The sequence below is a fragment of the Aestuariibius sp. HNIBRBA575 genome (assembly GCF_040932005.1).
Taxonomy (GTDB): Bacteria; Pseudomonadota; Alphaproteobacteria; order Rhodobacterales; family Rhodobacteraceae; genus CANLNM01.
Genome location: NZ_CP162414.1, coordinates 2046044 through 2102989, shown reverse-complemented (window position 1 = coordinate 2102989; position 56946 = coordinate 2046044). Strand labels below are relative to the sequence as shown.

Sequence of the window (56946 nt, the reverse complement as noted above, 5' to 3'; positions counted from 1 at the left end):
ATGAAATGGCACATGTGCTTGGATTGGGCACGGTTTGGAGCTTGATGGGCAATCTTTATGTTGAGGGATCTGGCCAATATACCGGCGCGCATGCCTTGGCAGCCTATCAAAACGAATGTGATGCCTCTGCAACCTATATCCCCGTCGAAGAAGACGGCGGCGCCGGGACGGCAGGCGCTCATTGGGATGAAAACTGGGCCTGTGGTCCGGATGCGTTGATGACTGGCTATCTGGGTGGTCCGGCCACTGTCACCTACACGTCGATCGCGCAATTTGCCGATTTGGGATACGAAGTGATCCCAGCGCCGTCTTTGCCTGCGGTTCCGGTTCCCGGCAGTCTGGCCCTGATGGGGTCGGGGCTGGTAGCCTTTGCAGGGTTGCGTCGCCGTCGTCGTAAATCTGCCTAAGCGTGGTGCGCTACGTTGAACGATTTATGTCAGCGTCCCTGATCGGGGCGCTGATTGTCGTTTTGGCCCCCTATTCTATGGCCCAAACCCATTCTACAGAGGTTTGTACATTTGACGCCGATGCGACATTGCAACTGGATGTGAACGGGGCTGACGAATTGCGTGATCCTGCATTGATCACGGTGTTTGGTTCCGGCGAATATGTCGCCCGCAAATCGTTTGATAGCACAGATATTCTATCGGGCACACAATCCGCAGATGCCGCAATGGACCTCTTACAACAGGCGCAGACCGCAATTCTAAACGCCCAATTCCTGGCGGATCCTGCCCCGGCCTTTGGGCAATTTGCAGATACGCGCACATCGCATTTTTTGCTGATTGCGGGGGATTGCCGGCAGGAATTTTCGATCGATGGCCTGTCATTTAAGGCGCGCGATCAGGCGTCACTTGTTGATCTGCGCCGCATCGAAATCACATTGCTAGAGCTGCTGGCCCGCGTGCAAAACCCAGTTGCACCAGCGCAAAACTAGCGCTACGTCAAAACAGCGCCGGGGCAGCGTGTTGCTATTTCGGTGTCTGATCCAAAGTATAGCCCAGACAAAACGACCCGCACCGCGCACTAAATTCGTTTCGATGCGGCACCAAAAAGGAACATCACGTGATCCCAGTCCAAGGTTTCAAAGGCCAGAATGTCGCTGTTTTGGGGTTAGGCCGATCCGGGATCACCGCTGCGCGGGCGTTGCAGGCGGGGGGGGCAACCCCGATTTGTTGGGATGACGGCGTCGCGGGTCAGGAACGGGCCAAGTCAGAAGGCTTCACCCTGCGTGACCTGAACAAACAATGCGCGTTTGACGGAATTTCCGCGCTGATCACGTCGCCGGGCATTCCGCATCTTTATCCAACAGCCCATCCTGTGATCGTAGCCGCTTGGGCGGCCGGGGTGCCGGTGGACAATGACATCGGTCTGTTTTTCCGGTCTTTTGCGACGCCCGAATGGAACAATTTCGAAACCCAGCCCAAGGTGATCGCCGTCACGGGCAGCAATGGGAAATCAACCACATCGGCCTTGATCCATCACATACTGAATGCGGCGGGGCGTCCGGCGCAATTGGCGGGCAATATCGGCATCGGTGTACTGGATATCGAACCGCCACTGGACGGCGATGTGGTGGTGTTGGAATTGTCCAGCTATCAAACCGATCTGGCGCGGTCCCTGACCCCGGATGTGGCGATCCTGACCAACCTATCCCCGGATCATCTGGATCGGCATGCCGGTCCGGGGGGCTATTTCGCCGCCAAACGCCGCCTATTTGCCGAAGGCGGCCCTGACCGGGCCATCATTGGTATCGACGAACCAGAAGGCCAGTATCTGGCCAACCAATTGGTCGAAACCCTTGCCGATGATCGTCTGATCCGCGTGTCATCGGGGCAGAAAATCACCGGAATGGGCTGGTCGGTTTTTGCCCGCAAAGGGTTCCTGTCTGAACACCGCAAAGGCCGTCAGGTGGCGTCAATTGATTTGCGCAAAATTGCCGGTCTGCCGGGCGCACATAACCATCAAAATGCCTGCGCCGCCTATGCGGCCTGCCGCACGCTGGGATTGGCCCCACGTCAGGTCGAGGCCGGATTGCAATCCTATCCCGGCCTGCCACACCGGTCGCAAATGATCTCTGAAATCAACGGGGTGCGTTATGTGAACGATAGCAAAGCCACCAATGTTGATGCCGCTGCCAAAGCGTTGCAAGCCTTTGACAATATCCGCTGGATTTGTGGCGGTTTGGAAAAAGAAGGCGGTTTGGACACGTTATTGCCGTTCACCAAGTCGGTCACCAAAGCCTATGTGATCGGCCGCGAAGCTGCACAATTTGCCCTGCAATTGAAAGGCGTTGAGGTGGCCGTGTGTACGTCCATGGAAAATGCCGTGCAACAGGCGGCGGCGGATGCGCAATCTGGGGATGTGGTGCTGTTGGCGCCTGCGGCGGCCAGTTTTGATCAATATGACAGTTTCGAAAAACGCGGCGATGATTTTGTGGCGCAGGTCAACGCAGTCACCGGGTGATTTAGGCCCGGTTCTGGATGGCATTGCCTGCCGCATGTCCAGACGACCACGCCCATTGAAAATTATAGCCCCCCAGCCAGCCGGTTACATCCACCGCTTCGCCGATGACATACAATCCGGGCAGGGCTTTGACCTCCATGGTTTTGGATGACAGCGCATTGGTGTCGATGCCGCCCAATGTGACCTCGGCGGTGCGGTATCCTTCGGTGCCGGTGGGTTTTAGACACCAGTCGCGCAGCGCCGTCACCAGCGTCGTCAACGTATCATCGTTCTGATCCGCCAGACGTCCCTGAACCCCCAGATCATCGGCCAGAAAATCAACCAACCGCGCCGGTAGATGCCGGGACAGTTCGGTTTTCAAGTCATGGCGTCCGGATGTCTGGCGCTGCTGTCGCAAAGTGTCCAACAATTGCCCCGCCGGGTCCAAATCCAGATGGATCTGTTCGCCGTCCTGCCAAAACGATGAAATCTGCAACATTGCCGGGCCAGACAGGCCGCGATGGGTGAATAACAGCGCCTCGGGGAATATGTCGCCGCGCTCGGCGCGCGCCTGTACCGGCAGGGCCAGCCCCGACAATCCGGCAAATTGCGCATCCGAAAACGTGAACGGCACCAGACCCGCGCGGGTGTCTGTGACCGGCACGTCAAATTGCGCGGCGATCTGATAGGCCAGCCCGGTGGCGCCCATTTTCGGGATCGATTTGCCGCCCGTGGCCAGTACCAGATTACGACAGGTGACTTTGTGCACTTTGCCTTCGCGTTTCATCGCAACGGCAAACCCATCCGCAGTTTTGGTGACGTTTAGAATGCTGGTGCGCAGCCACAAATCGGTGCCGGCCTTTTTAGCCTCATCCACCAGCATCTGAACAATCTGTTTGGCCGAATTGTCGCAAAACAGCTGACCCAGCGTTTTTTCGTGATAGGCGATGCCGTGGCGATTGACCAAATCAAGGAAATCCCACTGCGTATATCGGCTGAGGGCGGATTTGCAGAAATGCGGATTGCCCGACAGAAAATTCGCAGGCCCGGCATACATATTGGTGAAATTACAGCGTCCACCGCCGGAAATGCGGATTTTTTCACCCGGCGCTTTGGCGTGATCTACTAGCATCGTGTCAGGCCCGGCATGGGCTGCGCACATCAGGCCCGCGGCCCCCGCACCAAGGATAAGTGTGTTTACTTGCATCCGCAGGGGATGCCTGTTTGTCGCCGCGCTGACAAGGGGGCATCGGACTGGGCATTTTCCCCGCGCGCCTTGCGTCAAAGGACTGGAAAACGCGAATCACTTGGGGTAGGGTTGGGGTCAGACCCGGAAAACGGGCAGGTATTTGAGGCATAGGCGGTATTTTCCATGACAGAGATGGTCCATGGCACGATTCCAGTGGTGGCGGGTGATCCCGTATTGCCACGTTGGTGGCGCACAATCGATAAATGGACGATGACATGTATTTTGTCGCTGTTCGGGATCGGCTTGTTGTTGGGGTTTGCATCCTCACCGCCCTTGGCCGCCGATAATGGCCTAGAGCCGTTTTATTACGTCAAACGTCAGGCGCAATTTGGCACAATCGCAATGATCGTGATGTTTGTGACGTCGATGATGTCGCCGCAATTGGTCCGCCGTTTGGGGGTGATCGGGTTTATCGGCGCGTTCATCGCGCTGGCCTTTCTGCCTTGGCTGGGGACTGATTTTGGCAAAGGCGCTGTGCGCTGGTATTCGTTTGGTTTTGCCTCGGTGCAGCCATCAGAATTTCTAAAACCCGGATTTGTGATCATCGCCGCATGGTTCATGGCCGCAAGCCAGGAATTGGGCGGCCCACCGGGCAAACTTTACTCCTTTATCCTAGCGATTATGATTGTCGCCATGCTGGCGCTGCAACCTGATTTTGGCCAAGCCTGCTTGGTTTTGTTTGCTTGGGGCGTGATGTATTTTGTCGGCGGTGCGTCGATGGCGTTGTTGCTGGGGATCGCCGGTCTGGTGATTGTCGCGGGCATGTTTGCCTATAGCAATTCCGAACATTTTGCCCGCCGCATTGATGGGTTTTTGAACCCCGAAGTCGATCCCACCACGCAGCTGGGATACGCCGCCAATGCCATCCGCGAAGGTGGGTTTTTCGGCGTTGGTGTGGGCGAAGGCGAAGTGAAATGGTCGCTGCCAGATGCCCATACGGATTTCATCATCGCTGTCGCCGCAGAAGAATACGGCCTGTTGTTGGTGCTGGTTATTGTGGCCATTTACGCCGCCATTGTGATCCGGTCGCTGCTGCGACTGGTGCGCGAACGTGACCCGTTTATCCGGCTGGCTGGCACGGGGCTTGCTTGTTCGTTTGGCGTGCAGGCGTTTATCAATATGGGTGTGGCGATCCGGATTTTGCCCGCCAAAGGCATGACGCTTCCGTTTGTGTCATACGGCGGTTCTTCGCTCATTGCGGGGGGGATTGCATTAGGGATGTTGCTGGCCTTTACCAGATCGCGTCCACAGGGCGAGATTGAGGATATCCTGCGTAAGGGACGCTAAGTCATGACTGCCCCACAAACTGGCCAGATTGCTCCGTTGATGATTATTGCAGCCGGGGGGACCGGTGGTCACATGTTCCCGGCCCAAGCCTTGGCCGAAGCGATGCTGGCACGGGGCTGGCGGGTGCGCCTGTCAACGGATGCGCGCGGCGCACGTTATGCTGGCGGGTTTCCGGACGCGGTTGATATCCAACAGGTGAATTCAGCGACCTTTGCGCGCGGTGGTATCGTGGCCAAATTGGCTGTGCCGTTTCGCATTCTGGGCGGCGTTTTGGGAGCGATGAAACGGTTTCGCGCACAGCGCCCCGCCTTGGTTGTGGGGTTTGGTGGCTATCCGACCATCCCGGCCATGGGCGCTGCGTTTTTGATGAAATTGCCCCGGATGATCCATGAACAAAATGGCGTGCTGGGTCGGGTGAACAAAGTGTTTGTGTCCCGCGTGGATGGCATTGCCTGCGGCACATGGCCGACCGATCTGCCCGAAGGCATCACCGGCGTGGATACCGGAAATCCGGTGCGATCCGCCGTGTTGGACCGGGCCGGGTCTGGCTATATCGCGCCGGGCGATTACCCGATGTCGATCCTGGTGATCGGCGGATCCCAAGGCGCGCGTATCCTGTCAGACATCGTGCCCCCGGCCATTTCCGCATTGCCGCGCGAAATCCGAAATCTGGTGCGCGTATCCCATCAGGCCCGCGCCGAAGATCTGGACCGTGTGGCGCAATATTACGCTGACGAAGGCATCAATGCCGATGTGCAGACTTTCTTCACCGATATTCCCGAACGCATGTCCGAGGCGCAATTGGTCATTTCACGATCAGGTGCGTCCAGCGTGGCGGATATTTCGGTCATTGGGCGGCCATCGATCCTGATCCCCTTTGCCGCCGCAACAGGCGATCACCAAACCGCCAATGCGCGCGGATTGGTGGATGCAGGCGCGGCCATCATCATCCCCGAAAGCCAGCTAGAGGTTGCCCCGCTGGCCGAACAAATCGAATTGGTTCTCAGCCAGCCGCGTGCCGCAACCATGATGGCGCAGGCGGCCTTGGGCTTTGGCAAACCGGACGCAACGGATCGTCTGGTGGCCATGGTTCTGGACTTGGCTGATGTGTAAAGAGCAGGAAAATAACAAATGGACGGACGCCCGGATATGAATGCTGCAACAAAACTGCCTCTTGATGTGGGCGCCCTTCATTTCGTCGGCATCGGCGGTATTGGCATGTCTGGCATCGCCGAAGTGTTGCTGAACCATGGTTATGTGGTGCAGGGATCTGACCTGAAATCGTCAAAGATCACCAAACGGCTGGAAACGCTGGGCGCTTTGGTGTTCGAAGGCCAACGCGCCGAAAATCTGGAAGGCGCCGAAGTTGTGGTGATTTCATCGGCCATTAAACCGGGCAATCCCGAACTGGACGAAGCGCGCCGTCGCGGATTGCCGGTTGTGCGCCGCGCCGAAATGCTGGCCGAATTGATGCGGTTGAAATCCAACGTGGCCGTTGCGGGCACCCATGGGAAAACCACCACAACCACCATGGTTGCGGCCCTGCTGGATCACGGCAACTTTGACCCCACCGTGATCAATGGCGGCATCATTCACGCCTATGATTCCAACGCCCGTGTGGGCGACGGCGAATGGATGGTTGTCGAGGCCGATGAAAGCGACGGCACATTCAATCGCCTGCCAGCCACCATTGCGATTGTGACCAATATCGACCCTGAACATATGGAACATTGGGGCACCGAGGAAAACCTGCACCAAGGTTTTCTTGATTTTGTGTCCAACATTCCGTTTTACGGTCTGGCTGTGTGCTGTACCGATGATCCGGATGTGCAGACTTTGGTCGGGAAAATCACCGATCGCCGGCTGGTGACCTATGGATTTAACGCGCAGGCTGATGTGCGGGCGGTTAATCTGACGTTCAAAAACGGCCAATCCTATTTCGACGTGCACTTGCAAAACGAAGACGCCGTGATCGAAGGCTGCATGTTGCCCATGCCCGGTGAACACAACGTGTCCAACGCCTTGTCGGCCGTGGCCGTGGCGCGGCATCTGGGCATGAAGCTGGATGAAATCCGCGATGCACTGGCTGGGTTCAAAGGCGTCAATCGCCGTTTCACCAAGGTTGGTGAATGGAAAGGCATCCCAATCATCGACGATTACGGCCACCACCCGGTTGAAATCGCCGCCGCCCTAAAGGCCGCGCGTCAATCCTGCGAAGGCCGCGTGATTGCCGTGCATCAACCCCACCGGTTCACCCGTCTGCGCGATCTGTTTGGGGATTTCTGCAACTGCTTTAACGATGCGGATGTTGTGGCCATTGCCGATATTTTCGCCGCGGGCGAGGACCCAATCGAAGGGGCAGGGCGCGATGATCTGGTTGCCGGTCTGATCCGCGCCGGGCACCGCCACGCCCGCGCCATCCACGACGAGGCAGATCTGGAACGTCTGGTGCGCGAACAAGCCCGCGAAGGGGATATTGTGGTGTGTCTTGGCGCCGGGACCATCAGCGCGTGGGCCAATGGTTTGCCGCAACGGTTGAACGGCAAATGAAATTGCGGGCCGCGATATTTGGCTTGATGGCGACCATGCCCAACATACTTTGGGCGGGCTGTAATTACGATCTGGTCACAGTGTCCACTTGGGAAATTACCCCAATTGATGATCGCACCAACCTGTTGCGCACCCATTTGGGTTGGCAGGGCGATGGGATTGTTCGGATGATTGATGGATCCGTTGAATTCAAAGATGTTTTAGGCGGCCGCATCGCGTCGTTTGCCTTGAACCGCGACGAATTTCACATTCCAGGTCGTATCATTGTCCAAGAAGGCCGCTGGGGTCCGCACACATTTGAACGCCTGTTGGATATGAACTTTGACGATGTGGTGACGTCGGTTTGCGTGCGCGGCATTGTGCATGACGATGGCCGAGTTGAGCAGTTTTAAACATGAGCACGGAATGGATCATCGCAGGGGTCATGGTGCTGTCAGCGATGTTGGCCTTTGGCAAATATCTGCGCCTGCTGGTCTGGTCCTTTGCTTTGATGTTTTTCGGTCTTTTGGCGTTTAACGTCTATTCAGGCGGCGACGGTGCGGGCGCGCTGTTTGCCCTTGGCGGCGGCCTGTCAGTTGTGGGGCCTGTGCGACGCATTCTGTTTCGATCCATGCTCGGCTGATCCAAATCCAAACCATCAAATGGGCGCTTGATTCAAGTCATGGCTCCTTTTGGGCTGTGGGATAGACTCCGATACGAAAAGGAGCTGCACCATGGCTGAATATCTAAAACGTCGCATCGGGTTGGGCCTGTTGATCACTTATGGCGTGGGCGTCATGGTGGGGGCTGGGATTTACGTCTTGGTGGGCGCGGTGGCCGGGGCGGCGGGCATTTGGGCGCCGCTTTCCTTTGCGCTGGCCGGGCTGATCGCGGCGCCATCAGCGCTCTCTTACGCAGAATTATCTACCCGCATCCCCGAAGCCGCGGGCGAAGCCGCCTATATCGAAAAAGGGCTGGGCTTGCACCATCTGGCGGTGTTGGTTGGGCTGGCGATTGTTATGGCCGGGACGATTTCATCTGCGGCCGTATTGCGGGGCGGCACGGGGTATTTGCTGGGCATTCTGGATGTGCCACAAACATGGTTGATCATCGGATTGGGCGTGTTTTTAACCGGTGTGGCCATTATTGGCGTGCTCGAAAGCCTTGCTTTGGCGGCGTTGTTCACCATCGTCGAAGTGATCGGCCTGTTTTTGGTCGTTGGTGCCGGGTTTAACGCGCCGGTTCTGGCAGATTGGTCGGTTTTGCCGGATCAAACCATGCTGGTGGGCATTGGTCTGGGGGCCAGTTTGGCGTTTTTTGCCTTTATCGGGTTCGAAGACATCGTGAACATGGCCGAAGAGGTCAAAGATCCGACCCGCACCTTGCCCCGCGCCATTTTGATATCCCTGATTGTGACAACCTCGCTTTATATGCTGGTCACAATCGCGGCATTGCGCGGCGTGCCACCGGAGGCCTTGGCCAGCAGTGATCGCCCGCTGGTGTTGGTTTGGGAAACCGGAACAGGGCGCAGCGCAGAGTTTCTGGCCGTGATCGCCTTGGTTGCGGCGTTAAATGGCGCCTTGGCGCAGATCGTGATGGCGGCGCGGGTGATGTTTGGCCTAGGCAAGCGATCCCCCCGTTTGGCGCTGTTTCATCAGGTAACCCCCCGTTTTGGCACGCCTTTGCGGGCCACCATCCTATTGGGCGGCGGTGTGATCTTTGCGGCGTTGATGCTGCCTGTCGCTGCGTTGGCAGAATTGGCATCGGGTTTGTTGCTGTCGGTGTTTTTGCTGGTGAACTTGTCCCTGATCCGGCTGAAACGCCGTGAACCAGATGCCCCATTCAAAGTGGCCACATGGATCCCATGGGCAGGCTTATTGGCAGCGTTTGCAGCCTTGGTTTTTTCCGGTATAGGAGGAGTATGAGCACCCCATTGATCCTTGGCTGTTTCTGGGTATTGGCCGCAACATGTGTTGCGATGTTGCCGATGCGGTTTCAGTTTATCCCCGGTTTCGCCCTGCTAATTGCCGCCCCGATCCTGATCGGCTGGATTGGTATGGAACATGGCTGGACCTATGCGGCAATCGGGGCTTTTGCCTTTGTGTCGATGTTTCGCAGGCCGCTGGCCTATTACCTGCGCAAAGCGATAGGGCGCGATAGCCAAGAACGGACACCGCAATGACTTGGTCGATGATGGCGGCCTTTGTTTGGCTGATCGCGGCCAATCTGTTGGGGATGTTGCCCAGCAAAGACAATCATTGGCGTCGGGCCTATGTGTTGATTGGCGTCGGCATCCCTGTTTTGGGGTGGGTGTTTTGGGAAAACCCGGTCTGGATTGGGGTGATTGTTCTGATTGCCGGACTGTCGGTGCTGCGTTGGCCGGTGATTTATCTGGGCCGGTGGGTGCGTCGGGTTTCAGGCCAATAACGTGATCCAATTGGGTGCCTACGGCACGCAGGTTTAGCACGACCCTGACGGGCCGTACCGTTGGCGCGTGTTGCAAACGAATTGCCCCTTGCAGGACGGGCGCGATTGCCGCTAATTCAGAGCATGTTAAATTTTGATTTACCACCTGTGCGTGGCACTTTGACCCCAAATCGTGACCTGTCTGATCTAACCTGGATGCGGGTTGGCGGCGCGGCAGATGTGTTGTTTCAGCCCGCTGACAGCGATGATTTGGCGGCGTTTCTGGCGGCATTGCCTGCGGATGTGCCGGTGTTCACCATGGGGGTCGGGTCCAACCTGATCATCCGGGATGGCGGTGTGCGCGGGGTTGTGATCCGTATGGGCCGTGGGTTCAACGGCTGTGATGTGGATGGTGACCATGTTGTCGCGGGCGCCGCGGCTTTGGATGCACGGGTGGCGCGGATCGCGGCGGCTGCGGGGCGTGATTTGACATTTCTGCGCACAATTCCGGGCACAATTGGCGGTGCTGTACGGATGAATGCAGGCTGTTATGGGGCCTATATGGCGGATGTGTTTCATTCTGCGCGTGGATTTACCCGCACAGGAGAGGCGATAACCCTAACGGCAACTGATCTGAACTTTGCCTATCGTCACAGCGACATGCCCGACGGGTTTGTCGTCACATCCGTCACAATGAAGGCCCCCGCCGGGGATCCAGAAACACTGGAAACGCGGATGGCGGATCAGCTGGCCAAACGCGATGAAAGCCAACCCACAAAGGACCGCACCGCTGGCAGCACGTTCCGCAATCCGGCTGGATTTAGTTCCACCGGGCGTGCGGATGACACCCATGATTTGAAAGCCTGGAAGGTCATTGACAACGCTGGCATGCGTGGGGCCACACGTGGCGGCGCGGTGATGAATGTGAAACATTCCAATTTCCTGACCAATGCGGGCGGCGCAACCGCCGCAGATCTGGAAGGATTGGGCGAAGACGTGCGGAAAAAGGTTTACGATTCAAGCGGTATCACGCTAGAATGGGAAATTATGAGGGTCGGCGAAACGACCCCAGAATAAATGGTGCGGATTTAGGGATCTAACGGCAGGTTAGACCCCCAACAGGGCAAAAGCGAATAATCGCAACAAGCGAAGCGCGAGCCCGGAAACGAGGCGGTGGGAATGTCGAGCAGGGCAACCCGCAAAATTTGTGTATTGATGGGTGGACCATCGGCCGAGCGAGAGGTGTCTCTGAGCTCGGGCAAGGAATGTGCCGAAGCGCTGCGCGTCGCTGGTTTCAACGTGGTTGAGCTGGATGCCGGTCCCAATCTGGTGGCCGATCTGCAAGCGATTGCGCCGGATGCAGTGTTTAACGCATTGCATGGCCGCTGGGGCGAAGACGGCGTGGTGCAGGGCGTGCTGGAATGGATGCGCATTCCCTATACACATTCGGGCGTTTTGTCGTCGGCGCTGGCCATGGACAAAGAAAAGACCAAAGAAACACTGCGCGCTGCGGGATTGCCCGTCGCCAACAGCGTTCTGGCGGATCGCGATGTGGTCGAGGCGCAGCATGTGCTGGACCCGCCCTATGTGGTGAAACCCTATAACGAAGGGTCATCTGTCGGCGTTTATTTGGTGCATGATGGGGCCAATACGCCGCCCAAACTGGCCGCGGACATGCCACAAACCCTGATGGTCGAAGATTTCATTCCGGGGCGCGAACTGACAACGGCCGTTTTGGTGGATCGTGCCCTGACGGTGACCGATATCCTGACTGACACCTGGTATGATTATGACGCCAAATACAAAGAAGGCGGGTCCAAACATGTGCTGCCTGCGGATATTCCGTCAGACATCTTTGACGCCTGTATGGAATATGCATTGCGCGCGCATACCGCATTAGGGTGTCGCGGGTTGAGCCGGACGGATTACCGCTGGGACGATACCAAAGGGTTGGATGGCTTGATCATCCTTGAAACCAACACCCAGCCGGGCATGACGCCCACATCACTGGCCCCTGAACAGGCGGCGTTTTGCGGGGTTACTTTCCCCGAACTCTGCGCCCAGTTGGTCGAGGAGGCCTCATGCGACCGGTAAACCAAACCCCTTATCGTGATCCGGCCCCATCCCGGTGGCGTTATAAACTGCACCGTTTGATGCTGACGCCGCTATTCCGCGCGTTTTTGCGCATCGGTCTGCCGGTTTTTGTCACCGTGTTTATTGCCGGCGTTTGGTTTTCCAATGATGCAAACCGGCAAATGCTGGTCGATCAGATTGCTTCGGCCAAAGACGCCATCGAAAGCCGCGAAGAATTCAGCGTCAAGATGATGGCTGTGGACGGGGCAGATGATGCGCTGGTTGCGGAAATTCGTCGGGTTTTGCCGATCAAATTCCCGACCTCGTCCTTTGATCTGAACCTAGAAGCCGACCGTGAAACAGTCGCCGCGCTTGGCGCTGTTGAATCAGCCACCATTCGCATTCGCCCCGGCGGTGTTTTGCAGGTCGATGTTGTGCAGCGCACACCGGTTGCGGTCTGGCGCGCCTCAGATGGGCTGCGGTTGGTGGATATGTCCGGCGCCATCATCGGGCCATTGCACGCACGTGCGGATCGGGCCGATTTGCCGCTGGTTGTCGGGGACGGCGCACGCGAAGCATTAGGCGAGGCGTTGGAAATCTACGCCGCTGCGGCCCCATTGGGGGACCGGATGCGCGGATTGGTGCGCATGGGTGAACGCCGCTGGGATATCGTTCTGGACCGCGAGCAACGTATTTTGCTACCGGATGAACATCCTGTAGCGGCCTTGGAACGGGTCATTGCCTTTGATCAGGCGCAGGAAATGCTGAACCGGGACATCAAAGTTGTGGATATGCGCAATATGGCGCGTCCCACCATCCGACTAAATGAAATGGCACAGGCGTTTTTTCGGGCGCCCGTAGAAGCAAGTAATTGAATAAAAACAAAAACAAGCAGGCGGAATAAAGTAATGCGCGAGCTATACGAAACCCAGAGAGCCATGCGCACCATGCGCAAAGCGGCGATGCAACGTGGTGTAATTGCGGCCTTGGATGTGGGATCATCCAAAGTGGCCTGTCTGGTTTTGCGATTTGACGGCCCGGAACAGTTTAAGGATTCCGACGGGGTTGGATCCATGGCGGGGCAGTCTTCGTTTCGGGTGATCGGTGCGGCGACAACCCGGTCGCGTGGCGTGAAATTTGGCGAAGTGGACGCCATGCAGGAAACCGAACGCGCGATCCGCACCGCCGTTCAGGCGGCTCAGAAAATGGCCAATGTGCGTGTTGACCACGTGATTGCCTGCCTGTCTGGCGCGCGTCCTAAATCCTACGGATTGGACGGAGCGGTGGATATTCAGGACGGCAATGTCACGGATGCTGATATTGGCCGGGTTCTGGCCGCATGCGATGTGCCAGACATTGGTATGGGCCGCGAAGTGCTGCATGCGCAGCCGGTGAACTTTGCTTTGGATCACCGGTCGGGTTTGGGTGACCCGCGCGGGCAGATCGGCAATCAGCTGACCACGGATATGCATCTGTTGACGGTCGAAGCGACGGCTATTCAGAACATTCTATATTGTATCAAACGCTGTGATCTAGAAGTGGCCGGGATCGCGTCCGCCGGATATGCCAGCGCCATGTCGAGCCTGGTTGAGGATGAACAGGAACTGGGCGCGGCCTGTATTGATATGGGTGGCGGATCGACGACACTGACCGTCTTCATGAAGAAACACATGATCTATGCGGATTCTGTGCGGATGGGCGGCGATCACGTGACCGGTGATATTTCGATGGGTCTGCAAGTGCCCGTTGCCACGGCCGAACGGATGAAGACATTTTATGGCGGCGTTGTCGCCACTGGGATGGATGATCGCGATCAGATCGAAATCGGCGGCAATACCGGCGATTGGGAACATGATCGGCGCACAGTGAGCCGCGCAGAACTGATCGGCATTATGCGCCCCCGCGTCGAAGAGATTCTGGAAGAGGTGCGCCTGCGTCTGGATGCGGCGGGCTTTGAACATCTGCCCAGCCAACAGATTGTGTTGACCGGTGGCGCAAGCCAAATTCCCGGTCTGGACGGTTTGGCGTCGCGCATTTTGGGTCAACAAGTGCGTCTTGGACGTCCGTTGCGGGTGCAGGGTCTGCCTCAGGCGGCCACTGGTCCGGCCTTTAGCTCTGCTGTGGGGCTGTCATTGTTTGCCGCGCATCCCCAAGACGAATGGTGGGATTTCGAAATTCCCGCCGAACGTTATCCGGCCCGCAGCCTGAAACGGGCCGTGCGTTGGTTCCGCGACAATTGGTAATCCTGCAACCATTGCCAAATTATACCTTTGGTGGTGGGCTTTTCGGATTGGCAGCCTAGATATAGGTGTATAGACTATCAAGCAGGGGCCAAAAGAGCCCCGTTTGAGATAAAAATGAGGATAGCAGTATCTTCGAACACAAAAATGGGATCACCGCGCCTGACCGGGATGCGGACGGATTTCCTATGTATTGTGGGCGCTAAATACGCAAGATTTTGCCGATTGGGCCAAATCAAGCGATTTTACCCCCAAAATAGGACCACATTTTGTGGTCTTTTTGTGTTTTTGACGTGACCTTTTAGTCGCACGCCGCTAGGATCACGGTCATATAAGGATAAAACCGCCCCGGGACGGGTGGAATCAATCAGACAGGCGGACTGGTCCATGACTTTGAATCTTTCCCTTCCGGGACATGAAGAACTGAAGCCGCGCATCACAGTATTCGGTGTGGGTGGCGCAGGCGGTAATGCGGTTAACAACATGATCGAGCAACAGCTCGAAGGTGTTGAATTCGTCGTTGCCAACACAGATGCGCAAGCATTGCAGCAATCGAAATCTGAAGCGCGCATCCAAATGGGTGTCAAAGTGACCGAAGGTTTGGGGGCAGGGGCCCGCGCAACCGTCGGCGCCGCCGCCGCAGAAGAAAGCATCGAACAGATCGTCGATCATCTGGCGGGGGCACATATGTGTTTCATCACCGCTGGCATGGGCGGCGGTACCGGTACGGGGGCAGCCCCCATCATCGCGCAAGCCGCGCGTGAACTGGGTGTTCTGACCGTTGGTGTTGTCACCAAGCCGTTCCAGTTTGAAGGCCAAAAACGCATGCGTCAGGCCGAAGACGGCGTGGATGCCTTGCAAAAAGTGGTCGACACGCTGATCATCATTCCAAACCAGAACCTGTTCCGTTTGGCCAATGAAAACACCACCTTCACCGAAGCGTTTTCGCTGGCGGATGATGTGCTGTATCAAGGTGTTAAAGGCGTGACTGACCTGATGGTCCGTCCGGGCCTGATCAACCTCGACTTTGCGGATGTTCGTGCTGTGATGGACGAAATGGGCAAGGCGATGATGGGCACAGGCGAAGCTGACGGCGATAACCGCGCAGTTCAGGCCGCTGAAAAAGCGATTGCCAACCCATTGCTGGACGAAATCAGCCTCGAAGGCGCACGGGGTGTTCTGATCAACATCACCGGTGGCTACGATCTGACATTGTTCGAATTGGACGAGGCCGCGAACAAAATTCGCGAAAAAGTCGACCAAGAAGCCAACATCATCGTTGGGTCCACGCTGGACACCAACATGGAAGGCAAAATGCGCGTATCCGTTGTGGCAACAGGCATCGATGCGGTCGAAAGCCGCGCCGAAACACCATTGCCGCGCCGGTCTATGGCCGCCCCTTTGACTCAGCAAACCACCGCTGAAATGACCGAAGTGGCCGCGCCTGCGCCTGCGCAACAGGTTGCCCAGCAGCCTGTTCAGCAAGCGGCACCAGCCCAAGAGCCTCTGTTTGATGATTTCCAGGAAACGGCCCAAGAACAGGCCGAGGATATCTTTGAACCCATGCAGCGCGAAATGGACAGCTATCAGCAAGCGGCCACAGATGATGTGCCTCCGCCTGCTTATCAGCCCCGTCCAGAACCGGCCATGGATGCCACACCAGAAGTGTTTGTTGCGCCTCGTGCTCCATCCGCTGGTACGCCATCCGCCGATGCAATGGCCCGTTTGCATGCCGCAGTGTCGTCGCAGCCGCAGCGCCCAGCCGTTCAGGCCCGCACAACATCTGCGCCGCAACAGCAACCGGCGGCGGCCCCTGCTGCATCCGATGCAGACAAGCCACGGTTTGGGATCAATTCCCTGATCAACCGCATGACAGGTCACGGCGCAGAAGCTGCCCAGCCGCATGGCGCACAGGAACGGGCCCAGCCCCAAGTGCGCAACCTGCACGAAGAAGAAGTAGAGGCCGATCCAGAGCAAGAACGGATCGAAATCCCGGCATTCCTGCGTCGTCAGGCAAACTAATTTTGTAACATCTGTTGCAATAAAGTTTTTTAAAGGCTGCCTTCGGGTGGCCTTTTTGCTTATTTATCAAGGGTTAGCTGCATTGCGGCATTAGTTGTTACATAACGTTGCAAACTGTGAATTGAGATCACCGGCCAGAGCCCTTAGCTGACTATTCAACCGAAACAAATGTTGGCAATCCTTTGCAAACCACCCTTCAGACCTCTGTGACCTTTAACGGCGTTGGCCTTCATCTGGGCGAACCTGTGCAAATGGTCGTGAACCCTGCGCCCGCGCGGCATGGGATCGTGTTTGAACGGTTGGACGTTGCGCAGGGCACAGGGCGTATTGCGGCGCTGTGGGATCATGTGGTCCAGACGCCTCTGAATACGCGGATCGTCAACAGCCACGATGTGACCGTTTCTACGATCGAACATATCATGGCCGCTTTGGCGGGCTGTGGTATCCACAATGCGCATGTGACCTTAAACGGACCAGAAGTGCCGATCATGGATGGATCATCAGCCGGGTTTGTTCAGGAATTGGTCAAAGCGGGCAATGCGATCATTGATGCGCCCCTTTATGTGATCGAGGTGTTGAAAACCGTCGAAGTGCAGCGCGGCGACGCCACGGCCCGGATTGAACCGGCCCGTGCATTGCAGATCGACTTTGCCATTGATTTTGACGATGGGGCGATTGGCCAGCAACGTAAAAACCTGCCCATGGCCAATGGTGCCTTTGTGCGCGAATTATGTGACAGCCGCACGTTTTGCCGTCAGGCCGATGTCGATGCGATGCAGGCCAATGGTCTGGCTCTGGGCGGTGTTCCGGGCGTCAATGCGGTGGTCGTGGACGGTGATCATGTGGTTAGCCCCGGCGGTCTGCGCCACGCCGACGAAGCAGTGCGCCATAAAATGCTGGATGCGCTGGGGGATCTTTACACCGCGGGGGCCCCGATTTTGGGGCAATATACCGGCATTCGCGCCGGGCATGCGCTGACCAATGAATTGCTGCGGGTTTTGTTTGCACAAGCCGATGCATGGCGCTGGGTGCGGGCCGATGCGATGACAGCGGCGCAATTGCCGGGTGTGGGTGTGCGTTTGGCTGATCTGTCGGCGGTTGCCTGATCTGTCGGCGGTTGCCTGATCTGTCGGCGGTTGCCTGATCACTTTGACCTTACAGATCAAATTGCCGTTTTGCCTTCGAATCTTCTGTGCTAAACCCATCTCAAACGACATGAGGCGCGACCCAAATGGGTACAGAACCAACTGATCTATCTGCGCGGGATTCCCGTTTGAACGCTTTGACACCTTCGTGGGGCCGGTCGATGACTGTCTGGCTGCGCCGTGCTGGTGCCGTGTCCGCGCTGGCCGTTTTGGTTGCCTGTTCAAATATTGGATCAGATGTCTCACCAGAAGAGCTTGAAAATTACTCTGCCGAAGAGATTTTTCAACGTGGTGAGTTTGAGTTAGAGCGCAATCGTGCCGAAGATGCGGCGTTTTATTTTGGGGAAATTGAACGTCTCTATCCCTATTCTCAGTGGGCCAAACGCGCATTGATCATGCAGGCGTTTTCCTATCACCGAGAGGGTAATTACCCGTCATCCCGCGCTGCAGCGCAACGTTACATTGATTTCTATCCAACGGATGAAGACGCCGCATATGCGCAATATTTGCTGGCCTTGTCCTATTATGATCAGATCGATGAAATTGGCCGCGATCAGGGCCTGACCTTCCAAGCGTTACAAGCGTTGCGGGTCGTGATTGAACGCTATCCAGATAGCGAATATGCGCGGTCCTCAATCCTGAAATTTGATCTGGCTTTTGACCATCTGGCGGCCAAGGAAATGGAAATCGGACGCTATTATCTGCGCCGGGATCATTTTGCCGCGTCGATCAATCGGTTCCGTGTGGTTGTCGAGGATTTCCAAACCACCAGCCACACACCCGAAGCGTTGCATCGTTTGGTTGAGGCATACCTATCGCTGGGCCTGACCGACGAAGCTCAAAGTGCGGGCGCGATTCTAGGCCATAATTTCCAATCCACGGAATGGTACGCCGAAAGCCACGCTTTGCTGACGGGGCAGGGCCTGTCGATGCAATCTACAGGTGATAATTGGCTGGCATCCATCTATCGTCAGGTGGTGCGTGGGGAATGGCTGTAGGCCATTTGTGTTTGGTGGGTTGAAACCTGTCAGCGGCTCAGCCAAAAGAGGGGTTAGACCATATTCTGTGGGCATATCCCATCTTTGCCCTATATCGGCCCCTAACTTGGCTTGGATTTCCTGATGCTGCGCGCGCTAGACATTCGTGACATGTTGATCATTGACCGGCTTGAACTTGAATTTCAGCCCGGTTTGAACGTGCTGACCGGGGAAACCGGGGCCGGGAAATCCATTTTGCTAGACAGTCTTGGATTTGTGCTGGGATGGCGTGGGCGCGCGGAATTGGTGCGCAATGGCGCCGAAAAAGGCGAAGTAATTGCAGAATTCGACCTGCCCCCCGGACATGCGGCGTGGGCGGTTTTACAAGAGGCCGGGATCGACACCGAGGATGAGCTGATCCTGCGTCGGGTGAATGGCCGGGATGGCCGCAAAACCGCATGGGTCAATGATCGGCGTGTTTCGGGCGACGTGTTGCGCGCATTGTCCGCGACTTTGGTGGAATTACACGGTCAGCATGATGATCGCGGATTGCTGAACCCGCGCGGCCACCGGGCCTTGCTGGATGCTTACTTGGATGATCCGGCTGCCTTTGACCGGGTGCGCAAAGCGTGGGCCAAGTTGCGTGTCGCCCGCAAAGAATTGGCCAAGGCGCAGGCCAAGGTCGAAGCGTTGAAATCCGAAGAGGAGTTCCTGCGTCACGCCGTGGCTGAGTTGGACCAACTGGGCCCGATGCCCGGCGAAGAGGCAGAGCTGGACGTGGAACGCCGCCGCATGCAGGGCGCAGAAAAGGTGCGTGGCGACATTGCGCGAGCTGCATCCATTCTGGCCATCGACGGGGTCGAAGGGCAGGTGCGGGACGCGATGCGCTGGCTGGATAGCGCCACCGAGGGCGTCGAAGGCCAGCTGGACGCCCCGCTAGAGGCGCTGACCCGCGCAATTGATGCCCTAAACGAGGCCGAACAAGGCGTGCATCAATGCCTGAACGTGCTGGATTTTGATCCCCTTGCGCTGGAAAATTGCGAAGAGCGCCTGTTTGCGATCCGTGGTTTGGCCCGCAAATACGAAGTGCTGCCCGATGATCTGGCGACCTTCACCGAAGGATTGCGTGAAAACCTGGCCGCCTTGGACAGCTCGGTCGGTGATCTGGATGTGTTGCAAGCCGCGCTGGACAAAGCCCAAAACAGCTATGACACAGCCGCTGGTGCATTGACCGCGAAACGCCGCAAAGCCGGCACCGCGCTGGAAAAATCCATGGGCGCGGAATTGGCACCGCTGAAAATGGAACGCGCTGTTTTCACAGTCGAAATCACCACCGAGGATGCCGGGCCTGACGGAACTGATGCCGTGACATTCTGCGTGGCCACCAATCCCGGCGCCCCGGCTGGGCAGTTGGATAAAATCGCATCGGGCGGGGAATTGTCGCGGTTTTTGCTGGCGCTTAAGGTCTGTTTGACCGGCGAAGACAGCGGCCTAACCCTGATCTTTGATGAAATTGACCGTGGCGTCGGCGGTGCGACAGCCGACGCGGTGGGGCGCCGCCTAGAAGGGCTGGCATCAAAAGGTCAAATCCTGGTGGTGACCCATTCCCCCCAAGTGGCCGCACGGGGCGCACATCATTGGCGGGTGGAAAAACTTCAATCCGCTAAGGAAACGTTGTCACGTGTTGTGCCATTAGATGATGTGACCCGCACCGATGAAATTGCCCGGATGATTTCCGGCGACCGCCTGACCGACGAAGCCCGCGCCGCCGCCAAAGCGTTGATGAGCGGGTGACCCAAAAGAAAGTTCGCTATTTTATGAAGACCGAAAAGACGTCATTTCTGAAGGTGCAGGTCGATGGATTTCGGGCTGAGGTCAGCAAAGCATGGCGTCTAGTGCGATCACAGGGGCCGTCACAGGTTCAGTTCTGGTTCATCGCATTGCTCATCGGTGTGGTGGCCGGGTTTGTCGCCCTGTTGTTTCGGATGGGGATCGAAAACCTACAGGCTTGGGCCTATGGCACTGATGATGTGAACCAGCTGCATTCCTTTGCGGCGGGACTGGATTGGTGGATTATCCTTTTATTACCGATCTTTGGCGGGTTGGTCGTGGGTTTGATTTTGCATCATTTTACCGAGGATGCGCGTGTGCGGTCCGTTGGCGATGTGATCGAAGGATCCGCACTGGAAAACGGCCGGGTTGAGGTAAAGCAAGGGCTGGCCTCGGCTGTGGCGTCATTCATCACGTTATGTACCGGTGGATCATCGGGCCGCGAAGGTCCCGTGGTGCATCTGGCTGCGGTGGTGTCGACCACGATCTGCCGGATCATCCGCGCGGATGGCATCACCGGCCGCGATCTGCTGGGCTGTGCGGTCGCAGCGGCGGTATCTGCCAGTTTTAACGCGCCTATTGCCGGCGCTCTTTTCGCACTCGAAGTGGTGTTGCGCCATTTTGCGGTCCACGCATTTGCACCGATTGTCATCGCCAGTGCGGCGGGCACAGTGATCAACCGATTGGCCTATGGTGATGTCACCGAATTTGTTCTACCCACCGATAACTTTCTAGCATTTTATGTGGAATTACCGGCATTTATCATGCTGGGCATTCTATGTGGATTGGTCGCAGTTGTCTTGATCCGCGCGATTTTCTGGGTCGAAGATCTGGGCACAACATTGCAAAACAAATTGCGCATGCACCGCGCGCTACGTCCCGCGATGGCGGGGGCATTGTTGGGCGGGATCGCGATTTTCTTTCCGCATATTATTGGGGTTGGCTACGAAACAACGTCGCTGGCATTGACCGGGCAATTGGTCCTGCACGAAGCGGTGATATTCGTGATCCTGAAAATCATCGCTGTGTCGATCACGATGGGCGGTCGCATGGGCGGCGGCGTGTTTTCACCGGCAATGATGGTGGGGGCGCTGACGGGCTTGGCCTTTGGCATTGTGGCAACCGGCATTTTCCCCACCGTGTCCGGAGAAGAAACGCTTTATGCTTTGGCGGGGATGGGGGCAGTGGCGGCCGCAGTTCTGGGTGCGCCTATTTCGACAACGCTCATTGTGTTTGAATTGACCGGAGATTGGCAAACCGGATTGGCAGTGATGGTGTCGGTGTCGATTTCCACGGCAATTTCATCGCGCATGGTGGATATGTCGTTTTTCCTCACCCAGCTGGAACGGCGCAACGTGCATTTGGCGGCAGGACCACAGGCCTATTTGCTGGCCACATTCAAAGTCGCAAGTGTGATGCGGGCCGCTGATGCGCCACGCGCTGCACCACGGGAAGAATGCTGGGATATGATCCGCGACGGGATTTGTGTGGATGGAAATGCCACGTTGGAACAGGCCATGCCGATTTTTGACGCCACAAATGCGGCCTTTATCCCGGTTGTTGTGTTTCGCAATGATGATGAGCCACCCGAATTATGGGGGGCTTTGTTTCAGGTCGATGCATTGCGGGCGTTTAACCGTGCCTTGGCCGCGACAGCCGCCGAAGAGCATTCGTAAACAAACACTTAGAGTCAAAAAACACAGACGCAACCGCCCGTGTTTTCAAGAATTTCAGGGTGTTTAGATTTGTTCGACGGCCACTTTGGACGGGTAAAACGCCAAATACCCTTCGATCTGTTCCATGCCTTTTACGGGTGATTCATATGACCAGGCCGCATCTTTGATCAGCCCGCTTTTGGCGACGATCCCATAATAGGTTGCCTGACCTTTATGGGGGCAGGTCGACACGGTGTCAGACGGTTCCAGAAACGCCATGGCGATGTCGGCACGCGGGAAATAGGTGACAGGGGGGTAGTCCCCTTCGGTCAGTTCCAGCGCTGCGTTGCTTTCACCCAGAACTGCGCCCCCGGCCCGGACGGTCCAGGTGCCTTGTGCCGGTCGGATCGTGATGTGGTCAGCCATGGGGGTCTCCTCAATATGTGTTGCGCGGACTATATCACCCGCGCTTAGCCTGTCTATGCAACAGACATGTTAATCCAACAGTGTCAAAGTGGCGCACAGGCCGCGTTGAGCCAGCGTTTCGCGGACCCGTCAACCCGTGGGCCGATCCGCGCCAAAGTGGTCGCATGATAGGCATCAATCCAATCGCGTTCAGCGGCTGATAACAGAGAAACATCAATCAGTCGCCGATCAAATGGCACATAAGTTAACGTCTCAAAGCTGCGCATCTGGCGATCATCCGCCCCGGCCAGTTCAGGGGCCGGGATCACCACGATCAGGTTCTCAATCCGGATGCCAAACGCGCCTTCGCGGTAATATCCCGGTTCGTTGGACAGGATCATCCCCACGTCTAGCGGTAAATCCGATGTGCGCGAAATCCGTTGCGGGCCTTCGTGGACGCTCAGGTAGGATCCAACACCATGCCCGGTGCCATGGTCATAATCCAACCCAGCCGTCCAAAGAGGAAACCGCGCCAAGGCATCCAGATGCCCCCCCGCAACGCCAATGGGAAACCGGGCCCGCGACACCGCAATCATCCCTTGCAGGACACGGGTGTAACAGACGATATGATCAGGATTGGGAGCGCCAATAATCACAGTTCTGGTGATGTCGGTTGTGCCGTCTTGGTATTGGCCGCCACTGTCGATCAACAGCAATTCATTTGCAGTAATATCGGCATTTGTATCGGTGGACACACGGTAATGGACGATGGCCCCATGGTCGGCCACACCACAGATCGTTTCAAAAGAAATGTCGCGCAACGCGTTGGTATCGCGGCGAAAACTTTCGAGCTGGGTGACAACGTCGATCTCGCTTAGCCCGCCTTTGGGGGCGGTTTCGTCCAGCCAAGCCAAGAAACGGACCATCGCAGCACCATCACGCAGATGCGCTGTGCGCGCACCCTGAATTTCGACTGGGTTTTTGCAGGCCTTTGGCAGCAAACAGGGATCGGCACCCCGGCGGGTTTCGGCGCCGGTCAGCAGCTCTGTTAATTGGTAGGGCGCGGATTGCGGATCAAACAGAACCGGCTGCGGTAAATTCGCCAAGTGATCGGCCAAATCCTGTTCGCGTGCAACATGCACATCCCCCCCCAGATCCAGCCCATTGGCCTGTTGCGGATCGCAAAGCAATGTGACCTGCCCATCATCGCGCAGCAACGCCATGGCGTGTGGGACAGGGTTGCGTTCGATGTCTTGGCCGCGAATGTTCAACAGCCACGCCACGGAATCTGGCTGGGTGATTACGACGGATTTGGCCCCTGACTGGTTGATCAGATCACCAATGCGCGCGCGTTTATCAATCGAACTTTCGCCGGCAAATTCAAGGGGTTGTATCGTGAATGGGGCCGTGGGCGGCGCAGGCTGATCGGTCCAAATCTGATCCACCAGATTGGCAACCGCGCGCAATTTAATCCCTGTTCCCTCAAACTTGGTCTTTAGGGTTTCAATCTGGGTCGCACTATGAAGCCAGGGATCAAAGGCCAGAACATCTATTTTTTCGGCACGTTCGCGAACCCATTGATCCAGCGACGTTTCTGGCCAATGCACAGGTGTGAAAACATCCAATGCCACCTGATCTTTGACCTGAACGCGGTATCGCCCGTCAATAAAAACACCGGCCTCATCCGCCAGAATACAGGCAAAGCCAGCCGACCCGGAAAAGCCGGTCAACCATTCCAAACGCGCATCGCGCGGGGCCACATATTCGCCCTGAAACCGATCTGCGCGGGGCACCAAAAACCCGTCAACACCCGCGGTTTTCATCTGAACCCGCAATGCGTCCAAACGGGCAATGCCCTGTTCAGGGCGCGACGAAACATCAAAATCCTGAAACATGGTCACCCCGTTTTGTGGTCAAATTATTCAGATCATCGAGCCGGACAAACCGTGGTTTATCCGACTTTGCGCATGCCCAACACACGGGCCCGTTTACGTGGATCACTGTCAAACAATCCCGCCAACTGTTCTGTCATGGCCCCGGCCAATTGTTCCACATCGGTAATGGTCACCGCGCGGTCGTAATACCGGGTCACGTCATGGCCGATCCCAATCGCCAACAGTTCCACCGCTTTGCGTTTTTCGACCATCGCGATCACGTCACGCAAGTGTTTTTCCAGATAATTCGCGGGGTTAACAGACAATGTGCTGTCATCCACGGGCGCGCCGTCGGAAATCACCATCAGGATTTTGCGTGCTTCGGGGCGGTTCACAACCCGGCGATGCGCCCATTCAAGCGCCTCTCCGTCGATGTTTTCCTTCAGCAGGCCTTCTTTCATCATCAGACCCAGATTGTCGCGCGTGCGCCGCCACGGGGCATCAGCCCCTTTATAGATGATGTGGCGCAGATCGTTCAGACGTCCGGGCTGTTGGGGGCGGCCATCCGCCAGCCATTTTTCGCGGGCTTTGCCGCCTTTCCAGGCACGGGTGGTAAATCCGAGGATTTCAACCTTGACGTTGCAGCGTTCCAGCGTGCGCGCCAAAACATCGGCACAGATCGCGGCAATCGAAATTGGCCGACCGCGCATGGACCCGGAATTATCCAACAACAGCGTCACAACCGTGTCGCGGAATTCGGTGTCTTTTTCGACCTTAAACGACAGGGGGGTTGTCGGCTGGGCCACAACCCGCGCCAGACGCCCGGCATCCAGAATGCCTTCTTCGCGGTCAAATTCCCACGACCGGTTTTGCTGCGCCTGCAACCGGCGCTGCAATTTGTTGGCCAACCGGGAAACCGCCCCTTTGAGCGGTTCCAGCTGCTGATCCAAATAGGCCCGCAAACGTTCCAATTCTTGTGGCTCGGCCAACTCTTCTGCGCCGATTTCTTCGTCATCATCTGTGACATAGACTGCGTAATTTGGATCCGCTTGCGAAACAGGCTGTGGGGCAGGTGGCTCTAGCGGGGCTTCGCCTTCGGGCATTTCTGCGTCGTCTTCGAATTCCGTATCGGCGGATTCGTCCATAGACACTTGGGCCTCAGAGGCGTCTTGTTGCTCTTCCTGAGATTGCTCAGGGGCGGCATCCATATCCTCGTCTTCGTCACCATCATCCTGACCGGTGCTATCAGGCTGTTCATCTTGGTCCTCGGATGATCCGTCTTCGGCGTCATCTTCGGGCATATCCGGGTCTTCGCCCAACTGATCGCCGTATCCCAGATCTTCGATCAATTGACGTGCAAATTTCGCAAAGGCCTGTTGGTCGGTTAAAACCGTTTCCAGATTATCCAACGTGCCGCCGCAGCTTTCTTCGATAAAGCCACGCCATAATTCCATGACATTATCGGCACCTGCAGGCATGGGGCGACCGGTGGCCAGATGGCGGATCAGATATCCGGCGGCAGTGGCCAGTGGGGCCTGTGCCTTGTCGCGGATATCGCCATAGCCTTTGCGGCGGGCCTCAGATTCGATTTTTACGTCGATATTGCTGGCCGTGCCGGGCATGTATTGCGCGCCCACGGCTTCGGTGCGGGCGGTTTCCATTGCGTCGTACAAATCACGCGCCATCTGGCCATCGGGCTGATAGCGCAAAGCGGTGGCGGGATCGTGAAATTTGTGGCGCAGCGCCAATGAATCCGCTGTGCCGCGGGCCAGCAGAACCTCTTCTCGGGTCATGCGACGGCTGACTTGGGGCAGGCGCACCGAGTCATTGGTCGCCCCCGGAGGGTCAACAGAATAGGTGACTGACAGGTCCGGGTCATCGGCCATGACTTTGGTGGCCTCGGCCAAGGCTTTTTTGAACGGATCAGCGGGGTTGTCATTGGGCTTGCTCATGGGCGCAATCTAGGCGCGTGCACCGATGATGGAAAGCATAATTCGCGCTTTGCCCACAATCCTTAGTTCAAAAGAAACCCGGTGCATTCTGCCAGCAATCTGTCGGATATGGTTTGCGCCCATTGCGCTTCGGTTGCGTCGAAACTGAATGTTGCACGCGACAGCAACGCGGCTTGTGCGGCTTTGGCATTCACCCGCCAACTGAGGACTTCGCGGCCTTGGTCGGGGGGCATAATCGCGTCCACCAATTCCAACATGGCGCTGCGTTGTGCGGTCATCGCTTCGGAGGCACCGCCTTCGAAGAGGCGTTCATGTTCTGTAATGGCCGATAGACGCCCGGCACAGATTGCAAACTGTCTAAGTTGTTGATCCGGCGTGACGTCAAAGGTGCTGAAATCAGGGCTGAAATTGGCGCGCACTGGCAGAGTCTGAAAAACCACAAACAGACAAAGAGCCACAAAATACGGGATGCGATATGTTTTCAAAGCGCCCATTTGCTGATCTTGCGCGCTGAAAACTTGCCAATCAATTAAGCGATTTGAAAAATTGACCTTTAGATCAGGTTTTGTCGCAAAACGGATACATAGTTGCGCCTTAGGCGTTCAGTCGGTCGCACCAATTGATTCGTCGCCCACCGGAATAGCGTACCGCCAATCCCTGTTGCACCATCGTGTCAGCGACGTTTTCACCATCAATTGTCATCCAGACCAGCAGCCGGGAATAGCGATCACGGCCTTCGAAAACGAAATCAAAGTCCTGACCCTGGCGCACCAATTGCCGCATGGCTTGGGTGGCTTGGCGTCCCAGCGCCAATTCCTGCCGACAGCCCGGTTCATAGGTTTCCGGTGTGTCATATCCCATCAGGCGCGCCCGTTCGCGGGGCTGTCCGGGGCAGGATAAATCCACCGTGTCGCCGTCAACAATATCAACAACGCGGCATTGCGACGGGCCAGTGGTGACTTGGTTAGTGGCATTTTCTGGCACCGGAACACAGCCCAATGCCAGCACTCCGATCGCGCTGGATAACACCAGAAACTTTTGCAACATCACAGGTGCTGTGATCAGGACAGGGTCGCGTTTGCAGCACTTTCTGGCAGTTCTTCGTCAAAGCAACGCTGATAGAATTCGGCCACTGTCTGGCGTTCCAATTCGTCACATTTGTTCAGGAACGACAGGCGGAACGCATAGCCCACATCGTTGAAAATACGGGCGTTTTCCGCCCATGCAATCACACTACGTGGGGACATAACCGTCGACAGATCACCATTCATGAACGCGGTCCGGGTCAGATCGGCCACGGTGACCATCTGGCCTACCTTTTTGCGACCATCTTCGGTGTTCAGCTGTGGTGCCTTGGATAGGACGATGTTGGCTTCCGCATCATGGCTCAGGTAGTTTAACGTCGCAACGAGGGACCAACGGTCCATTTGTGCTTGGTTGATTTGTTGTGTGCCGTGATACAGGCCAGTTGTATCGCCCAAACCGACAGTGTTGGCGGTGGCGAACAGGCGGAAATAGGGGTGCGGTTCCAGAATTTTGTTCTGATCCAGCAGCGTCAGTTTACCGTCGGTTTCCAGAACCCGCTGGATCACAAACATCACATCCGCGCGGCCAGCATCATATTCGTCAAACACGATCGCAACCGGGTTGCGCAGCGCCCATGGCAGGATGCCTTCGTGGAATTCGGTGATCTGTTTGCCGTCTTTCAGCTTGATCGCGTCTTTGCCGATCAGGTCGATCCGCGAAATGTGGCTGTCCAGGTTCACACGCACGGCGGGCCAGTTCAGACGGGCCGCAACCTGTTCAATATGGGTGGATTTCCCTGTCCCGTGATAGCCCTGCACCATGACGCGGCGGTTATAGCCAAACCCGGCCAGAATCGCCAACGTGGTGTCGGGGTCAAATTTATAGGTGGGATCAATCGCCGGTACGCGGTCAGTGCGTTCAGGGAAGGCTTTGATTTTCATGTCAGAATCGATGCCAAAGACATCCCGGACGGAAATTTCTTCGGTGGGTTTAATGTTCAAATCCATCAAATCGTTCGACATGGTCCTGCCCTTATCTGCATCTCTATTATGCGCTCGGGATGCCTGAAATTGCGCGATGCTGCAAGGGGAACAGGACAGATGTTTGTATTGGTACAATTGTCGACCAAACAGAGCAGGCATTTAGCGGCACATTTGAGCGTTTGTGTCGCTAAATGTGCCACGTCAAAATCTGATCTTGGATAGATTTCATAGAGCCAAAAGAGGGATTGGCAATTAAATTGTTCACGTTATGTTCTTATTTAATGTTTATTAAGGAGAACGCCATGATCAACGGCAGCTGCCTATGTGGAAAGGTCAAATTTCACATCACCGGGGATCCATTTTCCCTAAGTTATTGCCATTGTTCCCGCTGTCGCAAAGTTGCGGGCGTGTTTTCTGCTGTGTTGATCGGCAAAGCCGAAGATCTGCACTTGGATCAAGGCGCAGACGTCATTACCCGGTTCAAAGCGGCTGATGATGCCAAGTTTGAGCGTTGTTTTTGCAAAGAATGCGGGACATCGCTGGGGGATTTGGCCACGGGGGATGTGTATGTGGTGGCGGCCTCGGCCTTGGATGATGATCCCAAAATCCGGCCCAGTGTGCATATCCACACAGAGTCAAAGCCGGATTGGTATGAGATCGACGACAGATTGCAGAAATTCACCGGTGATTACATCCCACCTGACACCCCTCACGCTTGATCACAAACTTGTGCGGCGGCTTGTTTGACCAAAGTGACAGGGGCACACTGCCCCAAACAGAGGAGCCCCTCATGAAACGCCGTACATTCCTAGCTCTGACCGGGGCCGCCGCCAGCACCGCCATGCCGTCATTTGGCATGGCAGACACGTTCGAAGTGACCCGCACAGATGCCGAATGGCGTGCGATGCTGACGGATTTGCAATATCATGTGATGCGCCAAGAGGGTACGGAACGGGCCGGATCATCCCCCCTGGATAAGGTTTATGATGCAGGGATCTATCATTGCAGGGGCTGTGATCTGGCGCTGTATGATGGGGCTACGAAATACGATTCTGGTACCGGGTGGCCATCCTTTTATCAAAGCCTGCGCAATGCTGTTGGCACCAGAGAGGACAATCGCCTATTGCGCACCCGCACAGAAGTGCATTGCCGCCGTTGCGGGTCGCATCTAGGTCATATTTTCAATGACGGACCCGCCCCAACAGGCAAACGGCATTGTCTGAACGGGGTGTCTTTGGTGTTTCGCGCGGCATAACCCTGTATTTGCCGGATGATCCGCCTCTACTGAGTTTCTAAAACCTTAACAATTTGTTCACCAATTTGTCCTTTAAATTGGGGGGATTGTCGTGTTTTTGCCATGGTGTTGCCGCGTTTGGCAGCGACTTTGGCCCAGCAATTCAAGAGGACCGGAATGCGCGCAGACAAACGATTCTATGACCTGTCCATGTCACGTGGCGAAAGAAGCCGATTGTTCGCATATATGGTCGTTGCCCTATGCGGCGCAATCGTCGGATATGCGGTGGTGTTGCGGCTGTCATTGGGGTTCAGCGTCATCAACGGGCTGAGTGGGTATGACATCTGGATGATCGTCGCGGCGGCCATTGGCTCCATGGCGGGGCTGTATTTGGCCGGTGACAGATTTGGCCAGCCGGGCTGGGCGGGATTGCGCCGGGCCATGTTGGCGACGATTTGGGTATCTTTTGTTGGATCGGTGATCGGCGGGTCCCTGATGTTGCCGTTTTATGGCACGATGTTTGGCCCGTTTACGTTGCTGGTCACCTTGGCCAGCTCGCCCTTATTGGCGCTGCTTTGGGTGCTGAACCTGATGGGGGCGCATTCATTGTTGAACCATTGGCGGCGCGAACGTGACACAATTTTCACAGCATTTGAGGATGGTCGGATCGAATCCTACCGGTCCCGTTAGGGGCGTTAGCGGCGCACCGTGCGGCTGTTTTGCGCGCCATTGACCCGAACAACCCGGATGGCGTTCAGCTCAGACTGGCTTAGAACCAATGCGACGGTGATTTGACGGGATGCGTTTGTGCCAACCGCGGGTGTCCCGGCGGGTTGTTCCACCCGAAACCCGTAGGTCGCAACGCCGTTTTCCATGGTTTCCAACACCAATTGCGCATTGAAATAGCCCTGACTGGCCGCCTGACCTGTGGCGCGAATGATGGCGCCGTCCGGTGTGCGATCGATGGTCAATCCAGTGACGGTTTGAACCAGGGCACGCCCTTCGGTTTCAACAATCACGCGATTTTCGGGCACCAATGGGCGCAAAGGCTGGGCTTCGCGCGCCTCGATGCGGGCCTGACTTGTTGATCCACCAAACCAGTTCAGCGGGTTGATGCGAGAGTCTGAAATGCGGGCACAGCCCGACAGGGTCAATGTGGCGCAGGTCAACAGCAAAGCGATACGCATGGATAGGCCTTTCTATACTTGCCCCAATGCCTAGCTCAAAGTTGCCCCGTTGAAAAGCACCCCAAACGGGCAGGGAGGCTGACAATTTCCACCGGGGTCTGGACCTTTGGGGGCGGGCCGCCTAGATCGGGTGTGACCAATCTAAGGAGTGCGATAATGGCACAGGCCGCCTTTGAAGACCTTGCTGAGACCTTTGAATTTCTGGACGATTGGGAAGATCGCTATCGCCATGTAATTGATCTGGGCAAAGCGATGGATCCCCTCGAAGATGCGTTTCGCGTGCCCGCCACCAAGGTTGACGGATGCGCGAGCCAAGTGTGGTTGCTGCCCCAGATCGACGGCACAGGCCCTAATGCGGTGTTCCATTTTCGCGGCGAAAGTGATGCGATGATTGTGCGCGGATTGATTGCGGTTTTGCATTGCCTTTATGATGGGCTGAGCGTGACCGAAGTTGGCGCCGTGGATGCGCCCGCTGAGCTGGGACGTCTGGGATTGAACGACCATCTGTCTGCGCAGCGATCAAACGGTTTGCGTGCCATGGTCGAACGCATCCGCGAACAGGCCGCGATCGCCGTCACCGCCTAAGGGGCGTGTTTGCCCCTATTGCGGGTCAAAGGTCAGCGCGACACCATTCAGGCAATATCGTAGCCCGGTTGGGGCCGGCCCATCGGGGAAAACGTGCCCCAAATGCGCATCACAGCGCGCGCAATGCACTTCGGTGCGCCGCATAAACAATTTGCGATCCTCTTGTTCGCCAATCACCTCAGGATCGATCGGGCGAAAAAACGAAGGCCATCCCGTGCCGCTTTCAAACTTGGTATCCTGATCAAACAGCGCAGCATCGCAGCACACACAGCGAAACACGCCCGGATCCTTAGGGAAATTGTCATGTGTGCGGGCCCGTTCTGTGGCGTGTTTACGCGTGACTTTATACGCCAGATCGCTCAGTTGCTCTTTCCATTCCCGATCTGATTTGACGACTTTGTCCATGACGTGTTTATCCTTTGCCATTGTTATGCTCTATCTAGTTTAGAAACCAGCAATGACCAAGGAGGCGCGTCATGAAATTGGGCCAGCGCCCAGGGCGTTACACCGCGCGCTTTAGCCGGGCAGCGACAGATATCGCCGCCGCACAAGAATTGCGCCATCTGTGTTTCATCAAGGAAACCGGCGGCGTTTTGCGCCCAAATGGCCGGGATGCGGATGACTTTGATGATCGTTGTGAACATGTGCTGATCCATGACAGTCATGACGGTAAATTGGTCTGTTGTTACAGGATGTTACCCCTAAAAGGCGGGGGTGAAATCAACAGCAGCTATTCCGCCCAGTATTACGAATTGGACGCCTTGAACCGCTATGATGGTGCCATGGTGGAAATGGGTCGATTTTGCATCCACCCGGATGTCAGCGACCCAAATGTGCTGCGGGTCGCTTGGGCGGCGATGACGCGTTATGTGGATGATCACAATGTTGAGATGCTGTTTGGCTGTTCGTCGTTTCAAGGCACTGACAGCGCCACCTATCTGGATGCGTTTGATATGCTGGCCGAACGTCATCTCGCGCCAAAACGCTGGCTGCCGCGGGTCAAAGCGCCCAAAGTTTTCCAATTCGCCAAACAACGTCTGCAAACGCGTGATCGGAAAATGGCCATGCTTCGGATGCCACCGATGTTAAAAACCTATCTGATTATGGGCGGCTGGGTCAGCGATCATGCGGTGGTAGATGATCACATGAACACGATGCATGTGTTCACCGGGCTTGAAATTTCTGCCATCCCCCCGGCACGTGCGCGGGCCCTGCGTGCGGTTGCCGGTTGAACTTTGGCGCTGGGCCGATTAGCCGGGGGCATGGCTAGAGCACCCTTATTACAACTGACCGACATTTCGCTGACATTTGGCGGCGATCCGATTTTTGATGACCTGTCCCTCGTGGTGCAGCCCGGCGACCGTGTGGCGCTGGTGGGGCGTAACGGGTCGGGCAAATCCACCTTGATGAAGGTCATGGCTGGATTGGTCGAACATGATTCCGGCGGCGTGGTTGTATCCCCCGGCGTCAGTGTCGGCTACATGGAACAGGACCCCACCATGGAAGGGTTCGCCACCTTGGGCGACTACGCTGCCAGTGGTCTGGACCCATCCGAAGCCTACAAAGTTGAAATGGTGGCCGAGGGGCTAAAATTTGACCCGTCGCGCGATGTGAACGTCGCCTCAGGCGGGGAACGCCGTCGGGCGGCTTTGGCCAAATTGATGGCCGAAGGGCCGTCGCTGATGTTGCTGGACGAACCGACCAACCATTTGGACATCGAAGCCATCGCTTGGTTAGAGGCTGAGCTGTCATCGACCAAGGCGGGCTTTGTTCTGATTTCGCACGATCGGGCGTTTTTGCGCAATCTGACCCGTGCGACGTTGTGGATCGACCGGGGCAATGTGCGCCGTCAGGAACGCGGATTCGATGCGTTTGAATCCTGGCGTGACAAGGTCTGGGAAGACGAAGATATGGCACGTCACAAAATGGACCGCCGAATCAAATCCGAAGGGCGCTGGGCTGTTGAGGGTATTTCTGCGCGCCGCAAACGTAATCAGGGCCGGGTGCGGGCCTTGCAGGAATTGCGCGCTGAACGCGGCGCCATGATCCGTCGCCAAGGCACCGCGGCCATGGCGTTTGAGGGCGGGCAGGCATCCGGCAAAAAGGTGATCGAGGCAAAGGGGCTGATCAAATCCTTTGATGAAAAACGCATTGTCAGCGGGCTGGATTTGACCGTTCAACGGGGGGATTGCATCGCCTTTGTTGGCCCCAATGGTGTGGGAAAAACCACGCTTATCAACATGTTGCTGGGCAACGTTGAACCAGATAGCGGTACTGTCAAACACGGCACCAACCTGAATGTGGCGGTGTTTGACCAAAGTCGGGCCCAGCTGGATGGCGATATGTCGCTTTGGGACAACCTGACCAGCGATCCGGCCATGGGCGTCAGCGGCAAGGCGGACCAGATCATGGTGCGCGGCAATCCCAAACACGTGGTTGGCTACCTAAAGGAATTCCTGTTTGACGAAGCTCAGGCCCGCGCACCCGTGCGCAGCCTGTCTGGTGGGGAAAAGGCGCGCCTGTTGCTGGCCAAATTGATGGCGCGCGAAAGCAATCTATTGGTGCTGGACGAACCGACCAATGATCTGGATATCGAAACGCTGGATTTGTTGCAGGATCTGATCGGCGACTATCCCGGCACGGTGCTGCTGGTCAGTCACGACCGGGATTTCATCGACCGTTTGGCCAGCACCACCATCGCGATGGAAGGCAACGGTCAGGCCACGCCCTATGCGGGCGGCTGGACGGATTATCAATCCCAGCGCAAGATCGACAATGCGGCGGTTGAAAAATCCACGAAATCCAAGACCAAGTCCGAAAAAACCAAAGCTGAAAAACAAACCGGGCTGAGTTTCACAGAAAAACACCGGCTCGAAGAGCTGCCCGGTGTGATGCAACGTCTAGAGGCTGAAATCGCAAAGCTGGAAACGCTGATGTCGGACCCGGACCTGTTTTCACGTGAACCGGTCAAGTTCCAAAAAGCCACGGATGCATTGGTCGAGCGCAACACCAAACTGGCCGAAGCCGAAGAAGAATGGCTGATCTTAGAAGAAAAGGCTGAAAACAGTTAAATTTGTCTGCTTTTTGTGGGGCAAAACATCCAAAAAACCCACCGTTGATCCAAAATCAACGGTGGGTTTTGTCATTTAAGGCATGCGCAGCGCGCCATCCAGCCGGATGGTGGTGCCGTTCATATAATCACATTCGATGATAAATTTCGCCAAAGCGGCATATTCAGCCGGGTCGCCCAAACGTTTGGGGAATGTTACATCTTTGGCCAGGGCTTCGTGCACTTCGTCCCCCAATCCTTCGAGCATGGGGGTCATGAAAACCCCCGGCGCGATGGCCATAACGCGGATGCCATTGCGGGCCAAATCACGGGCCATGGGCAGGGACAAACCTGTGATCCCCGCCTTTGAGGCGGCATAGGCGGATTGGCCGCGCTGGCCGTCAAAGGCCGCGATTGACGCGGTGTTGATGATCACGCCGCCCTCGGCCATTTGCGCCGCAGCCAAACGCCCAACGTTAAAGCTGCCGACCAAATTGATGTCGATCGTGCGCTGGAAACTGTCCAGCGCATGGGGGCCATTGCGCCCCACTGTGCCTTCGGCGGTGGCGATTCCCGCGCAATTGATCGCCGTGTTCAGCCCACCCATTTTGTCGACAGCATAGGCGATTGCCGTTTCAACGGACCCTTCGTCAGTGACGTTGGTTTGCGCAAATTCGGCCCCAATTTCAGCAGCATAATCCGCGCCTTTGGGGTCCAGATCGAAAATCGTGACGCTGGCGCCGGCATCGCGCAGGGCCTTGGTTGTGGCTTTGCCCAGACCGGATGCGCCCCCTGTGACGACGGCTTTTACTTTGGTGATATCCATAACATTCCTCCCAGTTGGCTCTTTGGTGCCAGTGAATGGACGTCATATCAAGTGGGAATTGAACGTTCGTTCAGAAACTAGCTGTTTGGCAGGGACACCGCGATCAACAGAACAAACACAACCGGGACCGCGATCAGTGCTGCAATCCCCAGAGCGGGTAGTCCCCAAATGAGAAAGGCGATCATCAGCACAGCAACCAGCCCTAGAATGGCCAGCCACATGTTGCGTTCTTGGGGATCAAGTTTTGGGTTTTGCGATTCCATGATGGGCTCCTTAAAGCTGCATCATAGATTTATATTAATGCAAGCGGGCGACAATGCGACCGGCTGCCGCGCAAAAAAGCCCTGCAAACAAAATAAGTTTGCAGGGCCAAATTGATCATTAACCTGCGGCAAGCCGCTTACAAAGGTAGCTTAGCCGTCAAAGTTTACTTCTTCCATAATGCGCAATGCATCCGCACGATGACCGGCCAAATCGGTCAAAGGTGTCTCATCGGCGGTAAAGCTGCCCCAGCTGCCGACCAGTTCAGAAACGTCTGCGCCGTCGAGCACGGGATATTCATAGTTTTCCTCGGCGTAGATTGATTGCGCAGTCGGGGAAACAAGGAATTCCATCAGCTGAACAGCTTCTTCGCGGTTGGGGGCGGATTGGGTCAGGCCGATGCCGGACACGTTCACATGTGTGCCGCCATTTTCAAAGGTCGGGAACACGATGCGCACGGAACCGGCCCATTCGATCTGTTCTTCGTTGTTGACCATTTTGCCCATGTAATAGGTGTTGCCCAAGCTGATGTCGCATTCGCCGGCCCAGATGGCTTTGACCTGAGCGCGGTCGTTGCCTTGGGGGGTGCGGGCCAGATTGTCACGCACTTCAGAGGCCCAAGTTGCGGCACCTTCTTCGCCGTGATGAGCGATGATCGCTGACATCAGCGCCAGATTGTAATTGTGCACGCCAGAGCGCGTACAAATGCGGCCTTCCCATTTGTCATCGGCCAGATCTTCGTAGGTGGTGACTTCGCCGTCGGCCACACGATCGCGGCTGGCATAAATGATGCGTGCGCGTGTGGTCAGACCGAACCACAGACCCTCTGGGTCACGCAGATTTGCAGGCACGGCTGTGTCCAGTGTTTCGCTGGAAACGGGCGCCAGAACATCGGCATCCGCAATCGATTTCAGGTTGGCGATGTCCACGGTCATGACCAGATCGGCGGGAGACCGGCTGCCTTCGGCCAGCAGGCGTTCCACAATGCCACCATCCACAAAAGCAAGGTTCACAGCGATGCCGGTTTCGGCGGTGAACGCATCCATAACAGGCTGGATCAGTTCGGGCTGACGGGTTGTATAGATGTTGACATCGGCCAGCGCGGGCAGGGCAGTTGTTGCGGCAAGAGTTGCAAAAAGGGCAGTGCGAAGGGTCATGTTAGGCTCCAATTTCTGTTGGCGCCCTTAAACCCGAGTGATTTGGTCGGGTCAATACCCGATTTTTTTAATCAGAAATTTTTTCTGCGGCTTTTACTGCATTCCAGAGCGTATCCATTTCAGCCAGATCTGATTGCGCAGGTGAGGATCCTTTGGCGGTCAGGGCATCCTCTACCGCGTTGAAACGGCGAATGAATTTCTGATTGGTGCGGCGCAGGGCCTGTTCTGGATCCACCCCCATATGCCGGGCCAGATTGGCCAGCACAAACAAAAGATCCCCCATTTCATCCTCGACCGCATCCTGCGTCATCTGGTCCCGCGCTTCGATCAATTCACGCGATTCCTCGATCAATTTGTCCAGCACATGCGACGTATCAGGCCAATCAAACCCAACCCGCGCGGCGCGGTTTTGCAATTTCAGCGCGCGCAACAATGCAGGCAATCCCGGAGCCACCCCATCCAGAACCCGTGTCTGGGATTTTGCCGCACGTTCGGCGGCTTTGATCTGTTCCCAATCCGCACTTTGTTGCTGGGCCGATTTTTCACGGGATTCATCGCCAAACACATGCGGATGGCGCGCCACCATTTTATCCGACATCGTGTTGGCCACATCGTCGATGTTAAACAGGCCCGCCTCATCGGCCATTTGCGCGTGAAACACCGATTGAAACAGCAAATCGCCCAATTCGCCCTTTAGCTCGTCCCAGGCTTCGCGTTCGATCGCATCCGCCACTTCGTAGGCCTCTTCGATTGTGTAGGGGGCGATGGTGCTGAAATTCTGTTCAATATCCCACGGACAGCCTGTTTTTGGGTCACGCAGGCGGCGCATTATTTCAACCAAACGCGGCATTCCACCTTTGGGGTCATTAATCAGATCGTCAGACATTGCGGGCCTTTCTCTGCGGGTCTACCAATTGGGTAACGCAGCTCGAAAGGCCCAACAATGCCCGTTTTAAACAGAATCGCCGCTTTTGCCGATGAAATGAAAGAATGGCGTCAGCATATCCATGCCAACCCGGAATTGTCGTTTGATTGCCACAACACGGCAGCGTTTGTGGTTGAGCAGCTGCGCGCATTTGGCGTTGATGAAATCCACGAAGGCATTGCGCAATCCGGGGTGGTGGCGATCCTGAACGGGCAGGGGGACGGCACGGGGCGCACGATTGGGCTGCGTGCGGATATGGATGCCTTGCCGATGGATGAAATCACCGGGGCGGAATACGCGTCGACAATCAGCGGGAAAATGCATGCCTGTGGTCATGATGGGCACACAACCATGTTGCTGGGCGCGGCGAAATATCTGGCGGAAACACGCAATTTTTCGGGTCGTGTGGCGCTGATTTTTCAACCGGCTGAGGAAAATGGCGGCGGCGCTGGTGTGATGGTTGACGAAGGTGTGCTGGACCGGTTTGGCATTGATGAAATCTATGCGCTTCACAATGTGCCGGGGCTACCCGTTGGACAATTCAGCACCAGCCCCGGCCCGCTAATGGCCGCGGTGGATACGTTTTACATTGATATTCAAGGTGTTGGCGGACATGGCGCGATGCCACATGATACCGCTGATCCGATCATGGCAGCGGTGGGGATGGTGCAGGCGATCCAGACGATTGTCAGCCGTAACCTATATGTGCGCGACGATCTGGTTGTGTCTGTGACGCAAATTCACACTGGATCCGCCGATAATATCATCCCCGATACGGCCTTTATTAATGGCACAGTGCGCAGTTTTGATCCGGCAGTTCAGAACATGGTGATCAAACGGTTGCAGGAAATTGTCGATGGTCAGGCCGCCGCCTATGGGGTGCAGGTCAAACTGAACTACGAAAAGGGCTATCCCGCGACGATCAACAATCCGTCGCGCGCTGAATTTGCCTGTGATGTGGCCGAAGGGATCGCACCGGTGGAACGGGATGCCGGCAAAGAGATGGGCGCCGAGGATTTTGCCTATTTTCTGGAAAAACGCCCCGGTGCCTATTTGTTTGTGGGCAATGGCGACACGGCCGGGCTGCACAATCCGGCCTATGATTTCTGTGATGAAACAGCCCCCTATGGTGCCAGCTTTTTCGCAAATTTGATCGAAAAATCTATGCCCGCGATCAAGTGATTTTCGCGAAATAGCAGCCATATTGACCGCGAATTAACTTGGCTTCTTGAAATTTGATCAAAAGTTGACATAGTGGTTTCCAGCGGGGGTAAATCGCCCCTGTTTTGTCATTGCAAGGACGCTCTATGGCGCTGGAAGACGCAAAATCGCAGGTTGATGTGACATTCACCCGCCAAGAAACCCGTGGATTGGCCTATGAAAACACCTTTGGGGGGGCGACGTCGTTTTTGCGACGGAAATACACCAAGGATCTGACCGGGGTTGATCTGGCGATCACGGGTGTGCCGTTTGATCAGGCCGTGACCAATCGGCCCGGTGCGCGGTTTGGGCCCCGCGCCATCCGAGAGGCATCAAGCCTTCAGCCCTATGATCCGCCATGGGGGTGGGACGGGTTTGATCCGCTCAGTGAATTTTCCATCATCGATTATGGTGACTTGGCCTTTGATTACGCGGATGTCCCCAAGGTGCCCGATCTGGTTCAGGCCCATATCAGCGGTATTTTGGCGGCGGGCGCGCGGTCCATTACGCTGGGCGGGGATCATTTCATCACGCTGCCAATCCTAAAGGCCTATGTGGATCGGTTTGGCCCAGTGTCGATTGTTCAATTCGATGCCCATTCCGATATCTGGCAAGACGACGATATGGACCGGATCGATCACGGCACATTCATGTACAAGGCGATCAAACTGGGGCTAGTCGATCCGGCGCGGTCGGTGCAGGTCGGGGTGCGCACAGTGTGTGATGACACGCTGGGCATGAATGAAATCTCCGCGCGTGACGTGCACGAAAAAGGTGCGGCCAGAGTGGCCAAGCAGATCAAAGCCATCGTTGGCGATAATCCCACCTATATTTCGTTTGATATCGATGGGTTGGACCCTGCCTTTGCGCCGGGTACGGGCACGCCGGTTTGGGGGGGGCTGTCGTCTTGGCAGGCGGCAGTGATCCTGCGGGATATGGCCGGGATCAATGTGTTGGGCGGTGATATCGTTGAGGTTTCTCCGCCCTATGACACAACCGGCGCCACAGCGATCGCAGGGGCGCATGTCGCTATGGAACTGATCTGTTTGTCATTGTGGAACCACCGCAAAACCAACCTGACCCAACGCTAAGGGTTGTTTCTGACAGGTTTCAGATTAAGTCGCGGGCATGTGCGACAAAACCAAGTGATATGCCCGGAGCCGGAGATGAAAATTGCCCTGTTGATCCCGATCATCCTTATTCTGGCTGTGATGGCGCGGGTGCGTTTGGCCCCGGTTGATGTGGACCGCTGGCATGTTGATCCATTCACGGCGCCAGATCCGGGCATGGGCGGCGTTGCCGATCAATCTGGTCAGCAGAGCGGATTTTTCGCAGGATCCGCCGACCATGTGGCGCAGGATTTGGCGCAGATCGCAACCGCGACCCCCCGCACAAAACTGATCGCCCAAGATGGCAATCGCTACACGTTTCAAACCCGTAGCCGGGGCTGGGGTTTTCCTGATTACACCACGTTTGAAACCCGTCAGACAGATGACGGCGTGGCCTTGGCCATCACAGCCCGGCTGCGTTTTGGGCGCAAAGATTTTGGGGTGAATGCCAAACGTGTCGCGCTTTGGCTGGATCAATTGACCGCCGCGGATCACATGCTAGCGGGCCAGTAGGCTTGACCCTGTGGTCCCAATAGGGGACATGACCCTATGATACCTTCAGATACGCTCGATCAGATCATCAGCCGATTTCAATTCCTAGAGGCCCAAATGGCCGAAGGGGGCGGCGATATTGCCAAATTGGCCAAGGAATATTCCGATTTGCGCCCGGTGGTGGATCAAATCACCGCGTGGCGGCAGCTGAATGTGGATCTGGCCGATGCCGAAGAAATGCTGGCTGATCCCGACATGGCGGAACTGGCCCAAGAGGAATTGCCGCAATTGCGCGAACAATTGCCCGTGGTTGAACAGGCGTTGCGTCTGTCTCTGCTGCCCAAAGATGCCGCCGACGCCAAGCCCGCCATGATCGAAATCCGCCCCGGCACAGGCGGGGATGAGGCCGGTTTGTTTGCCGCCGATCTGCTGCGGATGTATCAGCGCTATGCTGACACAATGGGCTGGAAGTTTGAGATCATCGATGAGCAAGTTACGGAATTGGGCGGCATCAAAGAGGTGACTGCGCGGGTGGCTGGCGACGGCGTTTTTGCCCGGCTCAAGTTTGAGAGCGGCGTGCACCGGGTGCAACGCGTGCCCGAAACCGAAAGCGGCGGGCGCGTGCACACATCTGCGGCGACCGTGGCGGTGTTGCCCGAGGCCGAAGATGTCGACGTTCAGATTGCATCCACCGATATTCGGATTGATACGATGCGCGCCTCTGGCGCCGGGGGCCAGCACGTAAACACCACCGATTCCGCGGTGCGCATCACCCATATCCCGACCGGGATTATTGTGGTCAGCGCCGAAAAATCCCAGCATCGCAACCGTGAAATTGCCATGCAGGTTCTGAAAACCCGGCTTTATGATCTGGAACGTCAACGGATTGATGGCGAACGGTCCGCCGACCGCAAGGCGCAGGTGGGGTCGGGGGATCGATCCGAACGCATTCGCACTTATAATTTTCCCCAAGGGCGCATGTCAGATCATCGGATCAACCTGACCCTGTATAAACTGGATGCCATCATGCAGGGCGATCTGGATGAAATTATCGATGCATTGATTTCCGAACACCAAGCCCGCCAATTGGCCGAAATGGAAGGGTAAATCGCGTGAATGTCGCGCCCCTGCGTACCGGCACTCAGGTTTTGATCCCGGCGATTGCGCAATTGCGCAGTGCCGGGGTGGATGACCCGGCGCGTGATGCGCGTCAATTGTTGGCCCATGCGCTGGCGATTGATCCGTCGCGGCTGACATTGGCGTTGCATGATGATGTCGCCGCCGATGTTTTGGCCCGGTTTAATGCCCTGATCGAACAGCGGTGTCGCCGCGTTCCTGTGTCTCACTTGATTGGGCGGCGCTTGTTTTATGGCCGCGCGTTTCAGGTCAGTTCGGATGTGCTTGACCCACGTCCAGAAACCGAAGAATTGATCGCCCGCGCATTGGTCCACCCCTATCAGCGGGTGCTGGATCTGGGGACCGGATCGGGCTGTATATTGTTGACATTGCTCGCTGAAAGGCCCGGATCAACCGGCATTGGCGTGGATGTGTCAGAGGCCGCGCTGGATGTCGCCAGACAAAACGCAGCGCAGCTGAATATCACGGCGGAATTCGCGTCTGGCAGCTGGTTTTCGCCCGTCACCGGCCGCTTTGATCTGATCGTCAGCAATCCGCCCTATATCGCGCTGGATGAAATGGCGGATTTATCACCCGAAGTGCGTCTGTTTGAGCCGCGGATGGCATTGACCGATGAACAGGATGGGTTGTTGGCCTATCGTGCGATCTGTGCGGATGTCATGGATTATTTGACCCCGGCTGGGCGGTTCATGGTCGAAATTGGCCCAACCCAAGCAGCCCAAGTCAGCGCCCTGATGGAAACGGCTGGATTCGGCGAAATCCGCGTCACAACCGATATCGATGGGCGCGACCGTGTTGTTGAGGGCATCAAACCGGTGTGAAATGGCGAAAAAGCGCATATTTTCATCCAAATTGGCGTGAAAACAGATAAAATTGCTTTCGCCCTCTTGCCCTACGCCCCTCGGATTGGTTACTCACGGGTATCGGCTGGGCAGAGAGTTTATGTTCTCCCCCCGATCAGTTGCCAAACATCGTATCGGCCAAAACAATCTCGCACTGGCGAAGATCGGCTGAACGCAACGCTAATCAGGCGGAACGGAACACGTTCATGAGACAATCCAAATCGCGTTCGCGTGGGAATAAGAACCGTAATCGTCCTTCGGGCGGTAATATCATCAACCGGGTTTTTGACAGCTCTGGCCCTGATGGCAAAGTGCGCGGCACCCCGCAGCAGATTATTGATAAATACAACCAGCTTCACCGGGATTCACACCTGTCTGGGGACCGGGTTGATGCGGAAAACTTTGCGCAGCACGCCGAACATTACACACGTATGTTAGCCGAGGCGAACCGCGAAGTCGAAGCCAAACGCGAAGAGCAGGAACGGCAAAACCGTGAACGCCAAGCCGAACGTGATCGCGAACGCGCCGATCGCCTGAAAGCCCAAGAGGCCGCAGCCGCAGATCCGTCGCAACAATCGCAGCCCGATATCGTAGACGCCCCAAAACAAGAATCTGGGTTGGTCGAAACGCCTGAGGCCGCGCCGAAACCCGCCGCAGAAGCCGCGCCCGCCCCCAAGCCAAAACCGCGCCGCCCACGCAAACCGCGCGCGAAACCTGCTGAAACGGCAGCTGATGCACCACAGCCACCCGCAGATGGTGGTCCCGCAGAAGCGGCTGAATAAGCACTAAAATTGCGATGAATTCCAAAAAACGGCGTCCAGTTTGGGCGTCGTTTTTTTATGTTGGTTAGGTTGCTGTCTGGGCGGGCCTAGGTCTAGGCTTTGACTGCCCGGGCTAAGGCGCACCAACGTTCCAGATCAATTTGTTCGGCCCGATCTGTGGGTTTGATACCGGACGCGATCAGGCGATCTTCGATATCTGGGGCGACGCCTTTTAATGAGGCGCGCAACATTTTGCGGCGCTGGTTAAACGCCGTCGCCACCACATGGGACAGGGTTTTTGCCTCGGCGGGGAAACGCGGCGCGGGCAGTGCTTTGAAATGTACGACGGCTGAATTGACCTTGGGCGGGGGGGTGAATGCCTCGGGGGGCAGGTCCATGACCACCTGACAATCCGTGCGCCATTGGGCCAGAATTGCCAATCGGCCAAAGGCTTTGGACCCCGGTGTGGCGGTGATCCGCAGGGCCACTTCGCGTTGAAACATCAAGGTCAGGCTGTCCCAAACTGGTGGCCATGTGGGCGGGGTCAGCCAGCGCACCAACAGCTCGGTTCCGATATTATAGGGCAGGTTGGCGCAAATCCGGATCGGGGGTGTGAGATGATCCAACGGATTGATGTCCAACGCATCCCCGTTGATCACATCCAACCGGTCGGGATATTGTGCTGCGATTTCAGCCAAGGCTGGCAGGCAACGGCTGTCTTTTTCGATGGCCAGAACACGCCGCGCGCCTTCGGCCAGCAATCCACGGGTCAATCCGCCCGGTCCGGGCCCGACCTCTAATATATCACAGGCCGTCAGATCCCCCGCTTGGCGGGCGATGCTGGATGTCAGGTTCAGATCCAACAGGAAATTTTGACCAAGATTTTTCTTGGCGGCGATACCGTGGGTCTGGATGACGTCACGCAGCGGGGGCAGGTTGTCGATTTGGGCCATGTGCCCTTATGCGATTGTGGCGGGCAGATTGGCAAGTCGCGAAACGCGTCAGCGGGTTTTGCGCGCCATATCTGCGGCCATGCGCAGCGCAGAGATCATCGAACTTGCATCTGCGATGCCTTTGCCCGCGATGTCAAAGGCGGTGCCATGATCGGGGGATGTGCGAATAAACGGCAGGCCCAATGTGACATTGACGCCTTGGTCAAAGCCCAAGGTTTTTACCGGGATCAGCGCCTGATCGTGATACATACAGATCGCCACGTCATAACGCGCACGCGCGGATGCATGAAACATCGTGTCAGCGGGCAGGGGGCCGGCAATGTTGAACCCTTCGGCGCGCAACGCATCCAATGTGGGTGCGATCATCGCGTCATCTTCGGTGCCCATTTTGCCGCCTTCGCCTGCATGTGGGTTCAATCCTGCGACGGCCAAACGGGGCCGTTCAATGCCAAAATCCCGACGCAATCCCGCATGGGTGATCAGGATCGTGTCGGTCAGCAAGGCCGCGTTCAATTGGTCCGGCACCTCGGCCAATGGGATGTGGATGGTTGTGGGCACGGTGCGCAATTCATCGCAGGCCAGCATCATCACAACCCGGTCCACCCCGGCCAATGCGGCCAGAAATTCTGTGTGCCCCGGATAGGCAAAATCTGCGCCGTCAATCAGCGCCTTTTTGTTGATCGGCGCTGTGCATAATGCGCTGCATTGCCCTGATTGCGCCAATTTAACACCGGTGGAAATCGCATCGATCACTCCCGCAGCATGGGCCGGTTGCGCCACCCCCGGCGTCAAATCAGGACCAAAATCGCGGGCCAGAACGGGTAGGGCATTAGGGCAGAGAGCGCTGGCTTGGGACGTGTCGGTGATGATTTCAAACGGGGTGCCATCCGGCAGATGTTTGGGATCACCGATCCAAAGCATGGGGATATCCCCGCGCAATTGCGACCAGGCAGAGACCGCAATTTCGGGTCCAATACCAGCAGGTTCCCCGCAAGAAATCGCTATTGGGTTCATGTCGTTCTGCATGGCGCCCTCATGTGGGGTTAGTTGACGTCGCGAATGGTTGCATCTGCGCGCAGATCTGCCAGCAACGCATCGGCATAACCGGCCAAACGGGTCGACAAAAGGCGGGTTCGCACGGCTTCGCGGTCGATTTCGGCATCCAGTTGCGGGGTGCGGCCACACATCATCAAAAAGACCAATGTCTGGCCGTCATTGCGGGTCAACGCAAAGGATGTTTCGCCCGTATCAAGACGCGCCAATTCCAATGCGATGTCCTGATCAATTTCTGCGGGGGGCAATGTCACCCGGTCCAATTGTTCGGCTGGCAATCCGCGGGCCACCCCATACAGATCATCACAGCTGTCGACACGGTCATTGATTTTGGCGGCTTCGGCCAGACCTGCGTCACTCAGACCGCCGGGAATGTAGAAGGCCGCATATTCGATCGCGGCGGATTCCGGGATGGGCTGGGGTGCTTCGCGCACGGCGCGCATCTGGAACAAGGCGACACCGTTGGTGATGGGCAATGGGGCGGTCACTTCGCCCGGGGCCAGATCCAGCAGGATAGCCCGGACCGCAGCGGGGTAATTTGACAATGGCAGCCAAGGCAGACGCCCGCCCTGACCACGGGATGGCAGGGCTGAATGTTGAAGGGCTGCGGCCTCAAACGAAGAGGTGCTGGTATATTGCGAAATACGCTGTGCCGTTGCCATGGCCGCATTTGCACGCGGAGGCGGCGCGGCGATGATGATTTCAGATAACAGCACTTCTATTTGGCTGCCTGATCCACCGGCCGCCCCAAGAGCGGCGTCAATTTCGGCCTCTGTGATCTGCACACGGCCGCGATACCGGGATCGGATAAAATCACGCCATGTGAATCCAACGACGACAAAATCCCGAAAGGTTTCTTCTTCGACGCCGTTCTGTTCAAGAAGGGTCAGGAATTGATCCAATGTCAGGTTTGCACGACCGGCAAAATCTTCCATTGCGCGGCGCATTGCCTCTTCTGGAAGTGAAAGTCCAGCGCGGCGCATTTCACCCATTTTCAGGCGATCCTCGATCAATTGTTCCCGCGCCAATTGCAGGTGATTGCCCGGCGTGCGGAACACCTGCAACAGCAGGGCACGCTGATTGATCTCAAACTGCGTAATGGCGGTTTCATCCACGGTCACAACGGGGGCAAATAGGTTCTGCGCCATCGCCATGTTTGAATGTGTTGCCGTCAGTCCAACGGCAAGCCCCGCTGAAAGTAGAAGAGCAAGGAAAGGTCTGCTGCGCATGGTCACCCCTTGGGTCGCGGTTGGTTTCTGGCCATCATCATTGCGTTATTCACCGCAGGATTGGGCAGCAAAAGCGCCCGATCGTCCCGCTGAGAACCCGGCAATTCCGACGGACAGACCGATATCGGTTGTTGGGTCTACATTAGTCGAAGACGTAAACCGGCGCGAGACCGAAAGGTCGACTTCGACGCATTCGTTGCGCCAGCCAATGCCAAATCCGGTTTTTGCGGCCGAGTCTGCGATAATGTCATAGCTGGCTTCGCCATTTACGGACCAGACGTCGTTGATTTGATAATCCGCATCAAAGGTCCATTCAGAAATGGCCGCATCGCGGGATTCCCCAGTATCTATTGGCAAATATAGATATCCAGCGGTCATATTCAGATTGTCCCGCAGCCAGTTGACTTGAATTTGGGATTTGCTGGTCACGTCATTTTCGTTCAACAATGTGCGTAAATCAACGCTCAGCCCATTGGCGAAATCCAGCTGACCGGCGACCAGCCAATCAGAGGCGGTCCCGGAAAACCCAGAGGACAGGCTTAGGTCGTCTTGGTTTTGTGATCGAAACACCCGCCCAAATGTAAGCGTGCTGCGCCAGCCTTGGGGGGATTGCCGGGTCCAGCGCGCACCGAACGCGCTGCGCAGCCCGGTTTCAACCCGGTCCTGACCTGCAAAACGGGTCAGCGACAGCAGATTGGATTCGTCAAATTCATTGAGGATGCTGTCTTCGTTTGGGGGCGTGTCCCCATGGGCGTCTGACCAAGCGATCTGGGCCATGGGTTCGATCAGATGCGCCACACCGTTGCTGTTGGTTTTTGCCAATGGCCAACGCAATGTGATCCCAGCCCGCGGGGCAGTGCGCATCAACGTGTCCTCATAGTTGCTGTCTTGGGCAACATCATAAAGATCCACCTGAAACCCGGTTTCAAAATCCAAGACCAGCCCGGCGGGGCCAATCCAGTTGCGCTGCCATTGCGCATCGACACCCAGCCAAGACACGTCTCGACCGATCATATCGGCCTGCGATGTTCGAAAAAGAGTGTCCCCGCCACCCGACAACGTCAAAACACCCCCCAAGCGGTTGGGATGAAGCCGTTGTTGATAGTCAAACGCCCCAACCCAGCTGGTCAGCGTGGCATTGTCGTCAATATCGCGCAGCGACTGATAATGATTGAGCGAGGCTTCGATATACTGGTCTTGGGTCGTGCGTGTGATCGCGATTTGGCTGTCCAACAGATCGTTAGATGAATGGCCGTAATCCAACAAATATCCATCATCCGACACTGTGATCAAATCAAAGCTGAGTTCAAAGTCACGCGCCAAATCAAACTGTCCCTGCAATTGCGCATAGCCACGTGTGTCATCGGGGACAATCGTGTCATGGCTGATCCCGGCGTTTAATTCGAGGCGACCATTGTGAAACGCCTGTCGGTAACGCAGGTCCAACGTACGGGTTTCGCGGGACAAATAGGGGGTGAATGTCAGGTCGCGGTGATCGCCGAGCCTGATAAAGTAGGGCGTTTTGATCCCGGTTCCCAGTTGATCGGTGCTGCGAAACCGAGGGGTCAGAAACCCCGTTGCCCGTTCCAATGTCGGATCGGGCAGGCGCAGACGCGGCAGATAAAGAACCGGAACATTGCCCACACGCAGTTGCGCGCCATCAAAATACAATTGCTGTTCTTGTTCGTCATGGATCACCCGCCGCGCGCGGATCTCCCATAGCGGCGCTTCGTCACCACAGACACGGCAAGACGTAGCAACCACCTGAAAAAGCTGCGAATATCGGCCATCGACCCTATTGATTTGGTTGGCCCCCAATTGCAGCTGCTGATCCAGAACCAACCGCGCGCCTCGCAGCAATCCGTTTTGCAATTGTGGGTCCAAATCGGCCTGACCTGCGGTCAGAATGGTGCCATCGGCCCCGATGATGAAAATGGGGCCTTCGATCGTTAATCTGTCGGTGGATTGGTCATAGACCAAACGCTGGGCAGTCAATTTGGTGCCGTCAAAAAACACCTCGACATTGCCTTCGGCGATCAGCACGCCGTTGTTTTGAACGCTCACCCGGTCGGCAATCAAATTGGCCACACCTTGGGCGCTGGCCATGTTGCTGACCCCCAATAGCGCCAAACACAGAAACATCGTGCGCAGTAAATTCATCACCCATCCTCAAGGTGCAAAATCAGGCCCATCGCCAACCCCAAAGCCGCCAAAGGGGGCGCCCATGCAGCCAGCAAAACCGGAATATTGCCGTTTTCGCCCAATATCTGCGCGAAATTGCGGATAAAGTAAAAGCCAAAGCTGAGCATCAAAGCAAACAACACCATCAAACTGGTACGACTGCCGCGTTGATGCTGCATCGTGAAAGCCGCCCCAATCAGCACCATTCCCACCAAAAACAAGGGCAATGCCAGTTCCATTTGCAGCCAGACCTGATGGCGGCGCGCGGAAAAACCGGCGGTTTTTAACCGTTCAATGAAGGTTGGCAAATCCCAGATCGGGATCGACGAGGGCGTGCCAAAACTATCGCGAATCTCATCCGCTGTCAGGCTGGACGGCACGCTTAGACGGGATACGGATGTGGCGGTGGCCTCTGGGTTGGGGGTATTGGCCAAGGTCCAGACTTTGGCATTCAGCAGAACCCATTCCCCCGGTTGCAGCCGGGCAGAACTGGCATGAATACGTCGCGACGGCCCGCCATTTTCGCTAAATTCCAAAAATGTCACCCCCCGCAGCAGGGTGCCTTCTAGGTTTGCACCGGCGGCCCGAATGACGGTTTGACCCAACTCATCCCCTTGGCGCAGCCACACGGCATCCCCTGTGAATTGCAAAACATTTGTGCCGCGTCCGCGCATTTCATTGCGACGGCTGTCATATTCTGAACTGGTCGCTGCGACGATAGGGTTCATGGCCGCCACCGCCAATGTGCCAACCAATAATGTCACCACCACCGGGGCAACCAGGGCACGCATTGCCGACCGACCCACGGCGCGCGTGACCACCAATTCAGAGGACCGCGCCAATGCCAAAAACAAGGAAATCGACGTGATGATCATCAGCAAAGGCAGAATTTGATACAATGATCCCGGCAAATTCAGCAATGTGAGGGTCAACAGACCGCTAAATTGCGCTTCGGAATTGGAAAAGGTCCGGATTTGTTCGACCAGATCCAAAAATCCCAGCATCAGCCCAAAGATCAGCAAAACAGCCAAAAAGGTCAGTGTGAAACGGCGGGCGAAATAACGATGTAGGATCATGAGCTGACCCCCGAAACATCCGCGGGAATAGGGGCGGCAGAGCGGCGCAGCCGTTTGGGTCGGGCGGCCAGCCATAACATGGCAAGGATCAGCAACAGGCCAATCCCTGTCGCCAGATAGGCCACCGGCCATGCATCAGGATTGCTGCGCACGATCCCGGTGCCAGCAGTTTCCAACGCATTGATAAAAATCACTAAAATCACAGCGCCAAGGATTTGTTTCCACACGCCAAACCGCGAAAACCCCCCGGTGATCAATGCCGCATATCCCAACAAAGAGGCGACAATGGCCAGCAGGGCTTGGGTGATGCGGTTGTGGCCCTCTGCGATCAGCGCCCCGGCACTGCGACTGGTTTCTGACATGATGTCGGGTGTTGGGTTCAGCAAATCCAACGTCATCAATTCACGCAAAGACCGATTGCGGTTGTCGTCCACTTCGATTGCGGCGCTGACGTCATAGGCAAAGTCATCAAATGTCGTCACAGCAAGGTTCAAACCGTCGCCTCTTAATGTCTGGGCCATGCCGTCGCGCATCACCAATTGCGGGCCGCGATCGCTGCGCACCAAATAGGCCCGCGCTGAGGAATAGATCAGGTGTTGATCCGGGTTCGACGTGTCTGACAGCAAAACGTCCAGTAATTCGCCTTCGGGGGTGACTTCGCGGATGTAAAAGGTCACGCCGTCTGACGGGTTTAGAAATTGCCCTTCGGTGAGCATTCTGGCAGTGACATCTTGCGCAATTTCGGCGGATCGCTCTTCGAATTGATGGGTGCTGAGTGGCACCAGCAGATGCGCCAAAATTGTCGTCAGCGCCGCGACGATCACGCCAAATGCTAGAAAAGGCCGGGCCAGGCGATAAGGCGAATACCCGGTGGATTGCACCACAACCAATTCGGAATCCGCCGCCAGCCGGTTGGTGACATAAACTGAGGCAACAAACGCCGAAATCGGCATCACCAGCCGCACGATGTTGGGCAATGACAATGCGGTGAATTCCAGAAAAACCAAGGCGGATTGCCCGTCGGAAATCAGCTGATCAAAGAGGGCAACTGCCTGATTGACCCAGTAAATCATCACCAAAATCAGCGAGAAAAAGCCAAACAACATCATGAGTTGCGACAGGATATATCTGTCGAATCGTCCCACGTTTCTCTCCTGTTTGACTTGCTTGCTTACGTTTGCGCGACGCTATCCGATTTACCCCCCAGACCCAAGTGCAGACTGGTCAAGGCGGCGCTGCCAAGCTAGTCATTGCCTATCGGTTCAATTTCGCCCCGCTGAGATGGGGATTTGGGCCCAAGGATTGCCTATTTCAAGGCCGATGTTGTTCAAAAGGAGCCGCCATGACCACCCCAGTCGAAATTCACTTTAAAGATGTAGAATTGGAAAACCTCGCCGAGACGGTTGGGCAGGTGGCAATCATCGCCAGCGAAGACGGAAAACTGGGCATCGAAGCACGTCGTGTGAATGGTTTGACGCGCAAAGCTGTGGCACGTCTGGTGGCCAGCGATGCGTTTGAAAAGGCCGCATTGGGGGACGTGATGACAATCGCCTATCCGGCTGCAATGGCGGCCGAGGCGGTTTTGGTGATCAAATTGCCCCGCCGCCCCAGCGTCGATCAAGCCCGCAAAGCCGGGGCCAATCTGGCCAAAACCCGGTCCAAAGCGCCGCTTTTGCTGCTCACTGGGGCAACCACCAAGGTCGAAGATATCTCACTCGGGTTGGCTTTGCGGGATTACGAATTCACGGATCATAAAACCGCCGATCACGTGGCCAATGCCCCTGTGACCATCATGTGCCGCAACGCCGAAGACGTGGCCAAAGCCGCCGCGCCGATGGCCGCCATCGCCGAAGGTGTTTTTTTCACCCGCGATTTGACCAATGAACCGGCCAATGTTTTGACCACGGATGATTTTGCCGCGCGTTTGGCCGCGATGCAGGAACTCGGGCTTGAGGTTGAAATCCTCGAAGAGGCTGAGCTGGAAAAACTGGGCATGGGGTCGCTGCTATGCGTCGGGCAGGGGTCCGATAGCCCATCCAAAGTGGTGGTCATGCAATGGAATGGCGGCGGCGACGAAGCACCGTTTGCTTTTGTTGGCAAAGGTGTGGTGTTTGACACGGGCGGGATCAGCCTGAAACCGGCCGCGGGCATGGAAGAAATGACCATGGATATGGGCGGCGCGGGCGTTGTTGCGGGGCTGATGCGTACCTTGGCGCTGCGCAAAGCCAAAGCCAATGTTGTCGGTCTGGTCGGGTTGGTGGAAAACATGCCATCGGGCAATGCTGTGCGCCCCGGCGATGTGGTGAAATCCATGAAGGGCGACACAATTGAGGTGATCAACACGGACGCTGAGGGGCGTTTGGTTCTGGCGGATGTGCTATGGTATGCGCAGGACCGTTTCAAACCCAGCGGTGTGATCAATCTGGCGACGCTCACCGGGGCAATTATCATTGGTTTGGGCCATGAAAATGCGGGTCTGTTCAGCAATGATGACCAGCTGGCTGGCAATATCCTAAAGGCAGCAAAGGCCGAAGGCGAAGGCGCGTGGCGCATGCCGATGGGGCAGGGCTATGACGATCTGTTGAAATCGCGCATTGCGGATATGAAAAACATCGGTGGGCGCCCAGCCGGGTCAATCACTGCCGCGCAATTCCTGAAACGGTTCATCCAGGATGACATGCCATGGACCCATCTGGATATTGCCGGTGTGGCCTCTTTGTCTGCACCGTCAACCTTTGCCCCCAAAGGCGCGACTGGCTGGGGCGTGATGACGCTTAACCGGTTTATCGCGGACACATACGAGGCATAAACCATTATGGGCGCTGCATATTTCTATCATGTGACGCAATCCAGCATCGAACAAACCTTGCCCATGTTATTGGGCAAGGCGCGTCAGGCCGGATGGCGGATCGAGGTGCGCGGCCAACATGCCGACGATATGGAACGGCTGGATAAACAGCTATGGCTTGGGGATGAAAACGGATTTGATCCGCATGGTTTGGCCGGGGGCGACTATGATGCGGACCAGCCGGTTTTGCTGACCTTTGGTCAGGCAGCGGGCAATAATCCGACCTGCGTGATGTCGGTCTATGGCGCGGATGTCACCCCACAAGACGTGACCGCATTGGAACGGGTCTGTATCCTGTTTGACGGTCACGACGGCGCGGCCGTGGCCCATGCGCGGGTCCAGTGGAAAACGCTAGCAGATGCGGGTTGCACAGCCCAATATTGGAGCCAGGAATCCGGTCGCTGGGAAAAGAAAGCTGAAACCGCGTAGCAGATTCTAGCGCGTCAGAACCAGTTTGTTGCCGACAATTTCGATCCGCGCAAACCGTTCCAGATACCCCATCCCCAGCAGGGATCCTTCTAATTCGCCTTGGTTGACGACAGCGCGTACATTCCGGTCGACAATCGGACCAAGCCGCACTTCATCAAGAATAACCGGCGCGGTTTTCACGATGCCGTTTGCCGTGCTGGCGCGCCCGGTAAAGGCCAGATCACGCGTAGAAATCCCGATGGCGGTTGCGTCCGGTAGGCTCAGCACCATGTCGGTGGCCCCTGTATCCACGACAAAATTCACAGGAACGGCATTCAGCGTCAGGCTTAGATAAAAATGCCCGTCAATGGCACGCGGCACTTCGATGGCATTGCCATCCAGCACGGTTTGGCGTCCCAGAATGTCCCCACGCATATCCTGCCACAGACCATAACCGGCAATCATGCCGACAAAAATCAGGACCCAGATGATCGCTTGCTGGGCGACTTTGCCCAAACTGGTGCGGTTTTGCGCTATGAACCAGCCGACCACCGCGGTGCCCAACAACACCATATATGCTAGCCTTGCGATCAGATCCCCGTCCATGAATACCCCTTACGCCCCAAGAAACCCAAACGATTGTAACCCATCCAGGATGAACTGCACGGACAAAGCCGCAAGCAACATCCCCAGCAAGCGGGTGATCACATTGATCCCCACTTTGCCCAAAAGGCGTTCCATGACGCCGGCCGCCATAAAAAACAAATAAACGATAAAAATCACGGACAACATGACGCCCAAAACGGTGACGTAATCCGTCACGCCTTCGGCCTGACCGGTTAGCAAAATGATTGTCGCAATCGATCCAGGCCCCGCAATCAGAGGGATGGCCAAGGGAAAAACCGATGGGTCATCGTGATGTTCCTGCGCGCCTTCGTCGGCCGTGTCGCTGCGCCGGGTCTGGCGGCGTTCAAACAGCATATCAAGCGCGGTCAAAAACAGCAGTACACCACCGGCAATGCGAAATGCGGGCATTGATATCCCGACAAAGCCCAAAACGGATTCGCCAAGCAGCCCAAACATCACCAGCAAACCCGCCCCAACCAGGCAGGATCGCACGGCAATTGCACGCCGTTTCTTGGCATCCATACCTTGGGTCATGGCCACAAAAAGAGGCGCCAATCCGATCGGGTCGATAATCACCAACAGGGTGGTGAATGCCGCAATCAGGGCCGCTAAGTCGTACATTTCATTCTCTTTTGATCGATGTATTTGACCAGCCAATCATAGGCGGGGGCATTGGTCCAGCGCGATCTTGTCGCGTTGAACCGCTGTGTTTTGACGTATCAGCCTTTGGCGGCTTCTAGTTTTTCCAGCGCGGCCATCCACATGGCTTCGGCGCGTTCCAGCCCTTGCATCACCTCGGCGTATTTGCGGTTCCATGTTTCCAGCTCGCCAATGCGGCTGCTGTCATACAGATCAGGATCCGCCAGTTTGGTGGCCAGCTTGTCGCGCATCCCATTGATCTTGTTCACACGTTCTTCGGCTTTGCGCACCTCAGATTTCAATGCGAGCAATGTGTCACGAGACGCTTTTTGAACCTTGGGTTTGACCGGGGCGGCTGGTTTGGCGGGTTTGTCGCCCAACAACAATTGTTTGCGATAGGCTTGCAAATCTTCTTCGTAGGGGGCGACACGACCGTCTTTGACCAACCACAGACGATCCGCAACCATGCTGAGCAGGTGCATGTCGTGGCTGACCAAAATCACCGCACCGGAATAGGCCGTTAATGCCTCGACCAGCGCTTCGCGGCTTTCGATATCTAGGTGGTTTGTCGGCTCATCGAGGATCAGCAAATGCGGCGCATCAATCGTGGCCAGCATCAGCGACAGACGCGCCTTTTGCCCACCAGACAATTTGCCCACCAGCGTTTCGGCCTGATCCGCCATCAACCCAAACCCAGACAACCGCGCGCGCAATCGTGCAGGTGTTTCGGTGGGGCGCAGGCGACGCACATGGTCCAGCGGGGTTTCGTCCGGATATAATTCATCCAGCTGGTGCTGGGCAAAATAGCCAATGCGCAGCTTGTTGGACCGCACAACTTTGCCTTTCATCGCCGGAAGTCGATCCGACAGCAATTTGGACAAAGTCGATTTACCCTGACCGTTTTGGCCCAGCAGCGCGATGCGGTCATCCTGATCAATCCGCAGGTTCAGCCGGTCGAGAATGATTTTGTCGTCATAGCCGACAGCCGCGCCTTCCATATTGATAATGGGGGGCGACAATTCCTCTGGTTCGGGGAAACTGAAGGCCCGCAAAGCCGCCTCTTGGGGGGTGGCGATCAGGCTGATCTTTTCGATCATTTTCAACCGGGACTGGGCCTGCACCGCCTTGGACGCTTTGGCACGGAACCGATCCACAAAGCTTTGCAAATGGGCGATCCGGGCCTTGGATTTGGCGTTTTCAGATTCAGCCGCAGCCAAACGCGCCTGCCGGATTTCGGCGAATTTGTCGTATGGCGTGCCGTAATAGGTCAGTTTGCGATCTTCGAGGTGCAAAATCCCGCCAACGGCCCGGTTCAGCAATCCGCGATCATGGGACACGATTAAAACCGTATGCGGATATTTCGCCAGATAGCTTTCCAGCCACACCGCGCCTTCGAGATCCAGATAGTTGGTCGGTTCATCGAGCAACAGCAAATCAGGCTCGGAAAACAGCACGGCTGCCAGCGCAACCCGCATCCGCCAGCCGCCCGAAAACGCCGAACAGGGCTGTTGTTGTTTGTCATTGTCAAAGCCCAAACCCTTGAGGATCGAAGCCGCGCGCGCCTCTGCGGACCAGGCATCAATATCGGTCAGACGGGTCTGAATATCGGCAATGCGGATCGGATCGGTCGCAGATTCGGATTCGGCCAGCAACGCGGCGCGTTCTTTGTCCGCTGCCAGAACCGTATCCAGCAGTGACACATCCGATCCCGGCACCTCTTGGGAAACGCCGCCAATGCGTGCGCCGCGCGGAACTGAGATGGATCCAGTTTCCAGCACCAATTCCTTGTAAATTAAGCGGAACAGCGTGGTTTTGCCGGTTCCATTACGGCCCACCAAGCCCACTTTGTGGCCTGTTGGGATCATCGCCGATGCGTTCTCAATCAGAGGACGGCCTTGGACGGAATAAGAGATGTCTGAAATCTTTAACATGGGCTGGGCTTAACAGAGCGATGCACAAGGCGCAAAACGCTTTTCAAAGCAGTTCGACCATGTTAGTTCGCGGCCAAATTCACACTTTCCCAAGAGGTCTATCATGGCGACTGAACGCACACTTTCGATCATCAAACCCGATGCAACCAAACGCAACCTAACTGGCAAAATCAACGCCAAGTTCGAAGATGCCGGTCTGCGCATCATCGCGCAAAAACGCGTTCAGTTGACAATGGCCCAAGCGGGCAAATTCTACGAAGTTCACGCCGAACGCCCATTTTACGGCGAATTGTGTGAATTCATGGTGTCCGAGCCTGTCGTGATCCAAGTTCTGGAAGGCGAAGGTGCCATCGCGAAAAACCGCGAAGTTATGGGCGCAACCAACCCAGCAGACGCAGCTGCCGGTACAATCCGCGCAGAATTCGCGCTGTCCGTTGGTGAGAACTCTGTTCACGGTTCCGATGCACCAGAAACGGCTGCTCAGGAAATCGCTTACTTCTTCTCCGGTCTTGAACTGGTTGGCTAAGCCGATATCGGCAGGGTAGGGCGCGCCCTATTCTGCCAACAAATTCGGGAACCGTCTGGGTCCTGGTATGGCCGTTCGCACCATTCTGGCGCGGGCGGCTTTTTTGTTCAGGTTCTTTTCCAGCAGGCGATAATTGCGGATGTTGGCGTTATAGATCACGTCAAAGACGTCGCCGACGATGGGGATCGACCCAATGATCACATCCATCAACAGATTGCTGATCATAAAGGCCAGCGCGCCGGGTGTGGCCCCCAATTTATGCGCGCGCCAAACCATCCAGACCGACGGGCCCAGCGTGGCGACATCCCCGATGACCGGGATCAGACCTAGAATATTGTCCAGCCCCACGGAAATGTTTGTGCGCGGGATGTAAAACAGCGCGTCCATGCGCCAAGCAACTTTGCGCAGGCGGGCCAATTCATAATCCAAATCTTGAATTTGGGGATCTTGGTCGATGATATCAGGTTTAATGTTCATGGTATTAACATACCGGGCGGGCGGACTGATGTAAATACCTTTTACTTTATGCTGCGTGGCAGGTTTTCCTTACTTTACAGCGGGCAAAACGCCGATTTGATCTAGGATGGTTTCAATTTCGGACAGGTCTTTGTC

General features: G+C 56.3%; 59 protein-coding genes (2 of these 59 only partly in view). 35 read left to right on the top strand and 24 right to left on the bottom strand.

What is annotated here, in order from left to right; translation table 11 throughout:
* The 3 genes from AB1F12_RS10625 to murD all read left to right on the top strand — a co-directional run.
* A protein-coding gene (locus AB1F12_RS10625; protein ID WP_368184173.1) for a leishmanolysin-related zinc metalloendopeptidase crosses the window boundary here: on the top strand, nt 1-407 show its 3' portion. It extends 385 nt beyond the left edge of the window; only the last 407 of its 792 coding nucleotides appear in the window; its start codon lies off the left edge, out of view; the stop codon is at nt 405-407.
* A gap of 26 nt (nt 408-433) precedes the next feature.
* Entirely contained in the window at nt 434-937 is a 504-nt protein-coding gene (locus AB1F12_RS10620) for a hypothetical protein (protein ID WP_368184171.1), read from the top strand.
* Nucleotides 938-1065: 128 nt separating this feature from the next.
* Complete coding sequence (murD, locus tag AB1F12_RS10615) at nt 1066-2466, top strand: UDP-N-acetylmuramoyl-L-alanine--D-glutamate ligase (protein WP_368184169.1); 1401 nt, start codon at nt 1066-1068, stop codon at nt 2464-2466.
* Nucleotide 2467: 1 nt separating this feature from the next.
* Here murD and AB1F12_RS10610 read toward each other — a convergent pair whose 3' ends face one another.
* Nucleotides 2468-3652: an NAD(P)/FAD-dependent oxidoreductase gene (locus tag AB1F12_RS10610; protein ID WP_368184166.1), complete on the bottom strand. Its 1185-nt coding sequence runs from the start codon at nt 3650-3652 to the stop codon at nt 2468-2470.
* Nucleotides 3653-3817: 165 nt separating this feature from the next.
* On the opposite strand from AB1F12_RS10610, the gene ftsW reads away from it, so the two are divergent.
* From ftsW to AB1F12_RS10525, 17 genes are all read left to right on the top strand, one after another.
* On the top strand, nt 3818-4981 hold the full coding sequence (gene ftsW / locus AB1F12_RS10605) for a putative lipid II flippase FtsW (RefSeq protein WP_368184163.1): 1164 nt from the start codon (nt 3818-3820) through the stop codon (nt 4979-4981).
* A gap of 3 nt (nt 4982-4984) precedes the next feature.
* Nucleotides 4985-6094 (top strand): UDP-N-acetylglucosamine--N-acetylmuramyl-(pentapeptide) pyrophosphoryl-undecaprenol N-acetylglucosamine transferase, encoded by a 1110-nt coding sequence (locus AB1F12_RS10600; protein ID WP_368184160.1) that lies wholly within the window; start codon nt 4985-4987, stop codon nt 6092-6094.
* Between the two features lie 36 nt (nt 6095-6130).
* Complete coding sequence (murC, locus tag AB1F12_RS10595; protein ID WP_368188352.1) at nt 6131-7531, top strand: UDP-N-acetylmuramate--L-alanine ligase; 1401 nt, start codon at nt 6131-6133, stop codon at nt 7529-7531.
* A complete protein-coding gene (locus AB1F12_RS10590) occupies nt 7528-7923 on the top strand; it encodes a hypothetical protein (RefSeq protein WP_368184158.1) in 396 nt (131 codons plus the stop codon). Before murC ends, AB1F12_RS10590 begins: the two co-directional genes overlap by 4 nt.
* 2 nt (nt 7924-7925) lie before the next feature.
* Nucleotides 7926-8153: a hypothetical protein gene (locus tag AB1F12_RS10585; protein ID WP_368184157.1), complete on the top strand. Its 228-nt coding sequence runs from the start codon at nt 7926-7928 to the stop codon at nt 8151-8153.
* A 91-nt stretch (nt 8154-8244) separates the two neighbouring features.
* Nucleotides 8245-9435, top strand: a complete 1191-nt coding sequence (locus tag AB1F12_RS10580) for an APC family permease (protein ID WP_368184155.1) — start codon at nt 8245-8247, stop codon at nt 9433-9435.
* Entirely contained in the window at nt 9432-9692 is a 261-nt protein-coding gene (locus AB1F12_RS10575; protein WP_368184153.1) for a DUF2484 family protein, read from the top strand. Before AB1F12_RS10580 ends, AB1F12_RS10575 begins: the two co-directional genes overlap by 4 nt.
* Complete coding sequence (locus tag AB1F12_RS10570) at nt 9689-9937, top strand: DUF2484 family protein (protein WP_368184151.1); 249 nt, start codon at nt 9689-9691, stop codon at nt 9935-9937. Before AB1F12_RS10575 ends, AB1F12_RS10570 begins: the two co-directional genes overlap by 4 nt.
* A gap of 123 nt (nt 9938-10060) precedes the next feature.
* Entirely contained in the window at nt 10061-10993 is a 933-nt protein-coding gene (gene murB, locus AB1F12_RS10565) for a UDP-N-acetylmuramate dehydrogenase (RefSeq protein WP_368188350.1), read from the top strand.
* A gap of 102 nt (nt 10994-11095) precedes the next feature.
* Nucleotides 11096-12010, top strand: coding sequence for a D-alanine--D-alanine ligase (locus tag AB1F12_RS10560; RefSeq protein WP_368184148.1), 915 nt, complete (start codon nt 11096-11098; stop codon nt 12008-12010).
* A complete protein-coding gene (locus AB1F12_RS10555) occupies nt 11998-12864 on the top strand; it encodes a cell division protein FtsQ/DivIB (protein WP_368184146.1) in 867 nt (288 codons plus the stop codon). Before AB1F12_RS10560 ends, AB1F12_RS10555 begins: the two co-directional genes overlap by 13 nt.
* Before the next feature lie 33 nt (nt 12865-12897).
* Nucleotides 12898-14232 (top strand): cell division protein FtsA, encoded by a 1335-nt coding sequence (ftsA, locus tag AB1F12_RS10550; RefSeq protein ID WP_368184145.1) that lies wholly within the window; start codon nt 12898-12900, stop codon nt 14230-14232.
* Nucleotides 14233-14616: 384 nt separating this feature from the next.
* Nucleotides 14617-16251, top strand: a complete 1635-nt coding sequence (gene ftsZ / locus AB1F12_RS10545) for a cell division protein FtsZ (RefSeq protein WP_368184144.1) — start codon at nt 14617-14619, stop codon at nt 16249-16251.
* A 182-nt stretch (nt 16252-16433) separates the two neighbouring features.
* Nucleotides 16434-17357 carry a UDP-3-O-acyl-N-acetylglucosamine deacetylase gene (gene lpxC / locus AB1F12_RS10540; protein WP_368184142.1) on the top strand — a complete coding sequence of 308 codons (924 nt, stop codon included), beginning with the start codon at nt 16434-16436 and terminating at the stop codon, nt 17355-17357.
* Between the two features lie 200 nt (nt 17358-17557).
* Complete coding sequence (locus tag AB1F12_RS10535) at nt 17558-18394, top strand: outer membrane protein assembly factor BamD (RefSeq protein ID WP_368188349.1); 837 nt, start codon at nt 17558-17560, stop codon at nt 18392-18394.
* Between the two features lie 123 nt (nt 18395-18517).
* Nucleotides 18518-20167, top strand: coding sequence for a DNA repair protein RecN (recN, locus tag AB1F12_RS10530; protein WP_368184140.1), 1650 nt, complete (start codon nt 18518-18520; stop codon nt 20165-20167).
* Between the two features lie 23 nt (nt 20168-20190).
* A complete protein-coding gene (locus AB1F12_RS10525; protein WP_368184138.1) occupies nt 20191-21879 on the top strand; it encodes a chloride channel protein in 1689 nt (562 codons plus the stop codon).
* A gap of 63 nt (nt 21880-21942) precedes the next feature.
* Here the strand turns inward: AB1F12_RS10525 and AB1F12_RS10520 are convergent, their stop codons facing one another.
* The 6 genes from AB1F12_RS10520 to cobS form a co-directional block, all read right to left on the bottom strand.
* On the bottom strand, nt 21943-22284 hold the full coding sequence (locus tag AB1F12_RS10520) for a DUF427 domain-containing protein (RefSeq protein ID WP_368184135.1): 342 nt from the start codon (nt 22282-22284) through the stop codon (nt 21943-21945).
* Nucleotides 22285-22367: 83 nt separating this feature from the next.
* The gene (locus AB1F12_RS10515) at nt 22368-24158 is read right to left on the bottom strand and encodes an aminopeptidase P family protein (protein ID WP_368184134.1); all 1791 of its coding nucleotides are present in this window, start codon (nt 24156-24158) and stop codon (nt 22368-22370) included.
* 56 nt (nt 24159-24214) lie between these two features.
* Entirely contained in the window at nt 24215-26089 is a 1875-nt protein-coding gene (cobT, locus tag AB1F12_RS10510; RefSeq protein ID WP_368184132.1) for a cobaltochelatase subunit CobT, read from the bottom strand.
* Nucleotides 26090-26151: 62 nt separating this feature from the next.
* Nucleotides 26152-26583 carry a hypothetical protein gene (locus AB1F12_RS10505; RefSeq protein WP_368184130.1) on the bottom strand — a complete coding sequence of 144 codons (432 nt, stop codon included), beginning with the start codon at nt 26581-26583 and terminating at the stop codon, nt 26152-26154.
* A 100-nt stretch (nt 26584-26683) separates the two neighbouring features.
* Nucleotides 26684-27136 (bottom strand): thermonuclease family protein, encoded by a 453-nt coding sequence (locus AB1F12_RS10500; RefSeq protein ID WP_368184128.1) that lies wholly within the window; start codon nt 27134-27136, stop codon nt 26684-26686.
* A 14-nt stretch (nt 27137-27150) separates the two neighbouring features.
* Entirely contained in the window at nt 27151-28137 is a 987-nt protein-coding gene (cobS, locus tag AB1F12_RS10495) for a cobaltochelatase subunit CobS (protein ID WP_368184126.1), read from the bottom strand.
* 263 nt (nt 28138-28400) lie between these two features.
* On the opposite strand from cobS, the gene AB1F12_RS10490 reads away from it, so the two are divergent.
* The 3 genes from AB1F12_RS10490 to AB1F12_RS10480 all read left to right on the top strand — a co-directional run bounded on the left by AB1F12_RS10490 (nt 28401) and on the right by AB1F12_RS10480 (nt 30022).
* Nucleotides 28401-28817 (top strand): GFA family protein, encoded by a 417-nt coding sequence (locus AB1F12_RS10490; RefSeq protein ID WP_368184124.1) that lies wholly within the window; start codon nt 28401-28403, stop codon nt 28815-28817.
* A 71-nt stretch (nt 28818-28888) separates the two neighbouring features.
* Nucleotides 28889-29353 carry a peptide-methionine (R)-S-oxide reductase MsrB gene (msrB, locus tag AB1F12_RS10485; protein WP_368184123.1) on the top strand — a complete coding sequence of 155 codons (465 nt, stop codon included), beginning with the start codon at nt 28889-28891 and terminating at the stop codon, nt 29351-29353.
* 156 nt (nt 29354-29509) lie between these two features.
* The gene (locus tag AB1F12_RS10480) at nt 29510-30022 is read left to right on the top strand and encodes a hypothetical protein (protein WP_368184121.1); all 513 of its coding nucleotides are present in this window, start codon (nt 29510-29512) and stop codon (nt 30020-30022) included.
* Between the two features lie 5 nt (nt 30023-30027).
* Here AB1F12_RS10480 and AB1F12_RS10475 read toward each other — a convergent pair whose 3' ends face one another.
* On the bottom strand, nt 30028-30519 hold the full coding sequence (locus tag AB1F12_RS10475) for a hypothetical protein (RefSeq protein WP_368184119.1): 492 nt from the start codon (nt 30517-30519) through the stop codon (nt 30028-30030).
* A 156-nt stretch (nt 30520-30675) separates the two neighbouring features.
* On the opposite strand from AB1F12_RS10475, the gene AB1F12_RS10470 reads away from it, so the two are divergent.
* Nucleotides 30676-31104 carry a SufE family protein gene (locus AB1F12_RS10470; protein ID WP_368184118.1) on the top strand — a complete coding sequence of 143 codons (429 nt, stop codon included), beginning with the start codon at nt 30676-30678 and terminating at the stop codon, nt 31102-31104.
* A gap of 15 nt (nt 31105-31119) precedes the next feature.
* Here AB1F12_RS10470 and msrB (AB1F12_RS10465) read toward each other — a convergent pair whose 3' ends face one another.
* On the bottom strand, nt 31120-31530 hold the full coding sequence (msrB, locus tag AB1F12_RS10465; protein ID WP_368184116.1) for a peptide-methionine (R)-S-oxide reductase MsrB: 411 nt from the start codon (nt 31528-31530) through the stop codon (nt 31120-31122).
* Between the two features lie 50 nt (nt 31531-31580).
* Between msrB (AB1F12_RS10465) and AB1F12_RS10460 the strand changes: the two genes are divergently transcribed.
* Together AB1F12_RS10460 and AB1F12_RS10455 are read left to right on the top strand one after the other, a co-directional pair.
* On the top strand, nt 31581-32336 hold the full coding sequence (locus tag AB1F12_RS10460) for a GNAT family N-acetyltransferase (RefSeq protein ID WP_368184115.1): 756 nt from the start codon (nt 31581-31583) through the stop codon (nt 32334-32336).
* 30 nt (nt 32337-32366) lie between these two features.
* On the top strand, nt 32367-34175 hold the full coding sequence (locus AB1F12_RS10455) for an ABC-F family ATP-binding cassette domain-containing protein (protein ID WP_368184113.1): 1809 nt from the start codon (nt 32367-32369) through the stop codon (nt 34173-34175).
* 75 nt (nt 34176-34250) lie between these two features.
* Here the strand turns inward: AB1F12_RS10455 and AB1F12_RS10450 are convergent, their stop codons facing one another.
* From AB1F12_RS10450 to mazG, 4 genes are all read right to left on the bottom strand, one after another.
* Nucleotides 34251-34979 (bottom strand): SDR family oxidoreductase, encoded by a 729-nt coding sequence (locus AB1F12_RS10450; protein ID WP_368184111.1) that lies wholly within the window; start codon nt 34977-34979, stop codon nt 34251-34253.
* 77 nt (nt 34980-35056) lie between these two features.
* Nucleotides 35057-35242, bottom strand: a complete 186-nt coding sequence (locus AB1F12_RS10445; protein ID WP_368184110.1) for a hypothetical protein — start codon at nt 35240-35242, stop codon at nt 35057-35059.
* 150 nt (nt 35243-35392) lie between these two features.
* Nucleotides 35393-36397: a Fe(3+) ABC transporter substrate-binding protein gene (locus AB1F12_RS10440; protein ID WP_368184109.1), complete on the bottom strand. Its 1005-nt coding sequence runs from the start codon at nt 36395-36397 to the stop codon at nt 35393-35395.
* A 67-nt stretch (nt 36398-36464) separates the two neighbouring features.
* Entirely contained in the window at nt 36465-37283 is an 819-nt protein-coding gene (mazG, locus tag AB1F12_RS10435; protein WP_368184107.1) for a nucleoside triphosphate pyrophosphohydrolase, read from the bottom strand.
* Between the two features lie 57 nt (nt 37284-37340).
* Between mazG and AB1F12_RS10430 the strand changes: the two genes are divergently transcribed.
* The 6 genes from AB1F12_RS10430 to AB1F12_RS10405 all read left to right on the top strand — a co-directional run bounded on the left by AB1F12_RS10430 (nt 37341) and on the right by AB1F12_RS10405 (nt 42884).
* Nucleotides 37341-38504 carry a M20 aminoacylase family protein gene (locus tag AB1F12_RS10430; protein ID WP_368184105.1) on the top strand — a complete coding sequence of 388 codons (1164 nt, stop codon included), beginning with the start codon at nt 37341-37343 and terminating at the stop codon, nt 38502-38504.
* A 125-nt stretch (nt 38505-38629) separates the two neighbouring features.
* The gene (gene speB / locus AB1F12_RS10425; RefSeq protein ID WP_368184104.1) at nt 38630-39613 is read left to right on the top strand and encodes an agmatinase; all 984 of its coding nucleotides are present in this window, start codon (nt 38630-38632) and stop codon (nt 39611-39613) included.
* 75 nt (nt 39614-39688) lie between these two features.
* Complete coding sequence (locus tag AB1F12_RS10420) at nt 39689-40144, top strand: DUF1499 domain-containing protein (RefSeq protein WP_368184102.1); 456 nt, start codon at nt 39689-39691, stop codon at nt 40142-40144.
* A 36-nt stretch (nt 40145-40180) separates the two neighbouring features.
* Complete coding sequence (gene prfA, locus AB1F12_RS10415; RefSeq protein WP_368184100.1) at nt 40181-41230, top strand: peptide chain release factor 1; 1050 nt, start codon at nt 40181-40183, stop codon at nt 41228-41230.
* Nucleotides 41231-41235: 5 nt separating this feature from the next.
* On the top strand, nt 41236-42081 hold the full coding sequence (prmC, locus tag AB1F12_RS10410) for a peptide chain release factor N(5)-glutamine methyltransferase (protein WP_368184099.1): 846 nt from the start codon (nt 41236-41238) through the stop codon (nt 42079-42081).
* 227 nt (nt 42082-42308) lie between these two features.
* Nucleotides 42309-42884: a DUF4167 domain-containing protein gene (locus AB1F12_RS10405; RefSeq protein WP_368184096.1), complete on the top strand. Its 576-nt coding sequence runs from the start codon at nt 42309-42311 to the stop codon at nt 42882-42884.
* Between the two features lie 92 nt (nt 42885-42976).
* Here AB1F12_RS10405 and rsmA read toward each other — a convergent pair whose 3' ends face one another.
* From rsmA to lptF, 6 genes are read right to left on the bottom strand one after another with little or no spacing between them, the layout of a single operon-like run.
* Nucleotides 42977-43816 (bottom strand): 16S rRNA (adenine(1518)-N(6)/adenine(1519)-N(6))-dimethyltransferase RsmA, encoded by an 840-nt coding sequence (rsmA, locus tag AB1F12_RS10400; RefSeq protein ID WP_368184094.1) that lies wholly within the window; start codon nt 43814-43816, stop codon nt 42977-42979.
* 48 nt (nt 43817-43864) lie between these two features.
* Complete coding sequence (gene pdxA, locus AB1F12_RS10395; RefSeq protein WP_368188347.1) at nt 43865-44830, bottom strand: 4-hydroxythreonine-4-phosphate dehydrogenase PdxA; 966 nt, start codon at nt 44828-44830, stop codon at nt 43865-43867.
* 29 nt (nt 44831-44859) lie between these two features.
* Nucleotides 44860-46098, bottom strand: coding sequence for a peptidylprolyl isomerase (locus AB1F12_RS10390; protein WP_368184092.1), 1239 nt, complete (start codon nt 46096-46098; stop codon nt 44860-44862).
* 45 nt (nt 46099-46143) lie between these two features.
* Entirely contained in the window at nt 46144-48258 is a 2115-nt protein-coding gene (locus AB1F12_RS10385; RefSeq protein ID WP_368184089.1) for an LPS-assembly protein LptD, read from the bottom strand.
* Complete coding sequence (gene lptG / locus AB1F12_RS10380; protein WP_368184087.1) at nt 48258-49355, bottom strand: LPS export ABC transporter permease LptG; 1098 nt, start codon at nt 49353-49355, stop codon at nt 48258-48260. The genes AB1F12_RS10385 and lptG overlap by 1 nt, the downstream gene beginning before the upstream one ends.
* Nucleotides 49352-50500, bottom strand: a complete 1149-nt coding sequence (lptF, locus tag AB1F12_RS10375; protein WP_368184086.1) for an LPS export ABC transporter permease LptF — start codon at nt 50498-50500, stop codon at nt 49352-49354. Before lptF ends, lptG begins: the two co-directional genes overlap by 4 nt.
* 197 nt (nt 50501-50697) lie before the next feature.
* Here lptF and AB1F12_RS10370 point away from each other — a divergent pair, with 197 nt between their 5' ends.
* Both AB1F12_RS10370 and AB1F12_RS10365 read left to right on the top strand, forming a co-directional pair.
* Entirely contained in the window at nt 50698-52164 is a 1467-nt protein-coding gene (locus AB1F12_RS10370; RefSeq protein ID WP_368184083.1) for a leucyl aminopeptidase, read from the top strand.
* A 6-nt stretch (nt 52165-52170) separates the two neighbouring features.
* Nucleotides 52171-52632, top strand: a complete 462-nt coding sequence (locus AB1F12_RS10365; protein WP_368184081.1) for a DNA polymerase III subunit chi — start codon at nt 52171-52173, stop codon at nt 52630-52632.
* Between the two features lie 6 nt (nt 52633-52638).
* Here AB1F12_RS10365 and AB1F12_RS10360 read toward each other — a convergent pair whose 3' ends face one another.
* From AB1F12_RS10360 to AB1F12_RS10350, 3 genes are all read right to left on the bottom strand, one after another.
* Nucleotides 52639-53217, bottom strand: coding sequence for a TIGR02281 family clan AA aspartic protease (locus tag AB1F12_RS10360; RefSeq protein WP_368184080.1), 579 nt, complete (start codon nt 53215-53217; stop codon nt 52639-52641).
* 9 nt (nt 53218-53226) lie between these two features.
* Nucleotides 53227-53859: a MarC family protein gene (locus AB1F12_RS10355; protein ID WP_368184078.1), complete on the bottom strand. Its 633-nt coding sequence runs from the start codon at nt 53857-53859 to the stop codon at nt 53227-53229.
* Between the two features lie 98 nt (nt 53860-53957).
* Nucleotides 53958-55808, bottom strand: coding sequence for an ABC-F family ATP-binding cassette domain-containing protein (locus AB1F12_RS10350; RefSeq protein WP_368184076.1), 1851 nt, complete (start codon nt 55806-55808; stop codon nt 53958-53960).
* A 103-nt stretch (nt 55809-55911) separates the two neighbouring features.
* Here AB1F12_RS10350 and ndk point away from each other — a divergent pair, with 103 nt between their 5' ends.
* Nucleotides 55912-56334, top strand: a complete 423-nt coding sequence (gene ndk / locus AB1F12_RS10345; RefSeq protein WP_368184074.1) for a nucleoside-diphosphate kinase — start codon at nt 55912-55914, stop codon at nt 56332-56334.
* A gap of 27 nt (nt 56335-56361) precedes the next feature.
* Here ndk and AB1F12_RS10340 read toward each other — a convergent pair whose 3' ends face one another.
* Together AB1F12_RS10340 and AB1F12_RS10335 are read right to left on the bottom strand one after the other, a co-directional pair.
* Nucleotides 56362-56811 (bottom strand): DUF4112 domain-containing protein, encoded by a 450-nt coding sequence (locus tag AB1F12_RS10340; protein ID WP_368184071.1) that lies wholly within the window; start codon nt 56809-56811, stop codon nt 56362-56364.
* Between the two features lie 69 nt (nt 56812-56880).
* On the bottom strand, nt 56881-56946 hold the end of the coding sequence (locus tag AB1F12_RS10335) for a TfoX/Sxy family protein (RefSeq protein ID WP_368184069.1). Its footprint extends 264 nt past the window's final position; 66 of the gene's 330 nt are visible here — the last part of the coding sequence; its start codon lies off the right edge, out of view; its stop codon occupies nt 56881-56883.

Coding starts and splice junctions, on each gene's coding strand:
- AB1F12_RS10490 (WP_368184124.1), top strand. CDS start 28,401: ATGATCAACGGCAGCTGCCTATGTGGAAAGGTCAAATTTCACATCACC.
- lptG (WP_368184087.1), bottom strand. CDS start 49,355: ATGATCCTACATCGTTATTTCGCCCGCCGTTTCACACTGACCTTTTTG.
- AB1F12_RS10460 (WP_368184115.1), top strand. CDS start 31,581: ATGAAATTGGGCCAGCGCCCAGGGCGTTACACCGCGCGCTTTAGCCGG.
- AB1F12_RS10360 (WP_368184080.1), bottom strand. CDS start 53,217: ATGGACGGGGATCTGATCGCAAGGCTAGCATATATGGTGTTGTTGGGC.
- AB1F12_RS10480 (WP_368184121.1), top strand. CDS start 29,510: ATGCGCGCAGACAAACGATTCTATGACCTGTCCATGTCACGTGGCGAA.
- ftsZ (WP_368184144.1), top strand. CDS start 14,617: ATGACTTTGAATCTTTCCCTTCCGGGACATGAAGAACTGAAGCCGCGC.
- pdxA (WP_368188347.1), bottom strand. CDS start 44,830: ATGAACCCAATAGCGATTTCTTGCGGGGAACCTGCTGGTATTGGACCC.
- cobS (WP_368184126.1), bottom strand. CDS start 28,137: ATGTCGAACGATTTGATGGATTTGAACATTAAACCCACCGAAGAAATT.
- recN (WP_368184140.1), top strand. CDS start 18,518: ATGCTGCGCGCGCTAGACATTCGTGACATGTTGATCATTGACCGGCTT.
- AB1F12_RS10535 (WP_368188349.1), top strand. CDS start 17,558: ATGACTGTCTGGCTGCGCCGTGCTGGTGCCGTGTCCGCGCTGGCCGTT.
- AB1F12_RS10420 (WP_368184102.1), top strand. CDS start 39,689: ATGAAAATTGCCCTGTTGATCCCGATCATCCTTATTCTGGCTGTGATG.
- AB1F12_RS10430 (WP_368184105.1), top strand. CDS start 37,341: ATGCCCGTTTTAAACAGAATCGCCGCTTTTGCCGATGAAATGAAAGAA.
- AB1F12_RS10450 (WP_368184111.1), bottom strand. CDS start 34,979: ATGGATATCACCAAAGTAAAAGCCGTCGTCACAGGGGGCGCATCCGGT.
- ftsA (WP_368184145.1), top strand. CDS start 12,898: ATGCGCGAGCTATACGAAACCCAGAGAGCCATGCGCACCATGCGCAAA.
- AB1F12_RS10580 (WP_368184155.1), top strand. CDS start 8,245: ATGGCTGAATATCTAAAACGTCGCATCGGGTTGGGCCTGTTGATCACT.
- ndk (WP_368184074.1), top strand. CDS start 55,912: ATGGCGACTGAACGCACACTTTCGATCATCAAACCCGATGCAACCAAA.
- ftsW (WP_368184163.1), top strand. CDS start 3,818: ATGACAGAGATGGTCCATGGCACGATTCCAGTGGTGGCGGGTGATCCC.
- msrB (WP_368184123.1), top strand. CDS start 28,889: ATGAAACGCCGTACATTCCTAGCTCTGACCGGGGCCGCCGCCAGCACC.
- AB1F12_RS10500 (WP_368184128.1), bottom strand. CDS start 27,136: ATGTTGCAAAAGTTTCTGGTGTTATCCAGCGCGATCGGAGTGCTGGCA.
- AB1F12_RS10390 (WP_368184092.1), bottom strand. CDS start 46,098: ATGCGCAGCAGACCTTTCCTTGCTCTTCTACTTTCAGCGGGGCTTGCC.
- cobT (WP_368184132.1), bottom strand. CDS start 26,089: ATGAGCAAGCCCAATGACAACCCCGCTGATCCGTTCAAAAAAGCCTTG.
- AB1F12_RS10365 (WP_368184081.1), top strand. CDS start 52,171: ATGGGCGCTGCATATTTCTATCATGTGACGCAATCCAGCATCGAACAA.
- rsmA (WP_368184094.1), bottom strand. CDS start 43,816: ATGGCCCAAATCGACAACCTGCCCCCGCTGCGTGACGTCATCCAGACC.
- AB1F12_RS10515 (WP_368184134.1), bottom strand. CDS start 24,158: ATGTTTCAGGATTTTGATGTTTCGTCGCGCCCTGAACAGGGCATTGCC.
- AB1F12_RS10355 (WP_368184078.1), bottom strand. CDS start 53,859: ATGTACGACTTAGCGGCCCTGATTGCGGCATTCACCACCCTGTTGGTG.
- prfA (WP_368184100.1), top strand. CDS start 40,181: ATGATACCTTCAGATACGCTCGATCAGATCATCAGCCGATTTCAATTC.
- AB1F12_RS10455 (WP_368184113.1), top strand. CDS start 32,367: ATGGCTAGAGCACCCTTATTACAACTGACCGACATTTCGCTGACATTT.
- AB1F12_RS10440 (WP_368184109.1), bottom strand. CDS start 36,397: ATGACCCTTCGCACTGCCCTTTTTGCAACTCTTGCCGCAACAACTGCC.
- AB1F12_RS10475 (WP_368184119.1), bottom strand. CDS start 30,519: ATGCGTATCGCTTTGCTGTTGACCTGCGCCACATTGACCCTGTCGGGC.
- AB1F12_RS10370 (WP_368184083.1), top strand. CDS start 50,698: ATGACCACCCCAGTCGAAATTCACTTTAAAGATGTAGAATTGGAAAAC.
- murC (WP_368188352.1), top strand. CDS start 6,131: ATGAATGCTGCAACAAAACTGCCTCTTGATGTGGGCGCCCTTCATTTC.
- AB1F12_RS10620 (WP_368184171.1), top strand. CDS start 434: ATGTCAGCGTCCCTGATCGGGGCGCTGATTGTCGTTTTGGCCCCCTAT.
- AB1F12_RS10505 (WP_368184130.1), bottom strand. CDS start 26,583: ATGGGCGCTTTGAAAACATATCGCATCCCGTATTTTGTGGCTCTTTGT.
- AB1F12_RS10470 (WP_368184118.1), top strand. CDS start 30,676: ATGGCACAGGCCGCCTTTGAAGACCTTGCTGAGACCTTTGAATTTCTG.
- AB1F12_RS10575 (WP_368184153.1), top strand. CDS start 9,432: ATGAGCACCCCATTGATCCTTGGCTGTTTCTGGGTATTGGCCGCAACA.
- AB1F12_RS10385 (WP_368184089.1), bottom strand. CDS start 48,258: ATGAATTTACTGCGCACGATGTTTCTGTGTTTGGCGCTATTGGGGGTC.
- AB1F12_RS10340 (WP_368184071.1), bottom strand. CDS start 56,811: ATGAACATTAAACCTGATATCATCGACCAAGATCCCCAAATTCAAGAT.
- AB1F12_RS10570 (WP_368184151.1), top strand. CDS start 9,689: ATGACTTGGTCGATGATGGCGGCCTTTGTTTGGCTGATCGCGGCCAAT.
- AB1F12_RS10445 (WP_368184110.1), bottom strand. CDS start 35,242: ATGGAATCGCAAAACCCAAAACTTGATCCCCAAGAACGCAACATGTGG.
- AB1F12_RS10405 (WP_368184096.1), top strand. CDS start 42,309: ATGAGACAATCCAAATCGCGTTCGCGTGGGAATAAGAACCGTAATCGT.
- AB1F12_RS10600 (WP_368184160.1), top strand. CDS start 4,985: ATGACTGCCCCACAAACTGGCCAGATTGCTCCGTTGATGATTATTGCA.
- AB1F12_RS10525 (WP_368184138.1), top strand. CDS start 20,191: ATGAAGACCGAAAAGACGTCATTTCTGAAGGTGCAGGTCGATGGATTT.
- AB1F12_RS10560 (WP_368184148.1), top strand. CDS start 11,096: ATGTCGAGCAGGGCAACCCGCAAAATTTGTGTATTGATGGGTGGACCA.
- mazG (WP_368184107.1), bottom strand. CDS start 37,283: ATGTCTGACGATCTGATTAATGACCCCAAAGGTGGAATGCCGCGTTTG.
- msrB (WP_368184116.1), bottom strand. CDS start 31,530: ATGGCAAAGGATAAACACGTCATGGACAAAGTCGTCAAATCAGATCGG.
- murB (WP_368188350.1), top strand. CDS start 10,061: ATGTTAAATTTTGATTTACCACCTGTGCGTGGCACTTTGACCCCAAAT.
- speB (WP_368184104.1), top strand. CDS start 38,630: ATGGCGCTGGAAGACGCAAAATCGCAGGTTGATGTGACATTCACCCGC.
- AB1F12_RS10610 (WP_368184166.1), bottom strand. CDS start 3,652: ATGCAAGTAAACACACTTATCCTTGGTGCGGGGGCCGCGGGCCTGATG.
- AB1F12_RS10520 (WP_368184135.1), bottom strand. CDS start 22,284: ATGGCTGACCACATCACGATCCGACCGGCACAAGGCACCTGGACCGTC.
- AB1F12_RS10350 (WP_368184076.1), bottom strand. CDS start 55,808: ATGTTAAAGATTTCAGACATCTCTTATTCCGTCCAAGGCCGTCCTCTG.
- AB1F12_RS10555 (WP_368184146.1), top strand. CDS start 11,998: ATGCGACCGGTAAACCAAACCCCTTATCGTGATCCGGCCCCATCCCGG.
- AB1F12_RS10590 (WP_368184158.1), top strand. CDS start 7,528: ATGAAATTGCGGGCCGCGATATTTGGCTTGATGGCGACCATGCCCAAC.
- AB1F12_RS10585 (WP_368184157.1), top strand. CDS start 7,926: ATGAGCACGGAATGGATCATCGCAGGGGTCATGGTGCTGTCAGCGATG.